The organism is Methylopila sp. Yamaguchi (assembly GCF_002897035.1).
In the GTDB taxonomy this organism is placed as follows: Bacteria; Pseudomonadota; Alphaproteobacteria; order Rhizobiales; family Methylopilaceae; genus Methylopila.
On the sequence record NZ_BAUX01000013.1, the window covers coordinates 1 to 55,374 of the forward strand.

The window sequence follows — 55,374 nt, forward strand, 5'->3', positions numbered from 1 at the left end:
TCAACTTTACGCTCGAGGCCGGGCAGGAGATCGAGCGCCTCTACACGACCAACGACGCCGGCACGGCGGCTCTCAGGCTCACGGGCAACGAGTTCGTCAACGCGCTGAAGGGCAACGCGGGGAGCAATGCCCTGAACGGCGGCGGCGGAGCCGACGTCATGACGGGCCTGGGGGGGAATGACACCTATTACGTCGACGGTGCCGGCGACCGCGCCATCGAGGCCGCTGGGGGCGGGACAGACACGGTCCTGACGAGCGTCGACTACACCCTCGAGACGGGCCAGGAGATCGAGCGGCTCTACACCACCAGCGACGCGGCGACCGGGGAGCTCAAGCTCACGGGCAACGAGTTCGTCAACGCGCTGAAGGGCAATGCGGGAAGCAACACCCTGAACGGCGGCGGCGGCGCGGACACCATGACCGGGCTGGGCGGCGCCGACACGTTCTACGTCAACGTGGCGGGCGACCGGGTGATCGAGGCCGCAGGAGGCGGGACGGACGTGGTCCTGACGAGCGTCGACTACGCGCTCGAAAGCGCCCAGGAGATCGAGCGCCTGCACACCATAAGCGACGCGGGGACTGAGGCGCTCAAGCTCACGGGCAACGAGTTTGCGAACGCCATTAGAGGCAATGCAGGCGCGAACGTGTTGGATGGGGGCCGCGGGAGCGACACTCTGTTTGGACTCGGCGGAAAGGACGTCTTCGTGTTCAGCACGGCTGTCGCGAACAACATCGACAACATCGCGGATTTCCTCGTCGTGGACGACTCGATCCAGCTGTCGCGCAGCATCTTTGGCGCCCTGCAGATCGGGGCGCTCGACCAGAACGCGTTCAAGGACATCGGGATCACGGGCGCAAGCTTCGACGCCAGCGACCGCATCCTCTACAACCGCCAGACTGGAGCGCTGTTCTACGACGCCGACGGTTCCCTGACGGGCTCGGCGGCCATCCAGTTCGCGGCCTTGGACAACAAGGCGCTCATCACCTACGCAGACTTCACCGTGGTGTAGGCGCGCGAGAAGTGGCGCCCGCGGGGGCCGCTTCGGTATCCGGAAGGCGTTGCCGACGGGATTGCTCAGCATAGCAGCGACGGAGAACCGCGAGCTTATCATCTTGGTGTCGCCGAGCTGTTGGGCACGCTCATCAGCGCCCATGGAGGGGTGGTGTCGGCTTTGGGTGAGGGTCGGCGTTCTCGTCGTCCTTTTGGCCCGCCGCCCGCGCAGCGTCAGCGCATAAGGAGCGTTGCCGCGATCTCGGCGCCCCCGGAATCCGGAGGCGAGCGGCCTTGCTCGTCATCGCCTCGGACTGAAGCGAGGGCGCGCGTAACGCCCAGTGCGCGGCTCCACGACCAACGTCGTGGAAAGCGGCTCATCTCATAAGAAAGCCTGCCGGAACATGAGAACGGCTCCATGCTTTTGACCTCCCGCAACAGGGGCGAAAGCCCCCGACGCCACAAGCGCAGCCGCCTGAGGCGACGAGGTCCAGAGCAATAGGATTGCCACTGAGATGAAGACCGGGGCCGATCGAACTGACAGCCGGGTCACCCACAAGACCGCGAACGAAGATCTAAGCCCCGTCCTGGACCGGAACATCGGCACGCTCGAGCGGCGGAAGGAAGAGAGAGACGCTAAGAGCTCTCTGGGTGAAGCGATCGCAGAGAAGATCACGGCTGTGAGCGGCAGCATGGCGTTTGTCTACATTCACGCTGCGGTCGTCATGGCATGGGTGGGCGTCAACACCGGCTCCGTGCCGGGCCTCGCGCCCTTCGACCCAACCTTCGTCATTCTCGCCACCGTGGCGTCGGTGGAGGCGATCTTTCTGTCGACCTTCGTCTTGATCAGTCAAAACCGCGACGCCGCCCAAGCGCTACGCCGGTCGGAGCTGGATCTGCACGTCAACCTACTGACGGAGCGAGAGCTCACAACGCTCATACAGATGGTCCGCGAGATCGCGGATAAGCTTGACATCCCAGTGAGAAATAAAGCGGAAGTCAAGGATGCCGAAAGGAACATTGCGCCCGAGAAGGTTCTCGATCGGCTCGACCGCACATAGGCGGTGCATGCGCGCACCAAGTCCTCAGGTCATCTACCCCGTTCCTCCATCAGACGGGACCGCGAACGGGCCCGGGGAACCCGCGGCTCCAAAGGGGCTAGCGCGCCGATGTAGCACGTGCCGAGTCCGAGCGACTCCGCCGCGAGCAGCGCGTTCTGGGCCGCAAGCGTCGCGTCGCGGTCGGCTACGAGGATCCGAAGACGCCCGCGGCCGTGAAGCCCCGACTGCCACAGGCAGCGGTGCTGCACCGGAACCGATATGCGCTGGACGGCCAAGCAGCTGCGCGAAAGCGAGGCCCTGTTCGCGGCGAAGAGCGGCGCCTTCACGCTGACCCGGTCAACGAGGGAGGCGAAGGCTTCAAGGCGGAGCTCGTCGTGACCGAGAAGCTGTCCAAGATTGGGTTCTACCCGCGCCCCGTCGATTTCCGGACGGTGATCGACGACCGCTACACCGCCCAGATCGAGGCCGGCGACGCCTGGCGCGAGGCCGCTAAGGCCAACTGGGCGATCGCTAACGAATCGCTTCAGCTGTCCAGTAAGCGGCTCCACTCTACGTCCGCTTTGGGTCATCCGCAGGCAGACCTCGGCGACCGCTCGGCGCCAGAAGCGGAAGGTGGCATGCCGCCTGAAAACGGACATTCGGCTTCGCTCCGTTGGGTCCTCCCGACAGCCGTCGCGCGTCCAGAAACGCGAGCATACTAGGTCGACACTCCGGAGCCCGAGCGCGCCGATGACGGCGATCACGTCGTCGGCCATCTCGCGACCGTGTGAGGGGCGGCGCCGCCCGATGCCCCGACGCCGCGGTAGTTGACGGCAAACACGGGCCGCGCCGCGGCGAGGCCCTCGACGATTCGCGGATCGAAATTGTCCAGCGTCGCGCCCCAGTGACTGAGCAGCACGACGGGCGCGTCGCCCTCGGAGCCTAGACGGCGATAGGCGAACGTCTCGCTGGCAGCGGTGATCCGACGGTGGGCGCGGTCTTCCCGGCCTGCGTCGGCGACGTCGCGGTGGCAGCGCTCACCTCACTGTCCTTCCGGCTTAACCGTCACGACGACCTTGCCCTTGGCGCGGCCGGTGTCGACATAGGCCATCGCCTCGTTGAGCCGCCCGAAAGGGAACGTCTTGTCCACGACAACGCTCACCGCGCCGTCCTCGATCAAGGACGTGATCCGGCCGAGCTGCTCGCCGTCGGCGCGCATGAATAGAAACGAATAGTCGATCCCGCGGCCTCGAGCCTTTCTGCGGATGCCGGCGCTTAGGAGGCGCAGGACCAGGCGCACCGGCCAGCCGAGGTTCTGGGACCTTGCGAAGGCGACGTCCGGCGGCCCAGAGATCGAGATCAGCAGTCCGCCAGGCTTGAGCACCGCCAACGATTTCTCAAGCGTCTTGCCGTCGAGGCTGTTGAGGACGACGTCGTAACCCGAAAGGATCTTGTCGAACTCCTCGGTCTTGTAGTCGACCACGACGTCCGCACCGAGCTGCTTCACCAGATCCACGTTCGCCGTACTGGTGGTCGTCGCGACCGTGGCGCCGCGATGCTTGGCGATCTGGATCGCGAAGGCCCCGACGCCGCCAGACCCTGCGTGGATGAGCACCTTCTGCCCGGCCTTCAGCTTCGCCTTCTCCACCAGCGCCTGCCAGGCGGTCAGGGCGACGAGTGGAACGGCCGCAGCCTCCTCCATGCTAAGGTTCGCGGGCTTAAGGGCGACGTCCGCTTCATCGATTGCGATGCGCTCCGCGAACGCGCCGATGCGGCCGTCGCGCGGGCGCGCGTAGACCTCGTCCCCCGGTTTGAAACGCCGCACGGCGGCCCCGACCTGCATGACGGTCCCGGCCACGTCGTGGCCGAGAACGAAGGGCGGACGGTAGGGCAGGATCAGCTTGAACTCGCCGTCGCGGATCTTAGAGTCGAGCGGGTTGATCCCCGCCGCCCTGACCTCGACCAGAACGTCACGATCGCCGACGCCCGGCTCCGGGGTTTCGCCGAGACGAAGCGGCACCTTCTTGTACTGATCGACGATGAAGGCCTTCATGACACTTCGCCTCGTTTTGAATCGGGGGCTTAATCAATTCGTGACGCGTCGGCCCTGCCGCGCCTAGACCCGGGAGCGAAGGGAATTGAGCGGCGGCTGACGGCGCGTCAGCCGCCGATTGCCGGATAGTCGGTGTAGCCGGCGGCTCCGCCACCGTAGAGCGTCGCAGGATTCAGGTGGGCGAGCGGCGCATTGGTCTTCAGCCGGTCTACAAGATCGGGATTGGCGATGAAGGGGCGTCCGAAGGCGAACAGGTCGGCTTTGCCCTCGCCGAGGCTCCGCGTGGCCAGCTCCAGATCGTAGCCGTTGTTCGCGATGTATGCGTTTCTGAAGCGTTTGCGCAGCGAACCGAAGTCGAACGGCGCCGCGTCGCGCGGGCCGCCGGTCGCGCCCTCGACGACATGGATGTAGGCGACACCGAGCGCGTCCAGACCATCGACGATGTGATCGAACTGCGCCTGCGGATCGCTGCTCGAAACGCCGTTGAAGGGAGAGACGGGCGAGATCCGGACGCCAGTGCGCCCGGCACCAATCTCTTCGGCGACTGCGGCCGCGACCTCCAACATCAACCGCGATCGGTTCTCGACCGATCCGCCATAAGCGTCGGTGCGGACATTGGAGCCGTCCTTGGCGAACTGGTCCAGGAGATAGCCGTTGGCCCCGTGGATCTCCACGCCGTCGAAGCCCGCTGAAACGGCGTTCGCCGCGGCCTTCCGGAAGTCATTCACGATGCCCGGGATCTCGTTGAGTTCCAGCGCTCGCGGCTCCGACACGTCGGCGAAGCCGTTGTTGACGAAGGTCTGGGTCTCCGCGCGGATCGCCGAGGGGGCGACCGGAGCGGCGCCGTTTTCCTGCAGATCGACATGGGACACACGGCCGACGTGCCAGAGCTGCAGGAAAATCCTGCCGCCCTTCCCGTGCACCGCGTCGGTGACCTTGCGCCAGCCGTCGATCTGTGCCTGCGAATAGATGCCGGGCGTATCCTGATAGCCTTGGCCCTGCTGGGAGATCTGAGTAGCCTCGGAAACGATTAGGCCCGCTGAGGCGCGCTGCGCATAGTACTCCGCCGCGAGGTCGCCCGGTACGAAGCCGTTTCCGGCCCGATTGCGAGTCAACGGCGCCATGACGACGCGGTTCGCCAGAGTGAGTTCGCCAAGCTTGAACGGCTCGAAGAGAGAATTGCCGGTCATGAGTGGTCCTTTCCGGAACGTTGTGGCGACCCGCTGCGGGGAGGCAGCCGGTTCGGCTCGCGATCAGTTTGCGGCGCGGTAGCGCTCCGCGGCGTGGATCTGAGCGAAACCCGGGATCATCGCCTGTCGCGTGAGCTGGTGAGCGTCCCATTGCCCGGCGTCGTGGAGCGGCGGGATGGTGACGGGCTCGCGCCGGTCGAACCCGACCAGAGCCGCATCCACCAGATCGTCCACCTCCATGACGGCGGGCAGGGTGTTCACGTCCACACCACTGCGCTCCCAGATCTCGGTTCGCGTTGCAGCCGGAAGCACGGCCTGCACATAGACGCCCTTAGGACCCAGCTCGAGGCTGAGCCCCTGGGAGAAGAACAGCGCGAAGGCCTTGGTCGCTCCGTAGACCGTCATGCCGAACTCCGGCGCCAGCCCGACGACCGAACCGACGTTGACGATCGCACCTTCGCCTGCTTCCGCGAACCTCGGCGCGACGGCGCTGGCGAGACGAACAACGGCGGTGGTGTTGAGCGCCACGATCCGCGCCACGTCGTCGGTCGACTGGTCGACGAAGCCGCCGCCCAGGGTCGCGCCGGCGTTGTTGATCAGCACGCCGATGCGACGGTCGTCGCGCAGCCTCGTCTCGACCGCAGCGAGATCCCCCGGCTGGGTCAGGTCCGCCTGCAGCACGTCGACCGTGACGCCTGTCTCGCCACGCAACCGAACGGCAAGGGCGTCGAGGCGAGCCTTGTCGCGCGCGACCAGTACGAGGTCATGACCGCGCCGGGCGAAGCGATCCGCGTAAGTCGCGCCGATGCCGGTGGAGGCGCCGGTGACGAGGACGACTGAGAGAGCGGCCATGACGTTGAAACTTTCTGCTAATGTATCACATACATGATGGTTATCATGATTGATTTCAAATATGATCGCCGTCATGTTTTTGTCAACGGCGTCGCTTGGAGAATTTTGGGATGAGGGTCACGCGCGAGAAGATGGCCGAGAACCGGCGCCGGATCCTGGACGCCGCCAGCGCACTGTTCCGAGCGAAGGGCGTCGAAGCGGTCAGCGTTGCAGAGGTTATGAAGGCCGCGGGGCTCACCCACGGCGGGTTCTACGGGCACTTTGCGTCCAAGGACGATCTCGTCGCGAAGACGCTTGCGCATGCGCTCGTCGTCGAAGCGGCCGAGGGTCTCGATCTCCGCGCTTACGTTTCCGCGTATCTTTCGCCTCGCCACCGCGACAACGCCGCCGGCGGTTGCCCGACCGCAGGGCTCGCAGCGGAGATCCGCCATCACACGCCTGCGTCGCGCGCTGCCATTGCCGACGGCTTCAGATCCCAAATTGATCGCCTGACTGAGGCGTTTCCCGGCGCCGACGGAGCGGCGAAGCGACGTGGGGCCGTCGGATCGTGGGCCGCGATGATCGGCGCCCTGATCCTCGCCCGCGCGGTCGACGACCCGGCGCTGTCGGACGAGATCCTGCAGCAGACCCAAGCTTGGCTCGACGCCCGCATCGGCGACACCGCCGGTTCGACCGACGCTTCCTAACCCGGGGGGCCTCGGCTGCCCGAGGTCCGATGTCTTTTGACAACTGGAGACAGCAAATGACAGAGGCGCACAACCAGAACGCCTTGAGCTCAGAGATTGATCGCCGCCTGTTCCTGTCGGTCGCCGCAGCAGCCGCGACACTTCCCCTTGTCTCACAGGCCTCCGCCCAGCCACAGCCGGGCGTCGGCTCCGGGCCACGACCGGGCTCCGACATGGTCCGGCTGCAGAAGCGAACGCCGCAGATCTGGCGGGTGACGATCTCGAACCCGCCCTTTAACCTCGTCGTTCCCGAACTGGTGTCGGCGCTGCACGCCGTTGTGACGGAGACGGAACGCGACCCGGAGGTGAAGGTCGTGCTCTTCGCGAGCGACATCGAGGGCTACTTCATTAATCACTTCGACCTCTCGAAGGCCCTGGATTTCCCTATGGAGGCGACCAGCCCTCCGACCTCGACCTGGACCGACATGGTCGTGCGCATGACCCGGTCGCCGGCCATCAACATCGCCGTCGTCCGCGGCCGGACGCGCGGCGGCGGCGACGAGTTCGCCCTCGCCTGCGACATGCGCTACGCCAGCCGCGAGAAGGCGTTCTTCGGCCAACCGGAGGTCGGAGCCGGCATCCTGCCGGGCGGCGGCGCCAGCGAGCGGCTGCCTCGGTTGATTGGCCGGGACCGCGCGCTCGAAATCATTTTGAGCAGCCGGGACTACGGGGGCGAAGACGCCGAGCGCCTTGGCCTCGTCACCCGGGCTCTGCCGGACGGCGAACTCGACGCTTTCGTCGACTCGCTGGCGACGCGACTTGGCGGCTTCGATCGACAGGCGCTCGCCGCCGCCAAGGCCCAGGTCAACAGGGCGACGCTGCCGCCCGAGGCCGACCTGCACGCCGCCTACGTCGAGTACGTCGCGTCCCTCGACTGGCCAGGATTCAAAGCGCGCCGGCCGCGAATGGGCAAGCTCGTCTCCGAGTACGGCGCCGACGTCGAGCGTCGCCTCGGCCACTATCTCGGCCTGGCGAACTGAACGGCAGGGAGACGGACAGGAGGACGTGATGACAGATCGTGGGACGCCGCTCTATCTCGAAGACCTTGAGGTTGGCCGTCGGTTCTCGAGCGGTGCCGCCGAAGTGGACCGGGACGCCGTGTTGGATTTCGCCGGGCAGTTCGATCCACAGCCCTTCCATCTCGACGAAAAACTAGCCAAGGCTTCGGTTTTCAGGGGACTTGCGGCAAGTGGCTGGCACACGGCTTCGCTTACCATGGGCCTGATCGTCGGCTCGGTCCCGCTTGCGGGCGGAGTGGTCGGTCTCAGCGTCGACGTGACTTGGCCTGCCGCAACGCGCCCAGGCGACGTTCTGCGCATCGACAGCGAGGTCCTGAAGATCGAGCCGGGAAAGAGGACCGGTGTCGCCGTCTTGAGATCCCTGACCCGAAACCAGCGCGACGAGATCGTCCAGGAGATGACGGCCAGGCTGCTCGTGAGGCGCCGCGATGAGACCATGCGCTGAGACAAGGATCGACGCTGAATAGGCGAAGCTAGGCGGAGGCTTTCGCGCAAAGCGGGCCTTTCGGAAATCCTCTTTGGGTCACCTACGGCCAGCGGCCACCGCCCCTTGGCGCCAGGAACGGTCATTAGCCGACCAACCGGGAGCAGACGTTTACCTCGAAAATCATTTGGCGATCGCGCAATGTCAGGTCGCGGCGCGTAAGCCCGCCTTGGCCAAAACCGCCTCGCTCGAGCGACGGGCGTCCAAGCCTTACTCGCGGAACACTATCGGCTGACCTTCGAACTCGGCGAGGCGAAGGCCGGCGCGGCCCATAACAGGGTGTCCCTTCGGCCAAAGACGACGATCGTTTCTTCGCTGTTTTACAGCACCCAGAGCCGCGGACCGCTCTCGAGATAAGCGAGCACCGCGTCGAACTGGATCCAAGGCGAACGTTGACGAAAACGCCGCCGACAATATTCTCCGGAGCGATAAGCCAATAATGCGGTGAGGCAGCGAGACGGGAGCCGTCCGCAGCACGACCCCGCGACTTCCGGCCTGCGCTCATCCGCTCAGACCGACGCCCTCGATCTCCAGCTCCCTGAGCAGCCACTCCGCGAACAGCCGCACGGTCCGGGGTTGGCGGCCGGTCTGCGGAAACACCAGCCGGTGGCCGACGTAGCGCACGTCCTTCGCCAGGCCCGCCAAGGGGGCGACGAGGCGGCCCGCGGCGAGCTCGCGCTCGGCGAGGCGTGTGGATTCCAGCGCGACGCCCAGGCGGTCGGCGGCGGCGGCGATCGCGAGAAAGCTGCGGTCGAAGCGCATTCCATGCGGCGGCGGCGCGCTCATGCCGTTGCGCTCGAACCAGTCCGGCCAGCGCACCAGCTTGGCGTCGCTCTGGATCAGGACGCAGGCCAACAGGTCTTCCTTGCACCTGATCGACGCCGCGACCTCTGGGGCGCAGAGCGGCGTCACCGTCTCCTCGCCGAGCGGGACCACCGTGACGCTCTCTCCGCGCGGCGGGCCGTAGACGATGTCGGCGTCGAAGTCGCCGTTGGTGAAGCGGGCGTACTCGGTGCTGGACGCCAGTCGGACCTCGATGTCGGGATGGGCCGCGAAGAAGCGGGTGAGGCGCGGGGACAGCCACTGGGCCGCGAAGCTCGGCGCCGCATGCAGCCTGAGCAGCGGCGCGCCGCGGGTCGAGACCGTCTCCATGCCGCGCCGAAGTTCGTCGAAGGCGACGCCGACGTGACGCATCAGCGTTTCGCCGTCCGCGCTGAGGCGGATGTGCCTGCCTTCGCGCTCGAACAGGCGGACGTCCAGGCTCTGCTCGAGCTTCAGCACAGCGTGGCTGATGGCGCTGGGCGACAACTTCAGATCGTTCGCCGCGGCTCGGAACGAGCCGTGGCGCGCGGCCGCCTCGAATGCTCGCACTGTGGTCAGCGACACGTCCTTCAGCATCCAAGCGATGAAGCAGGATCACGGGAGGCTGTAAATCAAACCTTCGATCGCACGGCGATCATCCGGCCGACACTGGCGGCTATAGGCCTGTCGCCGATGCGGCGGCAGAGTCGTCCGTACCGCATGCGTCCGGAATGATGAACTGAGTTCACCGATCGAGGGCGGATATTCGTTTGTGCCCAGTGGCGACCGCATTCTAGCGTCCTCCTTGAAACCGACACCCCGCGCCGGGCGCCTCTCCTCAGGACGCGCACGAGAATGCCGGGGGCCGTAGGGAGACGACCCAACGTGCTCGACCAAAAGATTTGCGTCATCACGGGCGCGGCTTCCGCGCGGGGCATCGGCCGCGCGACGGCGGAACTGTTCGCAAAGAACGGCGGCCGCGTGGTAATCCTCGACCTCGACGCGGGGCAAGCCGCGGCAGCCGCCGCCGCCATCGGCCCAGATCACCTCGGCCTTGCCTGCGACGTCACCGACAAGCCGGCCTGCCGGGCGGCGGCGGACCGGATCCTCTCCGAACTCGGCCGGATCGACGTGCTGGTGAACAACGCCGGCATCACCCAGCCGCTGAAGTTCATGGACATCGAGGCCGCGAACTATGAGGCGGTGACCGACGTCTCGCTGCGCGGCACGCTCTACATGAGCCAGGCCGTCGTGCCGGCCATGCGGGCGCAGAGGTCCGGCGCGATCGTCTGCATGTCCTCGGTCTCGGCACAGCGCGGCGGCGGCATCTTCGGCGGTCCGCATTACTCGGCGGCGAAGGGCGGCGTCCTCGGCCTCGCCCGAGCCATGGCGCGGGAGCTCGGGCCCGACGGCGTTCGGGTGAACTCGATCGCCCCCGGGCTGATCCAGACCGACATCACCGGCGGCATGATGACCGACGCGATCCGCAGCGAGATCCTCAAGGGCATCCCGCTCAATCGGCTGGGCGATGCGCTCGACGTCGCCCGCATCTGCCTTTTCCTGGCCTCGGACCTCTCCTCCTACGTCACCGGCGCCACGATCGACGTCAACGGCGGGATGCTGATCCATTGAGCGCGCCCGCCAACATGAGGTGTTTCGCATGACCCAGATCGGCCACAACGTCTCGCTGGCCGAGCGCGCTTGGCGCATCCGCCGGAACGCGCTGCGCATGGGCGAAGTGCAGGGTCAGGGGTACATCGCCCAGGCGCTCGGCATCTCCGACGTGCTCGCGGTGTCCTACTTCCACGCGCTGAACTACCGCCCCGACGAGCCGGAATGGGAGGGCCGCGACCGCTTTCTTCTGTCGATAGGCCATTACGCGATCGCGCTCTACGCCGCGCTGATTGAGGCGCAAATCCTGCCCGAGGACGAACTCGAGACCTACGGCGGCGACGACAGCCGGCTGCCGATGTCCGGCATGGCCGCCTACACGCCCGGTATGGAGGTGACCGGCGGCTCGCTCGGCCACGGCCTCGGCATCGCCGTGGGGATGGCGCTGGGCCTCAAGAAGAAGAGCTCGAACTCCTTCGTCTACAACCTGTTCTCCGACGGCGAGCTTGACGAAGGCTCGACCTGGGAGGCGGCGATGTCCGCTGGCTCCTACAAGCTCGACAATCTGATCGGCATTGTCGACGTCAACAACATGCAGGCCGACGGCCCCTCGACCCAGCAGCTCAACTTCGAGCCGCTGGTCCCGAAGTTCGAAGCCTTCGGCTGGCACGTGGCCCGGGTCGACGGCAACGACATCCCAACGCTCGTCGCCGCCTTCGACGCCGCCCGCCACACGGACGCGGCCAAGCCCCGCGTCGTGATTTGCGACACCAAGATGGCCAAAGGCGTGCCGTTCCTGGAGGAGCGCGAGCGCAACCACTTCCTGCGCGTCGAGCCCGACGAATGGAGCCAGGCGCTCACCATCCTCGACGCCGGGAGGCCCTCATGAGGCGCTCGAAATACGACCGTCCCACCCATCTGGCCAACAGCGGCGGAGAAGGCGTGCGGCTGAAGACCTCGGCGATGATCGCCTCGATCGCGGGACCCGACCAGCGCACCGCGCCCGCGCCCTTCGGCCATGCGCTGGTGAAGATCGCGACGTCGCGGCCGGACGTGGTCGGCCTTACGGCGGACCTGTCGAAATACACCGACCTCCACGTGTTCGCGAAGGCCTACCCCGAGCGCTTCTACCAGATGGGTATGGCCGAGCAGCTCCTGATGAGCGCCGCCGCAGGCCTTGCCCGCGAGGGCTTCACGCCCTTCGTCACGACCTATGCGGTGTTCGCGTCGCGTCGGGCCTACGACTTCATCTTTATGGCGATCGCGGAGGAGAACCTCGACGTCAAGATCGTCTGCGCCCTGCCTGGCCTCACCACCGGCTACGGCCCCAGCCATCAGGCGACCGAAGACATCGCGATCTTCCGCGGCATGCCGGGCCTAGTGATCGTCGACCCCTGCGACGCCCATGAGATCGCTCAGGCGACGCCTGCGATCGCGGCCCATAAAGGGCCGGTTTACATGCGTCTGCTGCGCGGGAACGTGCCGCTGGTGCTGGACGAGTACGGCTACGAGTTCGAGCTGGGCAAGGCGAAGATGATCCGCGGCGGAAACGACGCGCTCGTGATCTCCTCCGGCTTCATGACCATGCGCGCGCTCGAGACCGCGAAGGCGCTGGCGGCGGACGGCGTCGACGTCGGGGTGCTGCACGTTGGCACGATCAAGCCGCTCGATGAGGCGACCATTATCCGCGAGGCTTCGAAAACCGGCCGCATGGTGATCGTGGCGGAAAACCACACCGTCGTCGGTGGGTTGGGCGAGGCGGTCGCCGGCGCGCTGATGCGGGCTGGCGTGACGCCGGCGGGCTTCCGCCAGATCGCGCTGCCCGACGCCTTCCTTGACGCCGGCGCGCTGCCGACGCTGCACGACCGCTACGGCATTTCGACCGCAGCCATGACGGAGAGCATCAAGAGCTGGCTTTGAAATCCGCCGTCGTCCGCGCGAGGCGCGCCTGGCCCGGAGGATGGGATTTCGCATCCGGAAACGACAAAGCCCGGCCAACGGGCATCGCACGCTGGAGAGGAACGACCCATGAGCCTGATCACCACCCGACGCGCCGTGCTGGCCGGCGTCTGCGCGGCGCCGGCCGTGCTCGCCTTCCCACGCGGCTCCTTCGCCGCCTCGAACCTGACGCTCGGCCACAACGCCGCCCCCGGCAACCCGCGCCAGGTCGCGGCCGAACATTTCGCGAAGCTCGTGGGCGAGAAGACCGGCGGCAAGCTCGCCGTTCGCGTCGCCGGCGCCGAGCAGCTAGGCAACGAGCAATCTCTGCTGACGAGCCTTCGCACCGGCGCGATCGATATGACCGTCAACAGCCAGGGATCGACCTCGGCGCTGCTGCCGGAGCTTGCGGCGCTCGGCCTGCCGTTCCTGTTCGCGGACAGCGCCGCCGCTTTCCGGGTGCTCGAAGGCCAGGTCGGCGCCGACCTCGGCGCCCGCTTCGAGAAGATCGGCATGCTGCCGCTCGGCTGGTGGGACAACGGCATCCGCAACATCACCAACTCCAAGCGTCCGATCCAGAAGCCCGAGGACCTGAAGGGCCTCAAGATCCGCACGCCGCCGGACCCGATGACGATCGACATCTTCCGCGCGCTCGGCGCCGGGACCGAGCAGATCTCGTTCGGCGAGCTCTACATCGCGCTCCAGCAGGGAGTGGTGGACGGCCAGGAGAACCCCCTCACCAACATCGCGAGCTCCAAGCTTTACGAGGTCAACAGGTTCATCAGCCTGTCCGGCCACAAGTGGGAGTCCTCGCCCTTCCTGATGTCGTCGATCAGCGCCAAACGCTACGCCGCCGACATGGTCTCGATCCGCGCCGCGGCGAAGGAGGCGACCGACCTGCAGCGCCGTCTGCTGGCGGAGTCCGAGGCGAAGTTCGCCAAGCAGTTTTCGGAAGACCCGAAGCTCAGCGTCAACAGTTGCGACACGGCGGCGTTCCAGGCGGCCTCCGCCGGCGTGGTCGAGGCGTGGAAGGCGAAGCCCTTCGGCGATTTCGTGCGAAAGCTCGTCGACGCGGCGAAGGCGTGAGGGGATGACCGCCCTCCCGCCGGAACGACCGGAGCCTGCGCGCGGCGGCCCCGCGCTCAGGGCCGCCCATGTGCTCGACGCGATCGTTGGCCACGCCTGCCGGTTCGTGGTGCTTGCGACCGGCACGACGCTGCTCGTGCTGCTGACCTCGAACGTGGTTGCGCGCTACGTGCTCGCCGGCGGCGGGTTCGAATGGGCGCAAGAGCTGCCGGAGCGCATGTTCCCGTGGTTCATCATGGCGGGCGTCGCGCTTGCGGTTCAGAAGGGCGGCCACATGGCGGTTGAGACCTTGCTGCCGCGTCTCGACCGCATGGGCGTCAAGACCGTGCTGCTGCTCGGCCACGCTATCGTCATCGCGTCCTACGTCGTGCTCTGCGCCGAGGCGATCGGCGTCGCCGACATCGTCTCGATCGAGACCAGCCCGGTGCTGGGGATGCCGTCGAGCACGAGCTACTACGCGCTCGCGCTGGGCTGCGTCGCGGTGATCCTCGCCACGCTCGCGATCGCGCTCCGCGTCGGGGTTCTCGGCCCTGAGGCCATGCCGGCCCCGGCCCCGGAGGAGATCGGCGTATGACCCTGCTCCTCGTCGCCGTCTTCGTCGTACTGATGTTCCTCGCGATCCCGGTCGGCCACGCGCTGATCGTCGCGGCCGGCTTCACGCTGTGGTGGCAAGGCGAGCTGCCGCTGATGATCGTCGCCCAGCAGATGTATCAGCAGACCCAGTCCTTCCCGATGCTGGCGCTGCCGTTCTTCATGCTGGCCGGCAGCCTGATGCTCGGCGGCCGGCTTGGCGGCGAACTCCTGGGCTTCGCGAGCAAGGCCATGCAGCGCTGGCGCGGCGGCCCGCTGTCCACCACCGTCGTCGCGTCCGTCGTGTTCGGCGGAGTTTCGGGAAGCGCGGTCGCGAACGCCTCGGCGCTCGGCTCCGTGCTGATCCCCTGGCAGAAGCGGCAGGGCTACCCGGCGCCGCTCTGCGCCGCGAACAACGCGACTTCGGCCGTCATCGACATCCTGATCCCGCCGTCCATCCCGCTGATCCTCTACTCGCTCGTCAGCGGGACCAGCATCTCGGACCTGTTCACAGCCGGTATCCTGCCCGGCCTGATGATGGCGGCCGGCTTCGTGGCCGTGTGCTGGGGGATCGCCAAACGCCGCGGCTACGTCTCCACCGAGCCGCGGGTCGGCTTCCGCGAGCTCGTCCGCCTCGGTCTGCTGTCGAGCCCGGCCCTGATGATGCCGGTGCTGATCCTGTTCGGCCTGCGCTTCGGGATCGCGACGCCGACCGAGATCGCCGTGCTTGCGGTGGTCTACGCGCTGGTGTTGAGCGCCTTTCTCTACCGCGACCTCACCTGGGCCCGGTTCAAGGACAGCATGACGGAGGCCGGGATCGCGACCGGCGTGGTGATGCTGGTGATCATGGGCTCGGCCATCGTCGGATGGATGCTGACCTTCGACCAGGTGCCGCAGCGCTTCGGCGAATGGGTCTCGATGACGATCTCGAATCCGATCCTGATTCTGCTCGCCATGAACCTGCTGCTGCTGCTCGTCGGCATGCCGCTCGACCTGCCCCCTGCGATCCTGCTGCTCGGGCCGATCTTCGTGCCGCTCGCCGCCACCATCGGGCTCGATCCGGTGCAGCTCGGCCTGATCATGGTGCTGAACCTCGGCATCGGGCTCTACACCCCGCCGATCGGGACGACGCTGTTCATCTCCACCTCGATCGCCCGGACGTCGCTCGGCGCCACCACCCGCGAGCTCTGGCCGTTCTTCGCCATGGCGATGCTGGTGCTGGCGCTCGTGACCTACGTGCCTGCGCTAACGATCTACTGAGAAAGGACGGTCCGTGACCCGCATCGGCTTCATCGGTCTCGGCTCCATGGGCCTGCCCATGGCAGCGAACCTCGTGGCGGCTGGCTTCGACGTCCGGGGCTTCGACATGCGGCCGGCAGCAATGGACGCGCTCGGGGCCGCGGGCGGAGAGGGTGCCGGGTCCGCCGCGGACGCCGCCGCCGACGCCGACGCGCTGATGCTGATGGTGGTGAACGCGGCCCAGGCGCGCGCGGCGCTGATCCAGGGCGGGTCGCTGGCCGCGCTGCCGAAGGCTGCGGTCGTCGTCCTGATGGCGACTTGCCCGCCGGCCGCCGCGGCGGCGCTCGGCGCGGAGGTGACCGCCTCGGGCCGCCGCTTCGTCGATGCGCCGGTCTCGGGCGGCGTGGTCGGCGCGCGGAGCGCTTCGCTGACGATCATGGCGGCGGCCCCGAAAGCCGATTACGACGCGGTGGCGCCGGCGCTCGCGGCTATGGGCTCGAAGGTGTTCCATGTCGGCGAGACGCCGGGACAAGGGGCGACCGTCAAGGCGCTGAACCAGTTGCTCTGCGGGGTGCATCTGGCCGCCGCCGCCGAGGCGCTGTCGCTGGCGAAGGCCATGGGAGTCGCCCCCGCGGTCGCGCTCGAAATCCTGGGCGGCTCGGCGGCCGCAAGCTGGATGCTGCGCGACCGCGGTCCCCGCATGCTGGAGGACGCGCCCGAAGTCACCAGCGCGGTCGACATCTTCGTGAAGGACCTCGGCATCGTGCTGGAGGCGGGCCGCGACGCCCGCGCCGCGCTGCCGCTCGCGGCCCTCGCTCACCAGATGTTCCTCTCAGCCTCCGGCCGCGGCGCTGGAGATCGGGACGACAGTCAGGTGATACAGAGCTACGATCTGCTGAACCGCAGGAATTGAGCGCCCGTCCATTTTTCACGGGCTGAGATAGAGCCCGGCGCAGGGCGGTTCTAAGGGTGGTGGTGAGCGGAAACTTGTCGTAGACGTCGCCTCCCTCCGAGGCTCAGTCGGCGAGCGGCAGGATGCGCTCGAACGAAAAAAGAAACTTCACTGACCTGATCGCAGGCGGGACGCTCATTCCCGAAGTGCTCAGTGGCCACCCGCGCTCCGCTTCACCGGGGGCTAAGGGGAGGTCAAAGACATAAACAGCGGCGAGAACCTGCGGGATCGCGACATCACCGCGGCGCGGGGTCGCTGAGGGTGTTCCTCGCAAAAGTACGGCGGTGACTACAAGCGGCTTCCAAGAGCGCGACGATTGGGGCAGCGCCCCTCACACGCTTGAGCTGCTCGCCAAGAAGTGGACGGTTCTGACGTCCGCAATGGGTCAGGTCGGGACCAGCGCTCACGGCTGAGACGCGCCATGAGCGGTCATTCGATGACCGCCGAATATCGGACGCGAAAGGCCCATGGCGGCGGGCTCAGAGTTTGGCCCACCGCCTTCAGGTTATGCATCGAATCCAGTGGCCGCATTGCGATCGCGCCAAGCGTCGAGATCGCGGGCGACCGAGGCAAGCTTCGCCTCGATGTTGCGGTGCGCATCGGGGCCGAGTGGCAGGCGGAGCGGCGCCTCCGGATCGTCCACGGCCTCGATGATGACGCGGGCGGCCTTGGCGGGATCTCCGGCCTGCCTGCCGCTCATCGACGCGCTCATGTCGCGCATGCCGGCGGCGGTGTCATCGTAGATCGGCATCCGGGCCTCGGCGATCGTCATCGAGCGGCCCAGGAACTCAGTGCGGAACTGTCCCAGCTCGACGATCAGTACCCGCACGCCGAATGGCTTTGCCTCCTGCGCCAGCGCCTCGGAGATCGCCTCGACTGCGAACTTCGTCGCGCTGTATAGGCCGAAGCCCGCGCGCGTCGCAATCCCAGAGCCCGACGACAGATTGATGATCGTTCCGCGGCTGCGGCGGAGCGCCGGCAGTGCGGCGCGGGTCGCCTCGATCAGGCCGAAGACGTTGGTCTCGAACATGCGCCGGTATTCTTCCGGCGACACCTCCTCAATTGCGCCGATGACGCCGAAGCCGGCGTTGTTGACGAAGACGTCGAGCGCTCCGAACGCCTCTTCCGTTGCGGCGATCGCGCATTCGACGCTCGACGGATCGGTGACGTCAAGCATGACGGCGTGAGCGGTTTTCGGGAACTGATCGACGAGGCCGGTCAACGTCTCCGGCCTGCGGGCGGTCAGCATCACGCGGTCGCCGCGGGTCAGAGCGGCCTCGGCAAGCGCGGCGCCAAGGCCGGACGAGCAGCCAGTGATCAGCCAGGTTCTCGGTTCATGGGTCATGATGGATCTCTTCGCGGCCTCGCGCTCCGAGGCCACGTTCAGGGTTTCAGAGAGGGCGTCACTTGCCCTTCGGGAAATCGGTCGAGATTGCGAGCTCGCGCCAAGCCGCAAGCTCCTCGGCCACGAAGGCGTTTTTGGCCTCGATCGCCGCGACTGTGTCGGAGCCGAACGGCATGCGGAGCGGCGGGTTCTCAGCGTCGGCGAGCGTCATCAGCGCCTTGGCGAGGCGGGTCGGGTCGCCCGGTTGCTTCAGGCTGACGGCGGCCGCGGTGGTCCGCATTGCACCCGAGGTCTCGGCGTAGTCGTCGATGATCGATGGGCTTGTGGAGAGCGACTGTCCCTCGAGGAAATCGGTGCGGAAATAGCCGGGTTCGACGACCGTAACCTTGATCCCGAGCGGCGCGACCTCTTCGGCGAGCGCCTCAGAAATGCCCTCGACTGCGAACTTGGTCGAGCAGTAGACGCCCCAGCCGATCGAAGCGCGGTAGCCGCCGATCGACGAGATGTTGATAACGTGGCCCGACCGCTCGCGGCGCATGTGCGGGAGCACCGCGCGGGTGACGGACAGCAGGCCGAAGACGTTGGTACGAAAAACCGCCTTGACCTCCCTCGCATTGTTCTCCTCGATCGCGCCGAGCAGACCGAAGCCGGCATTGTTGACCAGCACGTCGATCTGCCCGAAGCGCTGGATCGCGACGGCGACTGCCCCGTAGGCGCTGGCCTCCTCGTTCACGTCGAGGCTGATCGCGAGCAGGTTGGGTCGTTCTCCGAGGGCCTTAGTAACCGCCTCGGGGTTGCGGGCCGTGGCCACGACGTTGTCGCCGCGATCGAGAGCTTCCTTGGCGATCAGAGCGCCAAAACCGCGCGGCGCGCCGGTGATGAACCAGGTCTTCATGGACAAGTTCTCCAGGTGGGAGGCCCGGTCGGTCCGGGCCGCGGTCTGGAGTTAGCCCCGCGGCTATCATTCAGATAAGCGAGCTTGTTTTTCCGATACTGCTGAATGAGCTTCAGCAAATGGGCGACGCGTCACACTCGCATGGCCTGGATAAGCGCGCGTAGGCCCGCCGACATGTATTTGCGTGTCGGATAGTAGAGATGGAGCCAGTCCTCGGGCTGGCACCAGCCGTCGAGGCAGGCGACCAGCGCGCCATCGCGGATCGCGCGGGCAGCTCGCTCTTCCCAAACATATGCGAGGCCAAGCCCGCCGATCGCGGCCTCCACCAGCACTTCGTGGTCGTCGGAAGACAGCGGTCCGGTGGGCTGGAACTCGATCTCTTTTCCGTTCTTCTCGAAGGCCCATGCGTAGCGGCGGCCGCTCGGATAGAGGTTCTGCAGACAGGAGTGGCGTTCGAGATCCGCGGGGGACCGCGGCGTTCCGCGCTCCTCAAAATAACTGGGCGAGCCGACCACCACGAGACGCAGCCGGGGCCTGATCTTCACCGCCGTCATGCCGTCGCTGAGGCTCTCGCCAAGCCTGACGCCAGCGTCGAAACCTTCGTCAACGATGTCGACGAGGCGGTCGGTGGCTACGATCTCGAGCTCGAGGTTGGGGTTCGCAGCGAGCAGAGGTCCGATGACAGGGCCGATCACGAAGGGCGCGATCGAGTTCGGGATGTTGATCCGGACCTTGCCGAACGGGCTGTCGCGGAACTGGTTTACGCCGTCGACAGCCGCGCCGATGTCGTCGAAGGCGGGCGAAAGCCTGGAAAGCAGCATGGCGCCGGCATCTGTCAGCGAGACGCTGCGGGTGGTTCGGTTCAGCAGACGGATTCCCATCCGCGCCTCGAGATTGCTGACCGCGTGGCTCACGGCCGAGGCGGTGACGCCGCGTTCCTCGCCCGCGCGACGAAAACTTCGGTGGCGGGCCACAGCGTCGAAGGCGGCGAGCTCCGAAAGATCCGTCGTCCGCATTGTTGATCCTTACTCAGCAGTGTCTCGATCATTCTCCTTCTAATCTTCGCGTCGGCTTTCCGCAAATAGTCGTCTCACAGGGGCCGCGACGTGGCCCGGTCACCAGACAGGAGACGATGATGAAGACCTCTCTCTATGCGATCGGCGCGATACGGGTGCCGCCGCGCAGTCGGCCGCGGATCGTTCGCCGATGACGGTGTCGCTGCAGCGGATTTTCGAGCGCGAGCCGAGTGACGCTTCGGCCGCAGCCAAGCGCGAGCGCTCAGCCCGTCAGTGGACGGGCAACGAGAACGAGGGCTGATCCCTCCAGCTCACGGCTCGCGATCGAGCCGGCGATCCATCCAGACTTCCAAACGGCCGTCGACGTCATCAGCGTCGGCGGCCGTTTTGCGTTTCGGCCGATGAGGCGTCTGACATTTACTGATTTCTGCTCAGCAGTGTCCCAACAACTTCGGAGCTAATCGCGGCAATCGAGATGCGCAAATCTCTGGTCACCGGCTGAGCCGCACTGACGCTGGCTCGGCGAAACCACCGGAGACAAACAATGCCCGACTTCATTCCTCCCGCGAAAAACGACGCCTCGATTTTCGCCGACATGCGCGGCCACCACGTCGCGGTCCGCACCCCGAACCTCGCCGAGGCCAAGGCGTTCTATGTCGGCAAGCTGGACTTCCGCATCGTCGCCGAATGGGACTACGCCGACGAGCAGCTCGCCTATCTCGCTCCCGCGACCGACGACCGCTTCTATATCGAGGTCTTGGGCGGCGGCGATCCCGAGCCGCGGGAGGTTCGGCCTTACACGGACCTCGGCGACAGCCTGAAGTATCGCGGCTACCATCATTTCTGCATGAACGTCGATAGCGTCGAGGAGACGGTCGAGAAGCTGCGCAGCCGCGGCGTGACGATCGTCACCGAACCCTTCGTGCTGCCGGCGATCAGCCGCAAGCTCGCCTTCTTCGCCGACCCGTTCGGCAACCTGATCGAGCTCGCCGAGGTGCTGCCGTGAGCGCGCTCTTCATCATCGGCGCGGGGCCCGGCATCGGCGAAGCTGCGGCCGAGCGCTTCGGGCGCGATGGCTGGAAAATTGTTGTCTCAAGCCGCAGCCCGAAAAACCTCGATCCGTTGGTCGCGCGCCTCACCGGCAAGGGCATTGAGGCTCACGGCCTCGTGCTCGACGCCACCAACGCCGAGAGCGTCCGCGTCGCGATGCGCATCATCGCCTTGGCGACAATCAGTGTGGGGGTGTTGCATGCTGGTCTGCTCGCTACTGTTTCAGAGCTGAGCGGGATCGCTCCAGACAATCGATGCGGCCAACCCGTCATTCGCGGTCCGCGCCTCACCATCTCGGACTTCTCAAGCGTCCCATCATAAGCGAAGACACCGAGCGGCAGGCGCGGTGGCGCGGGTGATCGTCGTCAGCGACGTCTTCGATCGCGTTGGCCGCCTTCATCGGATCGCCGGACTCGCCTCCCGCGTCGCGGAAAAATGGCGAGGGCACCGGCGGTCTCAGCGTAGTCAGCGATCGCGGAACCGTTCTCCACGGCCTGGCAGGTGCGCTGGCCCGGTCGGAGGTGAATCTGCTCGGTTCCCTAATATCCGCTTTGGCGCTTCGCGATTTCGCGTCTCTGTGCGCGGTATGACCCATTTCAGCCTTTGGCAGCGTCCGGTTGCCGGCGTTCTCGTCGGGCCCTGATCCGCATTTGGCGCGCTTATGCATTGGCCTTCGGCGAGCCCCTGACCTAACAAGATAGTCTTCCGACCGTAAACGACTGGTCATGACTAGCATGCCTGCTCCACTGCCCCATTGCAGAGCAGCGCGCCGATAGTTCGATCATTACCGGGATGACGCGAAAGGACCCCTCAGACGGCGCCGATCTAACACGGCGGTCGGCCGCATTACGTCTCGCGTTCTTGCCGCCCGAGTTGTGCGGGAAGCGGCGTCCGTCGACCGGCCGCGCTCCCGTGGAAGGCGCCCAACTCACTATTTCCCAAAGTGACGGCCCAGCCTAGCATCGCCACGCCGGCGCTGGGCTCGTCGGCTTTGGGGGAAGCATGGCTGTCACTTACGGAACGAACGCGCCAGACTATATCGAGGCGACAGGGCCGGGCACGATTTTCGGTTGGGATCGTTCAAACCTCCCAGGAGATGAAGGGCCGGCCGACGATCACGACAACATCATTGGTTCGGCCGGCAACGATTATATTAACGGCGGAGCGGGAAACGACATTATCGATGAGTGGTCGGTTACGGGCGGCGGAGATGATACGATCCTTGGGGGGGGCGGAAACGACGCTATCTATGCGGAATACTCCGGCATTTATTCAGTCGACGCCGGGAGTGGGGACGACAGCATCGTGGTTGGGGGGCGTGCCTCTGGCAACTTCCGGGGTGGCGAGGGGGCCGACCAATTAAGGATCTCACAATGGGGATTTGATATCTCGAAAATTGAACTCTCCTCAGTCGAGACTCTCGACACGCAATATAATGAAGTGACATTATCTCCAGAGCAGATCAATGCCTTTCACTATATTACGATAGGAACGCAGAACGAAGACGACTGGCTCCAGATCAGACTTTCCCATAGCGGTCGCGTAGATTTTCGCGAGAAAACAGATAATTCGGTTCATATCCGTGGCTCCGCCAGCGACGATATCATTATCGGCACCGATAACGCCGACGAAATCGTCGGCGGGGAAGGAAACGACAGGCTCTATGGCGGAGATGGAGGCGACTGGCTCTTTGATTTCGGCGACGGCGCGGACTTCCTGGACGGCGGCGCCGGAGCGGACGGGATGGAGGGCGGCCGCGGCGACGACACCTATGTCGTCGATGATCTCGAAGACGGGGTGAGCGAGGCCAAGGACGCCGGCTTTGATACGGTCCTCGCGAAGGTGAGTTATTCGCTCTATAAATGGGGCGAAAATGATTACAAATACATTGAGATGCTCAAGTTGCTCGGCAGTGATGCTATCGACGGCACCGGAAACAACATCGCCAACATCATCAGGGGTAACTCGGCGTCCAACGTGCTCGACGGCATGGGTGGAGCCGACACCCTCATCGGGGGCGAAGGCGACGACAGTTACGTGGTCGACGACGCTGGCGACGTCACAAAGGAGTTGTCCGGCGGGGGCGCCGACACCGTTCGGTCATCGCTGACGTGGACGCTGTCGAGCCACGTGGAAAATCTTGTTCTGACAGGGTCTCAAGCGGTCGGGGGCTACGGCAATGCGCTGGCGAACCGGATCATAGGCAATGACGTCGGCAACACGTTAGATGGCAAGGTCGGAGCCGACACCATGGTCGGAGGGCTCGGCGACGACGTCTACTTGGTGGACGACGTGAACGACGTCGTCACTGAACTCAGAGCCGAAGGCCATGATCTCGTGCGCAGTTCGGTGACATACGGACTCGCCCCCGAGGTTGAAGATCTTATCTTGACCGGCGCCGCCGCCATTTCGGGAGCGGGCAACGACCTCGCCAACCGGCTTACTGGCAACAGCGGCGCCAATCGCCTGGACGGCGGCCTGGGAGCCGACACCCTCGCGGGCGGGCTTTGGCGAGACACCTTGCTTGGCGGCGGAGGCGACGACACTTACGTCATCGACGACGCCGGCGACGTGGTGACCGAGTTCGTTGGCGGGGGCGTCGACACCGTTCGAGCGTCCGTCACCCACACTCTGGCGGCGAACGTCGAGAACCTCGTCCTCACCGGCGGCGAGGCCGTCAAGGGCTATGGCAACGCCCTCGCGAACCGTCTTTCAGGCAACGCGGCGGCGAACGTGCTGGACGGACGCGACGGCGCGGACACCATGCGCGGCGGGGCCGGCGACGACACCTATCGCGTCGACGACGCGGGCGACGTCGTCGCCGAAGGCGCGGGCGCCGGGTTCGACACGGTCCGGTCGAGCGTCAGCCACGCGCTATCGGCGAACGTCGAGAAGCTCGTCCTCACCGGCGCCGGCGACCTGTCTGGCGCGGGCAACGCGCTCGCCAACGAACTGTTCGGCGCCGCCGGCGCCAACCGGCTCTCCGGCAAGCTTGGCGCGGACCGGTTGACGGGCGGGAATGGTGAAGACGTGTTCGTGTTGGACACCACGCTTGGCGCGGCCAACGTGGACGCCGTCACCGACTTCGCGTCCGGCGTCGACCGGATCGAGCTGTCGGCCTTCGTCTTCCGGGGCCTCGCGTCCGGTTCTCTCGCGACGGGCGCGTTTGCGCTTGGCCAGACGGCCACAGATCTTGACGACCGCATCCTCTACGATCGCGCGACGGGCGGCCTGTTCTTCGACCGCGACGGCTCGGCCGACGCCTACAGCGCCGTCCAGTTTGCCACTCTGACGAGCCGGCCGGCGATCGAAGCCGCCGACTTCGAGGTGGCCTAACGGCCCATCAGAGCGGCGAGCTCCGCGATGGAGCTCTCCGCTCGCCGGCCGGGTAGGCCGCCTTCGCGGCGGGCTAGCGGCCACGATTGGCGGGAGCCCGCGCCGCGGCGGCGTACGCGCGCTGTTGCCGACAGCTCGAGCACGCTGATCAATCCGTCAGGGCCTCGTGGACAACTTGGCCGTGTCGACTTCGCGCTCCTAGACACGTTCGGTCACCTGCTCTCGCGGGTGCGGTGGACGGCTTTCGTTAACGTTAGACATGCTGGCAGAGCAAAGGTCTGTTCTGGGAAGAGAGTTGCATGTCCGCTGTTGGCGCCGAGCGGCGCTGCGGTGGGCCAGGCATGTGGAGGAGGATGACGCCGACGAACGAGCGGTCACTCGACAAAGACGGCGCTCTCGGCGTCGAGCTAACGACTGATTTCGCGGCGGGGCGAGGGGCTTTGCAATGCCAGCCACAATGGCGCACGTGGCTTAAGAGCCGCTATAGCTATCTGAAACATTTCGCCGCGGCGATAGTCGGCCGCCGCGGCAACTTCTTATTTAAAAGGACGAACGTCTAGTCGTGATGCTCGGGAAGTTCATTGAGCTGGTCTTTGGTCCAAGTGGTGACAGCGTGAACATCGCCGTCTTCATCGCGCATGAAGTCGAGATCGGTTGCGGCGACCGCTACGGGCTTCGCGCCGATCCCCAGGAATCCACCCACATCGATCACGACAGTAGCAGTCGCACCGGAGCCATGGACGTGAGCTACGGAACCAATTTTCTCGTCACCCGGACCATAGATGGTCGCGTCGTCAAGCGTCGCTTCGGTGAGTTCATCGCTCGTCAGCCGCACGTGCTTGCTGTGGTCCATAGCTCTGCTCCTTGGATGCGTTGTCCCCCTCAACCGCTCTGGATCACTTCGCGTTCCTAACCCCTATGAACGGCCTGCGTTCGCAAGCGAAGGCGATGTCAGGTTGGCGATTGCGCCTCTTCCTCATCGTCAGGGCTCGCCTCATCCGGTTTCCCGCCATCGCCGCCTGTCTGCGCTTTGGCTTCGACCTCGGCATTGTCGCCAGGGGTGACGAGATCTTTAATGTCTTCGCCAATAGGAGGCTGGGGTGTCGCGGCGGTCTCGCTCGAAGGCAGGGTCTTCTCGTTGAACTTGGGTTCGACGTCCGAAGACAGATATGGCGTGTCGATCATCGTAAGCTCCTCAGCCGGCGGCTTGACGCCGCTCGATTGATAAGCGCTAGGCAGGCCGGTCCGTTCCCGCCTCCCAAACGTCTCGGCGATCAGCTTTCGATCAACTCAGCAATCGCACGTAAGCGAACAGTCCGATCACCCGTGCAACGGCCAAGGCTATCGACAGCCAGAGCAGCACCCTCACACCGAGCATCGTCGCGCGCCGAAGCATGAGTGAGCACTGGCGCTCGCAGGAGCAGGAGAACTCGGCGGGCCAGAGCCAGAGACGAACATCGCCGCCAATAGGTCCGCTGTCTGCCGCCAACCCGATGTCGGCCTCTGGCGCCCAGACGACGTCACCGGGGGGAGGGTCCGCAGCTGCTTTGCGCGGCGATCGGTCGTTCCGTTACCACCCCCGCCTCTCACTTTGCCCGTAGGGGCGATAAGTTTATGGGTAACCGCTCACGTCTCGCGCGACAGGTGACCGACATTGCCATCGAGGCTGAGCGAAGAAACGCGACGGACGCCGTCGTCCTCACGCGAGACCAAGCTGTCGCGGCGCGAGCCCTTCGCGCATCAAATCGCAACCACGCTGCGCGATCTGATAATTCGTGGCGACTTGCCCGCTGGCGGGCGCATCGTAGAGCGCAGCTTGTGCGAAACGCTGGCTGTCTCCCGGACCCCCCTCCGCGAGGCCCTGAAGCTTCTGGAGCTTGAGGGCTTGGTCGAGCTCTCGCAGAACCGGGGCGCGCGGATCATGTCTTTCACCGCGGAAGAGGCCTCGGATCTGTTCGAGGTCATCGCCGGGCTGGAGAGCCTCGCGGCCGAGATCGCGGCCCTGCGGCTGGAGCCGGCTGATCTCGAAGAGCTCAACGAGATGCACTCCCGCATGATGGCGCACTATCATCGCCGGGAGAAAGACCCGTACTTCGAGCTAAACAGCGCGATCCACGACAGGATCGTGCGCCTGTCCCGCAATCCGGTTCTGGTCGCCACCCACGCCAACCTGATGCTGCGCGCGCGGCGCGGTCGCTATATGGCGATCGTCGATCCGCGGCGGTGGGAGGAGTCTGTGAGCGAACACGAGGCGCTGATGACCGCTTTGCATGCCCGCGACGCCGACGCCGCGCGCCGCGCCTGGAAGCGTCATCTGCTCCGCACTGGCGAAACCGTCTGCGCGGTCCTCACCGCAGCGGTTCGCGAGCCTGCGCCGCTCGGTGCCGGCGTGGACCGGGTGGCGGTCATCTAACGCCCAGCGCGCATCGAAATTCTGTTTCTCGGCTGAAATAACGGGCAGGCGCTGCGCTTCTCCAGCAGCCTCAGCGGCATGCGTCGCGCTTCCACGAGCCGCCAAGGCGCGCGTTGCAAACAGGAAACGGCTGCTCTTTCGCCGCAGCCCGGCCTTGGTTTTTCGCACATACGTCGCGACGGCGCGCAAATGGGCGGGATCCTGCTCAACTTATAAGCGGACGCAGGCTCGATCTTTCCATCTAAGCTGCTGTATATGCTTACGTAAATCAGATGGAATGCAATCTGATCGCTGGTTGGTCCACCGCAACGCGTTGAGATAGAAAGCGAAAGCCATGTCACCCCGCCTTTCGTCCGTCGGCGCCGCGCGGCGCCGCTTCCTGGGTCTGTCCGCCTTGCTCTTCGCGGCGACGGCCCTTTTGCCGCTGACTGGCGCGCCGGTTCGGGCCGAGCCGCTGACGCTGGAGGCGATCAAGACAGCCGGCGTGGTGAAAGTCGGCGTGGAGGCGGCCTACCGGCCCTTCACCTTCCGCGATAAGGGCGAAATTGTCGGTTACGACGTCGACCTCGCCAAGCAGCTGTTCGCCCCGCTGGGCGTCAAGGTGGAGTTCATCGACACGGCCTGGGCCGGCGTCATACCCGCGCTTTACGCCGGAAACTTCGACGTCATCATGACCTCGCTCACCTACTCCAAGGAGCGGGTGGCGAAGGTCGGCTATTCCATCCCCTACACCGAAGCGACGCAGGAGATGCTGATCCGCTCCTCCGACGTCGACACGATCAAGAGCATCGACGGCATGTCCGGGAAGGTGCTCGCCGTGAAGCTCGGCTCTGCGGGCGACACCATGAAAGCCGCGCTCGACGCGAAACTGAAGGCGAGCGCTGGCAAAGGCTTCTCCGAGGTGAAGGCCTATGACGACCATCCGGCCGCCTATCTCGCGCTCGCGCAAGGATCCGTCGACGGCGTCATCAATTCGCTCGCGACGCTCACCCAGGTGCTCAAGGACGCCCCGGGCCGGTACGCCATCGTCCGCGACATCGGCCCGCGCAACTGGGCCGGCATCGGCGCCCGGAAGGAGGACACGGCGCTGATCGGCTTCCTGAACGAGCGCATCGAGGCCCTGAAGGCCAACGGCGAGATCTACAAGCTTCAGGAAAAGTGGTTCGGCACGCAGATGAAGCTGGCCGACAAAGTGCCCGACTTCTCCTAACCGCCCGAAGGTGACGGCGGTGGTGAGCCGCCTGTCCCGCCTCACCCGACGGGCGTCTCCCCGCCAGCCGATCGCGGATGCGATTCAATGACCATAGATTGGGCCGTCGTCGAGATGGCCATCCCCCTACTGGCCGAAGGCACGGTGACGACGCTGAGGATTGCGTCGCTTGCGGCGCTGCTCGGCCTTACCGGAGGCGTAGCGCTCGGCCTCGTCTCGCTCGGCGGATGGCGGTGGACGCGCTGGCTAGTGCTCGCCTATGTGGATTTCATCCGCGGCACGCCCCTGCTCATCCAGATCTTCATCGTGTTCTTCGGGCTGCCGCTCATGGGCTGGCGTCCTGGCGAGTTCTGGTCGGGCGTGATCGCGCTGTCGCTCAATTGCGCCGCCTATGTCGCCGAAGTCGTGCGCGGCACGGTCGGGGCGGTCGAGAAGGGCCAGACCGAAGCCGCCAAGTCGATCGGCATGACGCAGGGCAGGATCCTGCTCTACGTCCTGCTGCCGCAGTCGATCCGGCCCATGATGCCGGCGTTGACGAATGACGTGATCACCCTCCTGAAGAACACGTCGCTGCTGTCGGTCATCTCGGTCTACGAGCTGACGCGCTCGGGGCAGGCGATCATCGCCACGCACTTTGCACCGCTCGAGATCTTCGCCCTTCTCGCCATCTACTATTACGCCATCATCTCCGTGCTTTCGTGGATCTCGCGGGTGATTGAGCGGCGGCTCCCAGCCTGGTGATCGCCATGCCCCTCGAAACGAGAACCGATCCCTCAAGGCTTGCTGGCGAACGGCCGTTGCTCTCGGTGCGGGGACTGCGCAAACGGTACGGCGAGCGCGAGATCCTCAAGGACATCTCGTTCGACGTCATGGCGGGACAGACGATGGTGCTGATCGGGCCTTCCGGCTCCGGCAAGACCACGGTGCTGCGCTGCCTGAACCATCTAGAGATCCCAGACGCAGGCACGATCGAGCTTGCGGGCGAGCCGATCGGCGGCGCCTATGTGGGCGAAGCGGCGCGCTGGACGCCCCTGACCGAGTCCCAGCTCGCTCTTCAGCGGCGCAGGTTCGGCTTTGTTTTCCAGCGCTTCAATCTGTTCCCGCACCTCACCGCGGCGCAGAACGTGGCGATCGGTCCGCGAAAGGTGCTTGGCCTGTCGCGCGAGGCGGCCGAAGCGCGCGCGGCGGAGCAACTCGCCCGCGTGAGCCTCGCCGAGCACATGCACAAGCGCCCCTCGCAGCTCTCAGGCGGCCAGCAGCAGCGCGTTGCGATCGCCCGCGCGCTGGCGATGGACCCGCGCCTGATCCTGTTCGACGAGCCGACCTCGGCGCTCGATCCCGAGCTGGTCCACGAGGTCTTGGACGTGATGGGCGCTCTGGCGCGCGAAGGCATGACCATGATCGTGGTCACCCACGAGATGAGTTTCGCGCGGCGCGCCGCCGACACGCTCATCTTTATGGCCGACGGCCATATCGTCGAGCAGGGCTCGCCGGAGGCCGTGTTCTCCGGTCCGCGCGAGGAGAAGACGCAGCGCTTCCTCTCCCACATTCTGAATCGATAGCGCCATGTCCGAGCCGCTCTATGATCTGGTCGTCACCGGCGCGACAGTCCTCACGGGAGCGCCGGCGTCGTACGCCATCGACGACGCCGTGGTCGCGATCTCGGACGGTCGCTTCGCACGGATCGAAGCCGCGACAACGGACGCCGCGCCGCTCAGCGCCCGCCGCAGCCTTCATCTTCCCGGCCGCGTCGTCACGCCGGGCCTGATCAATGTGCACACGCACGCCAACCTCAGCATGGTGCGCGGCGTCGCGGAGGACCTGGGCTTCGCGCCGGCCTACACGCCCGGTATTCCGCAGGGCCACATGGTCACGCCGGCCGAAGCCTACGCAATCGCACGGCTGGGCGCGCTGGAGGCGCTGCTGTTCGGCTCCACGCTGATCAACGACACCTTCGTGCACGCCGACGTCGTCACGCCCGCCATGGCGGACGTCGGCCTCCGGGTGTGGTCGTGCGGCCGCATTCACGACGTCGATTTCTCCGGCGTCTCGGTGGGGCGCTGGGATCATGTTGAGGCTATCGGCGACAAGACGCTCGGCGAGGCGATCGCGCTGGCGGAGCGCTACGACGGCAAAAGCGGAGGCCGCATCGGAGTGCAACTCGCCGCGCATGCGCCCGACACATGCTCAACGCCCTTCCTGCGGCGCATCGCGCGGGTCGCGGAGGACACCGGGCTTCGGGTGACGACCCATCTCTCGCAGAGCAAGGTTGAACTTGCCCGGATCCGCGAACGTGACGGCATGAGCCCGCCCGAACTGCTTGACGAGGTCGGCCTGCTGAACGACCGGCTCACTGCTGCGCATTGCATCCACGTCAGCGACGGCGACATCGCCCGCATCGGGAGGGCCGGCGTCCATGTCGCCCACATCGCCAAGGGCAACGCGACGGGAGCCACAATCGCGCCGACGCACAGGCTCCGCGCCGCGGGCGCCAAGCTCACGCTCGGCACCGACAACATGCACGCCGACATGGTGGAGGTGATGCGCTGGGCGCTCGCGGTCGGTCGCATCCAGCTCGGCGCGGTCACGCCCGACTGGCAGCCCGAGACCGTGTTCGAAATGGCGACCCTCGCGGGCGCGCGCGCCATGGGGCTCGAGGACGAGATCGGCAGCATCGAGATCGGCAAGCGCGCGGACTTCGTCGCTTTCGATTTCCGTCGCCCGCATCTCACGCCGATGACCAACGCCCTCGGCAACCTCGTCCACGTCGCCCAGGGTCGCGACGTGGAGGTCGTCGCCGTGGACGGCGAATTGATGGTGATGGACGGAAAGCCGACCCGGGTGGACGCCGACGCGGTTCGCCGTGACGCCGCCCTCGCCATCGAGGCGCTGTGGGCCCGGGCGCGCGGGGGCTGAGCGGATGCGTATCCTCCTCATCAATCCCAACACCTCCGTCGCAATGACGGAACGCATGGTTGCGAGCGCCTCCCGTTCCTTGGCGCCGGACGTCGAGCTTGTGGCCCTGACGGCGCCGCAAGGCATGCCCTACATCGCCAGTCGCGCGGAGTCCGTAATCGCCGGCGCAGCGACGCTGGAGATGATCGCCGCGCATCAGAGCGGCGTGGACGCCGTGGTGATCGGGGCGTTCGGCGACCCTGGGCTGATTGCGGCGCGAGAGCTGTTCGACCTCCCCGTGACCGCCATGGCGGAAGCCGCGATGCTCACGGCCTGCATGCTCGCGCAGCGCTTTTCGATCGTGACGTTCTCCCCCACGCTCACCGCCTGGTACGAAGACGCCGTCGCGCTCAGCGGCCTTCAAGCCCGGTGCGCAGGCATCCGCGTGCCGGACGTTTCGTTCGCCTCGATCAACGACGTCCAGAGGGAACTGGAGGCGCAGTTGGTCGAGCTATGTCAGCGCTCGATCGAGACCGACAAGGCGGACGCCGTCATCCTCGCAGGCGCGCCGCTGACCGGCTTCGCGGCCAAAGTCGCGGCGCGCGTTCCCGTTCCGCTGATTGATCCTCTAGACGCCGCGATCGGCCAGGCGACGCTGCTCGCTCGCCTTCAGACGACCCCGGCGCGCGCGGGGCGTTTCGCACGGCCCCCAGCGAAGCCCGGAACAGGATTGACGCGGGCGCTTGGGGCCTGGATCGAGCATCGCTCCGTGTGAGCTTGGCGCGTACGACCGACCGTCACATCGAAGCTGGGGCAACACCTTGGGATCAGGTGTGCCGCAGTCGCTCGCTCAGCGCTTTTCGCGTCAAATCCTCAAGGAAGTTGAGAAAGTCTCGGGCCCGGCCCGAGGCTTTCTCAATCTCTCTATCGGCCGCCGCCGTTAGCGTGGCAGCGTGAAGGCGGGCCGCCTCCTCGAAGACATCCTGATCTTCGATGTAGGCGTACCAGAAGCGGCGCGAAAGCCCGTGCAGGGCGCCTATTGAGCCCGCGAGAATGGCGTTGTGCGCCGCCTGCGCCAGCAGTTCGTGGATCGCGCGGTTGGCGCGCAGGAACGCCCCGCGGTCCCGGTCGGCGGCAGCCGCGGTGATCTCGGCGGCTAGTTCAATCATCCGGTCGCGCTGGCTAACCACCGCGCGATCCGCGGCCAGCCGAACCATCAGGTCCTCCAACGGCCGTCTCACCTCAAGCAGTTCGAACTGGCGAAAGACGTCGATGGTCGAGACCTGCACGCCGCGGCTCGGATGGACTTCGATATAGCCCTCGATCCGCAGGCGCTGCAGCGCCTCGCGAACTGGCGTGCGGCCGCACTGGATCTCGTCCGCCAGTCGCTTCTCGGAGATCATCGCGCCCGGCTTCAACGCGCGGGTGACGATCATCTCCTCGATCCGCTTATAGGCCGTCTCCGCCAGCGACGGCGGCGTTTGTGGGTCATCCGCCATTCCGGTCTCCACCTTCGGGCTCGGCAGCGTTCAAATCGCGGCCGATCCAGCTAGCCGTTGACAGCTCGCCGGCACAAGCGTAAGCCGATGCTCAACCGATATATCGGCAGTGTATCGGATAAGAAGTGAGGGAGGTGCTGCGATGGACGCTCGTCCGCGCTTGCGTCTGGAAACGGATGTGCTGGTCGTCGGCGGAGGCGCGGCGGGAGTTGCGGCGGCCGTGACCGCCGCGCGGCAGGGGCTCGATGTGACCCTGGTCGAGCGCTACGGATTTTGCGGCGGCGGGGCGGTCGCGGGCCTGTCGGGCACCGTGTGTGGCCTCTATGAGGCGACCGACCGGCGCGGCGCGGGGCCGAAGCAGGTGGTGTTCGGCTTCGCCGACGAATTCTGCCGCCGGCTCGAGGCGATGGGCGGGCTCGCCGATCCGGTGGTCTACGGCAAGACCTGGACCCGCGTGCACGACCCGCTGATCTGGCGCGAGGCCGCGGACGCGTTCCTGACGGAGGCGGGCGTCCGGATCATCTTCCATGCGGTGGTGTTCGGCGCGCACATGCAGGGCGACCTCGTCCAGGGTCTCGAGATATGGACGAAGGAAGGCGTCATTGACGCCCGCGCCCCTCTGGTGATCGACGCCAGCGGCGACGCCGACGTGGTCGCGATGGCCGGCTTTCCGTCGGTCGTCGGGGACGACGGCCGGGTTCAGAACCCAACGATGATCTTCCGGATGCTCGGCGTCGACGTGGCGCGGTTTGCGGCCGAGTACGGCGCCGACACGATCATGCCACAGCGGATCTCGGACATGATCCGGGCCCAGCACAACGCCGGCAATTACGACCTGCCGCGGGCCAAGATCTGGCTGTTCCAGACGACCCGCCCAGGCGAGCTTCTGTGCAACTGCACACGGGTGATCGGCGAGGCCGGTCGCGAACTCAACACGCTGTTCTGGCGCGACTTCACCGAGGCGGAGTTGCAGGGCCGCAGGCAAATGCGCGAGTACGCGCGGTTTTTCCGCGACCACGTGGTCGGCTGCGAGAGCGCCTTCGTCAACGACACCGGCGTCCAGGTCGGGGTTCGACAGAGTCGCCAGATTGCGGGCGTCGAGACCCTTCGGAACGCCGATGTCGTCGAGGGCACGAAATTCGTGGATGGGATTGCGCGATCGCCGTGGCCGATCGAACTGCACTCCGGCGACAAGCCGCGGGTCGAATGGCTGCTCGACGATTTCTACGAGGTGCCGTTCGGTTGCTTCGTTCCCGAGCGGGGCGAGGGGCTGCTGGCCGCCGGCCGCTGCCTCTCGGCCCAGCATGAGGCCGTCGCCTCGGCGCGGGTGACCGCCCAGTGCTTCGCCTACGGCCATGCGGTCGGCCTCGCCGCCTCGATCGTCGTCAGGGACAAGGTCGCGCCGCGGTCGATCGCTGGCGTCGATCTTCGACTCCTCCTCAACGCCGACGGCGCGAGGCTCGAGGCATGAGCGCCGGTGAATCGGCCGTGGTTTCGCGCACGGGCGACGGCGCGGTCGCGGTGCTGACGTTGAACCGCCCCGAGCGTCGCAACGCGCTCGGCGTCAACTCCATGCGGGCGCTTCGCGCAGCGCTTCACACCGCCGACCAGGATGCCGACGTCCGCGCGATCGTGCTCACCGGCGCGCCGCCCGCGTTTTGCGCCGGCAGTGACCTGAAGGAGCTCGGCGGCCTGAGCGTCCCGGACATGTGCGCCCACGAGGCGGCGACCGCCGCTGTGGCGCGCGAGATCGGGATGCTCTCGAAGCCGGTGGTCGCGGCCGTCGAAGGCTTCGCGCTCGGCGGCGGGTTCATTCTCGCCGCCTCCTGCGACGCGGTGGTCACCGCCTCGAACGCCCGCTGGCATTTGCCTGAGGTGGCGAACGGCTGGACGCCGCCGTGGGGCCTGGGCGCCCTCATCGCCCGGGTCGGTCCGGTGCGAGCCCGTCTTCTGACTTGGGCCGCCGATCCGATCGACGGCGTCGAGGCCCACCGGCTGGGCGTCGCAGACGAACTCGCCGACGCGGGCCAGGCGCTGACGCGAGCGACCGAGGTCGCGCAAAGGCTCGCCAAACAACCGGCTGACGCGGTCGCGTCGGTCAAACGCTTCTTCGAGCCGTTCGCTTCCGCCGATGGCGAGCGCCTCGATCACGTCGCCTCACGCTTGTTCGCGCACGACTGCGAAAGCGCTGAGGCCAAGGCGACGCTCTCTCGATTCACGGTGAAAGCATGAGCAAGATCGTCGACGCCGCCTACGCGGTCGCAGCCATCCGCGACGGCTCGACCGTCGCCTCGGTCGGGGTCATCGGCTGGATCACTCCCGACGCCGTGCTGAAGGCGCTCGGCGACCGCTTCCGCGACACCGGAGCGCCTCGCGACCTAACGGTGTATCTCCCGGTCGGCACCGGGGACGCCCAAGCCATCAAGGGCATGGATCATCTGGCCCAGGTGGGTCTGATGAAGCGGATCGTTTCGGGCTCCTACATCAACCCGGTCGATCCGGTGACCGGCAAGCGGCCGGAACTCATGCGGCTGATCCGGGAGAACGCCATCGAGGCCTATTCCTGGCCAATCGGCGCCTCCATGCACTGGCTCCGCGAAGTGGCGCGGAACAGCCCGGGCTATCTCACCCGCGTCGGTCTCGGCACCTACATCGATCCTGAGCTCGGCGGCGGAAAGTTCACGGCCCGCGCGACCGAAGACCTTGTCCGCCGCGTCGAGATCGACGGCGAGACGCTGCTCTACTACCCGACCTGGAAGATCGACGTTGCGATCATCCGCGCGTCGAGCGCCGACGAGCACGGCAACCTGTCGTTCGAGGATGAGCCGCTGACGTCCGCCAACATCGGCCTCGCGCTCGCCGCGAAGGCGAGCGGGGGCCGTGTCATCGCGCAGGTTCGGCGGATCATGCCGGCCGACACGCGGGCGGCCAGCGCGGTCGCCATCCCCGGCATGTTCGTCGACGCCGTGGTGGTGGACGCCGAAATGATGATGGCGAGCGAGACGGAGTACGAGCCGGCCTATTTCGGCGGCGCCCGGATGCCCCTCGACCGTCTGCCCCGGCCGGCCATGAGCCCCGACAAGGTGATCGCCGCGCGCGCGGCGCGCGAGGTTCGGAAGCGCGAGCTCTCGATCTTCGGCTTCGGCGCGGCCGCCGACGTCCCGCTCGTGATGGCGGAGCGGGGTCTCTTCGACGGCGGCGCCATGAAGGACTACTGGTTCACGACCGAGCACGGCTCCTACGGCGGCGTGGTGATGTCCGGGTGGCAGTTCTCCGCCAACGTCAACCCCGACGCCATCATCGACGGGCTTTATCAGTTCGACGTCATCGACGGCGGCCTTTGTCCGTTCGCGGCCTTGGCCTTCGCGCAGTTCGACGCGGCCGGCGTGGTCAACGTCAGCAAATTCGGCGCGGCCAATCCCGGGGCGGGCGGTTTTATCGACATCGCCGAAAACGCCAAGCGCCTGGTCTTCACAGGCACCTTCACGACCAATGGCCTGTCCGTGGCGTTCGAGAACGGCCGGCTCAAGATCCTGTCCGAGGGCCGGGTGAAGAAATTCGCGCCCGCGGTCGAGAGCGTGACCTATTCCGTCGCCCGCGGCGTGCGCGAGCGTGGCCAGACCGCCTTGATCGTGACCGAGCGCGCCGTGTTCGAATACCGCAAAGAGGGCCTGACGTTGACGGAGATCGCGCCCGGCGTGGATCTGGATCGCGACGTGCTCGGCCAGATGGATTTCGCTCCGCGCGTTAACCGCGCCGGCCTCCGCGAGATGAGCCGCGAGCTGTTCTCGCAAGCGGAGGATCTGCGCGCCGCAAGCTGACGACCGCACGCCCAAACAATGACTCTGGACCCATCCGGAGCGAGGAGGAACGGTGCCCGAAATCAGACCGACTGACGACGCGACCGGCTCGGCCGGCGGCGAGATCGTGCTGCAGGCCGAAGGCCTGAGCAAAAACTTCGCCGGCTTCAGCGCGGTGAGCGGCGTCGACCTCGCCGTGCGGCGCGGGACCATCCATGCGCTCATCGGGCCCAACGGCGCGGGCAAGACGACCTGCTTCAACCTTCTGACGAAGTTCCTGACGCCCACCGGCGGCGTGATCCGCTACATGGGCCGCGACATTACGCGGATGAAGCCCGCGGACGTCGCGCGGCTCGGACTGGTGCGCTCGTTCCAGATCTCTGCGGTGTTCCCTAACCTCACGGTGAAAGAGAACGTCCGGATCGCTCTCCAGCGCCGGATACGCGGCTCGTCGTTAGATTTCTGGCGGTCGGAAAGCGTCTTGCACGCCCTCGACCAGGACGCGCTCGCGCTGGTCGAGGACGTCGGCCTGTCCGCCTACGCGGAACATCTCGCGGTCGAACTCTCCTATGGGCGAAAGCGGGCGCTCGAGATCGCGACTACGCTCGCGCTGAAGCCCGACATGCTGCTGTTGGACGAGCCCATGGCGGGCATGGGCCATGAGGACATCGACCGCACGGCCGCCCTCATCAAGCGGGTTTCACGCAACCGCACGATCCTGATGGTCGAGCACAACCTGTCGGTGGTCGCCTCGCTGTCCGACCGCATCACGGTGCTCGCCCGCGGCCAGGTCCTGTCCGAAGGCGACTACGCGACGGTCTCCACAAATCCCCGCGTCATCGAAGCCTACATCGGAGCCGGTCATGCCTGAGGCGCTCCTGGCCGAGAGGCCCGTGCCCGCGTCTGCGGCACCCCTGCTCTCCGTCGACGACCTGGAGGGCTGGTACGGCGAAAGCCACGTGCTGCACGGCGTCGGCTTCGACGTGAAGCCCGGAGAAGTCGTCACCCTGCTGGGGCGTAACGGCGCCGGCAAGACCACCACGCTGCGCGCGATCATCGGGATCCTCGGACGGCGTAGGGGCTCGGTGACGGTCAAGGGCGTCGAAGCGATCGCCATGCCGTCCCGCCTGATCGCCCGGCTTGGCGTGGGCTATGTGCCGGAAGAGCGGGGGATCTTCGCCAGCCTGACTGTCGCCGAGAATCTGACGCTTCCGCCCCAGGTGAAGCCGGGCGGTCTCACCCTCAAGCAGATCTATGAGCTGTTCCCGAACCTCGAGGAGCGCGCGGGCAGCCAGGGAACGAAGCTTTCCGGCGGCGAGCAGCAGATGCTCGCCATCGGCCGCATCCTTCGCACCGGCGCGAAGCTTCTGCTGCTCGACGAGCCGACCGAAGGCCTAGCGCCCGTCATCGTCGAGCAGATCGGCCGGACCCTGCGAATGCTGAAGACAGAGGGTTTCACCATCCTCTTGGTCGAGCAGAACTTCCGCTTCGCCCAGACCGTCGCCGACCGCCACGTGGTGATCGAGCAGGGACGCGTCATTGACACCATCCCGAACGCCGACCTCGACGCCAATCTCGGCAAGCTCAAAACCTATCTGGGGGTCTGACCATGGCGACGCTCTTCGGCGTTCCGCTGCAAGCGCTCTCGGGACAGCTTCTTCTGGGCCTGATCAACGGCTCCTTCTACGCGATACTGTCGCTCGGCCTCGCGGTCATCTTCGGCCTGCTGAACATCATCAACTTCGCGCATGGCGCCCAATACATGATGGGCGCCTTCGTCGCCTGGATGCTGTTGAACTACGCCGGCGTCGGTTATTGGCCGGCGCTGCTGATCGCGCCCGTCTTCGTGGGTCTGTCCGGCGTGCTGCTGGAGCGCGTGCTGATCGCGCGTCTCTACAAGCTCGACCACCTCTACGGCCTGCTGCTGACTTTTGGCGTCGCGCTGATCGTTCAGGGGCTGTTCCGCAACCACTTCGGCGCGTCAGGCCTGCCCTACGCGATCCCCGCCGAGCTCTCGGGCGGGCACCGGCTGCCCTTCATGTTCCTGCCCACCTACCGCGGCTGGGTGGTCGTGGCGTCGCTCGCGGTCTGCCTGGCGACGTGGCTCGCGATCGAGAAGACCAAGCTCGGCGCCTATCTCCGCGCCGCCACCGAAAACCCCGCGCTGGTTCAGGCCTTCGGCGTGAACGTGCCGCTGCTGCTGACGCTGACCTACGGCTTCGGCGTGGCGCTCGCGGGCTTCGCCGGCGTGCTCGCGGCCCCGGTACTGTCGGTTAATCCCAACATGGGCGCCGACATCATCATTGTGGTCTTCGCGGTGGTCGTGATCGGCGGCATGGGCTCGATCCTCGGCGCGATCGTCACCGGCTTCGGCCTCGGTGTCGTCGAAGGCCTGGTCAAGGTGTTCTACCCCGAGGGCTCGGCGACCGTGATCTTCGTGATCATGGCCCTGGTGCTGCTCGTCAAACCCGCCGGCCTGTTCGGAAGGACCGCTTAATGGTCGACATCGCAAGCGGCTCCGCCGCTCCGGCTCGCATTCCCGCCACGGGCGGCGCGAGCCGCGACGCCGCCGCGCTCCATCGCGCTATCTTCATCGGGCTCGCGGCGCTGCTCGTCGTGGCGCCCTTCGCGCTCTATCCCGTGTTCCTGATGAAGGTGATGTGTTTCGCGCTGTTTGCGGTCGCCTTCAACCTGCTGCTGGGGTACGGCGGTCTGCTCTCATTCGGGCATGCCGCCTATTTCGGAATGGCGAGCTATGCCGCCGCCTATGCGGCCAAGGTCTGGGGCTTCACGCCCGAGCTCGCAATCCTGCTCGGAACCTTCGTCGGCGGCCTGCTCGGCCTTGTGTTCGGCGCGCTCGCGATCCGACGGCAGGGCATCTATTTCTCGATGATCACGCTGGCGCTGGCGCAGATGGCGTTCTTCTTCTGCCTGCAGGCGCCGTTCACCGGGGGCGAGGACGGAATCCAGGGCGTCCCGCGCGGCAAGCTGTTCGGCCTGATCGACCTGTCCGACGACCGCGCGCTCTATGTCTTCGTCGCCATCGTGTTTCTGGGCGCGCTGGCGCTGGTCTACCGGATCATCCACTCGCCCTTCGGCCAGGCGCTGAAGGCGATCCGGGACAACGAGCCGCGCGCGATCTCGCTCGGCTATCGGGCGTCCCAGTACAAGCTCGCGGTGTTCGTGCTGTCCGCCTCGCTCGCCGGGCTCGCCGGCGCCACCAAGGCCTTCGTCTTCCAGCTCGCTACGCTGACCGACGTGCACTGGTCCATGTCCGGCGAGGTCGTGCTGATGACGCTGGTCGGCGGCATGGGGACGATTTTCGGCCCGCTGGTCGGAGCGCTCGTGACGGTCACGATGCAGAACTACCTCGCCCAGTTCGGCGCCTGGGTGACGATCATCCAGGGCGTCGTGTTCGTCGTCTGCGTGCTGCTGTTCCGGCAGGGCGTCGTGGGGCTGATCGCCAAATTCATCCGCAAGCCTCTGTAATGCCGCCCTCAAGAGCGGCGCCAGGCCGCCGGGCGATCCTCTGCACCATCCCTGGGAGGGAACACAATGATTTCGAAGGCCAGACTGCTCGCCGGCGCCGCCATGCTCGGCCTCGCGGCTCAAGACGCGCCCGCCGCCGCCCAGGTGTCGGGCGACACGATCAAGATCGGCCTGATCACGGACATGTCCGGCATGTACGCCGACGCCGACGGCTCCGGCGGCGCCGAGGCGGTCCGCATGGCGATCGAGGACTTCGGCGGGGAAGTCGCCGGCAACAAGATCGAGTTCGTCGTCGCCGATCATCAGAACAAAGCGGACATCGGCGCGGCGCGGGTCCGGGAATGGATTGACCGCGACGGCGTCGACATGGTGATCGCGGGGCCGAACTCGTCCGTCGGTCTCGCCGTCGCGAAGATCGCGGCGGACAAGAAGAAGCCGTTCATCGCCATCGGCTCGACGTCGTCGCGCCTAACCAACGAGGAATGCACGCCATTCACGATCCACTACGCCTACGACACCGTCTCGCTATCGAAGGGCACAGGCGCGGCGGTCGTCGCCGACGGTGGCAAGAGCTGGTTCTTCCTGACGGCGGACTACGTCTTCGGCGCCTCGATCGAGAAAGACACCCGCGCCGTCATCGCCGCGAAGGGCGGCACGGTGGCGGGCTCGATCAAGCATCCCCTTGGCGCCTCCGACTTCTCCTCCTTCCTTCTCCAGGCGCAAGGGTCCGGCGCCGACGTGCTGGCGCTGGCGAACGCCGGCGCGGACACGATCAACGCCATCAAGGCGGCCGACGAGTTCGGGGTTGGGCAGTCCATGAAGCTGGTCGCCATGAACATGTACCTGACCGACGTGCATGCGCTCGGGCTTCAGGTCGCCAAGGGCCTGTACATGACGGACGGCTGGTATTGGGACCTAAACGACGAGACCCGCGCTTGGGGCAAGAAGTTCTTCGACCGCACCAACAAGATGCCGACGCTGCTGCAGGTCGCGGACTATTCGGCGGTCCGGACCTACCTGGAGGCGGTGAAGGCGACCGGCGCCGACGACGGCGAAACCATCGTCGCCCGGATGAAGGCGACGCCGGTCAACGACGTCTTCGTGAAAGACGGCGTCATCCGGCCGGACGGCCGCATGGTCCACGACATGTACCTGATGCAGGTGAAGACCCCCGAGGAATCCAAGTACCCGTGGGATTACTACAAGCTCGTCAAGGTCATTCCGGGCGAGGACGCCGCCACCTCCAAGGCCGAGTCGCGCTGCACACTCTGGACCAACGCCACGCAGTGATGCGGATCGCGAGAAGGAGATGGCGATGCTGGCCGACCTGAACGAGGACGAACGCGCGCTAAAGCAGGGGCTGGACGCCTTCGCCGAGGGACGCCTTCGCTCCCACATCAAGCCGTTCGTGGACCGCCACGAGTTCCCGGTCGATCTCGTCCGGGAGTTCGCGGCGCTCGGCTACATGGGGGCAGCCTACGATCCCGGGCACGATGGCGGCGGACTCGGAGTGCGCGGCGCCGCCGTCGTCGCCGAGACGCTCGCCGCCGTTGAGCCGGGCTTCGCCGCGATTTACCTCTGCAACAGCGCGCCCATGACCGCCATCGCCCGCTTCGGCTCCGACGCGCTGAAACGACGGTGGCTGGGGCCGCTCTGCCGGGGCGAGATCATCGCCTCCTTCGGCGTCACTGAGACCCACGGCGGATCCGACGTGGCCGGGGTGAAGACGCGCGCCGTGGCGGACGGCGACGACTGGGTGCTGAGCGGCAGCAAGGTGTTCTCCACCAACGCCGGGACCGAGCTGCACGGCCTCTCCACCGTCGTCGCCGTGACCGACCCGGAGCTTGGGCCGAAGGGGCTGTCCACCTTCCTCGTCGCTGTCGGAACGCCGGGCTTCCACGTCGGCAAGGCGAACCGCAAGATCGGCTGGCGTATCGCCCCATCGGCGGAGCTGTTCTTCGACGAGTGCCGCGTGCCGAACAGCGCGATGATCGGCGGACGCGGCGAGGGCCTCAAGCAGATTCTGACGACCCTCAGCCTCGGCCGCATTCTCGTCGCAGCCGCGGCGCTCGGCCTGTCGCGCAAGGCGCTGGCGCTCGCGAGGGACTACGGCGCGACGCGACGGATCGGCGGGCAGCCAATTTTCGCACACCAGGGGCTTACCTTTCCGCTTGCTGACGCGATGACGCACATTCATGCCGCCGAACTGATGGTCCGGAACGCCGCCGTGCTCGCCGACGCGGGTCGTCCGTTCCGGCTTGAAACGTCCATGGCGAAGCTGTTCGCCAGCGAAATGGCGGGGGAGATCGCCGACCTCGCCGTTCAGGTGCATGGCGGCTACGGCGTGTACGACGAGTACGAGGTGTCTGGGCTTTTAGGCGAGGCCAAGGTTCTGCAGATCGTCGAGGGCACAAGCGAGGTGCAACGCTTGATCATTGCTCGGGAGCTGGCATCGTGAACAGACCGATCGAGCTATTTGGGTTGGCGTACGTTACCCGGCGCTGAGCAGGCGGCTCGAGAAAGATAGAGCGCTCAATAAGGTGTAGCGGGCGCATCCACGTCGCCTCGATGCGCCAGCCGGCCCGCCGCCACGTTTGGGCTGGCGAGCGACAGCGGCAGGCGTCGTGCCGATGGGCGGAAGCGAAGGCGCGGCAGCGGCCGCTGCCTGATGATGCGCTGATCGTGTTGCGCGCGGCTCCCGCCGAGACGAACGAGCTGGACGAGATATCGTCGGCGACGTCAACCTACTAGATGGAGCTGCTTGCCGAACGACGACTGAACAGCTCGGCTGCTATCTAGGGTTGAGGTTGGCTCGATTTCTTCACATCACGGATGCTCGTCTGGCGCGCGCGGTGCTGCGAAGCGGTCTGAAGCCTCAAACTTGGGGGACGGAGGCGAACGTCTATTGCGTGCCGGTCGTCCCATATTTCATGATCACCTTCCAGTGGGCTCGGGAACTCCGCCGCAGCGGCTATCGCAGTTCGATTGCCGTCGTGTTCGTGATCCCGGACGGCGAGAACGTGAAGGTTGGTCGCTACAACGACGAGGGCAAATCGGTTTCAGCAGCGGAGGCCGTAGCGGCATTCATGAGCGCACGTCTAACCCAGAGTAACTCCGCACTGCGCGAAGCGCGAGCGCAGGAGGCCCAAAAAGTCGCCGAAATCTCCAGCCTGCAGCGACTGGTGGCGCAGAGTGGTCAATCGGCGCAGGCGGCCCAGAAGCTGGACGACGAGTGGCGTAAGCTCGTCGCGTCGGATGCAATCGTCCAGAGACTGGCCGCTGCAGGCTTGCAGCCTGAGGAGCTTCTGCAGAAGCCGGACGATATTCGCGTCGTCGAGACGCTCATCAGGCAGGGCCTTAGCGGGAACGAAATAGCAGCGTCAGTGAAGGAAGCAGCTGAGCTTCGATCCCAGCTCGTAGGTAAGAGCGTCGCTTTTACGTCCAAAGCAGAGCTCGTCGAATTGGCGGAGCTTGGGCAGGAGGCGAAGCGCAGGGACGGCGGCGAGCATGACTGGCCTCCGATCGTCAATCTGAGCGAAGCGAAGGGCTACAGCTTCGGCACCGGCCGCGCGGAGCTTACATCTGACTTCAAGACGCAGATCGAGACGTCGATCGCCGAGCAGGTCGTCGGCATCATCAAGAAATACAAGGCGAGCGTTGTCGAGGTGATCGGGCACATTGACGAGCAGCCAGTGTCGCCACGGCCCTCAATCTCGACAAGAGCCTCATCCAGGTTCTGTCCGGCAAAGCCTCGGTAGACTCCCTCGTTTCCGGCGACAATTCGGGTTTGGGGATGGCCCGAGTGGTTTCGGTCGCGGGCGTCCTGAGGTCGGATCCGCGGTTCGCTTCCGTGACGGTCCTGCCGCTTTCCGGCGGGCAGATGATTATGCCGGGTGATCGGCTCACAGATGGGCGTTCGCCAGGTGACGCTCGTGAGCGTTGGCGAATCGCAATCCGTGTGCGCCGCCCGGAAGGCGCTGGACAGTGAGCGCATGAACTCCTTCGCGATTTCGAATTCTCGGAGCTGGCGTGCTTTGGTGGCCGTGTTGGCTGTCGTCGGATGCGCGTCCCATGCACAGGCGCAGTCCGTCGTGTCCGGTCACCCGCGGATCGTCGACGGCGACACGGTCGTGATCTACAGCTTGAAGGTCCGGCTCCACGGAATGGACGCTCCAGAGACCGATCAGGTGTATCTGAACGCGTCTGGAAAGAGCTGGGCATGCGGTATCGAAGCGCGTGATCGATTGGCCGCATACACTGGACAGCGGCCGGCGCGTTCAGGCGGCCGGAGATCTGCGCGCGCTCTTTGCCGACAAGCCTCGTCCAAACGGCGACTTTGGATCGTGCCGAGGCGCAGCGTCGCTCCGGCGCGGATCAGCCGGCCGGGACCGGCGTGTTGAGGAGCTGCTGCTCCCAAAGATAGGCGATGCCGCTGCCGCCCAGATGCGCGATGAGGATCTCGGTCAGCGCTTCGACGTGCTCGGTGCGCGCCCAGTCCCGCTGCCAGTCGCCGGCGAGGGCCATCCAGGTCATGACGTTCGCGCCGGCCGCGATCATGCGCTGGATGGCAACCTCGTGAGCCTCGGTCGAGACGCCGCCTGACGCGTCGGTGATCACGGACACGTCCCAGCCCTCGCCGCGGGCCTGAATGACGGGCATCGCGACGCAAACCTCCGTCCACAGGCCGGCGATGATCAGCTGCTTGCGGCCGGTCGCCTTGACCCGATCCACGACCCTCTGGTCTTCCCAGGTGTTGATCCAGGTTCGGTCGATGACGTCTTCGTCCGGAAAGACGTCGGTGATCTGCTTGAACAGGACGCCGCCGCGAGCCGCCAGCACGGATGTTAAAATGGTTGGGACGTTGAAGGCCTTGGCCAGCTTCGCCAGGGCGGTGACGTTGTTGACGACGACCTGCGGATCGTGACTGTTTACATTGGTCAGCTGATAAGGCTGATGATCAATCAGCACGAGGACAGAATCTTCAGGACGAAGAAGCGAAGAAAGTCCGTTTCGAAATGCCACGATTACATTCCTGTCTATTTTTAACTGATCTTGATCTCTTGAAGACAAGCGCCAATTGCCTCGGCGCCTGCCCTGGGCCGGACGTTGTCACCCCCTGTCGTGACGCGGTAGCGCTGGTCTGGGCACAACTGTGTCGCGCAACGGGGAACGCTCGCCTTGGACATCGAAGAGCTGCAGACCTTTGTGGAGGTGGCCGACGCCGGCGGCCTCACGCGCGCCGCTCAGCGGCTCGGGATCGCCAAATCGATCGTCAGCCGCAGGCTGCTGCGGTTGGAAGCTGATCTCGGCGTCCAGCTTCTCGCCCGCACGACACGTGGCGCGGCGCTGACCGAAGCCGGCGCGACGTTTCGGGACCACGCCGCCCGCGTCGTCGCCGAGATCGAAGCGGCGCGCGAGACGATTTCAGCGGAAGGAGAGCTTCGCGGCCTTTTGCGGGTCGCCGCGCCGCTTTCGTTCGGCCCGACGAACCTCGCGCCCATCCTTGCGGAACTGGGGCGGCGCCACCCGCAATTGCGGATCCACGCCAGCTACAGCGACCGCAAGGTCGATCTGATCGGCGAGGGATACGATTGCGCGATCCGGGTCGGCTTCCTCGAGGACTCCAGCCTGGTCGCGAAGCTCGTCGGGCCGATCTGCGGCAAGTGGGTCGCGAGCCCCGAATACATTAAGCTCAATGGGTCGCCCGAAACGCCGGAAGAATTCGTCACGCATGAATGCGTCATGCAAGGCACGGAAACGTGGCGCGTCATCGTCGGCGACAAGATCAAGACGATGAACGTGCAGGGCAGGTTCAAAGCCGACAACGGCACGGCGCTTGTTTCGGCCGCGCTGGCTGGTCTCGGCATCGCAGGTCTTCCGGCCGACCTGATCCTCGATCATCTCGCATCCGGCGCGCTGGTGGAGGTCATGCCGAACTTTCCGCCGCCGGAACTTGGCATCTACGTCATCCGGCCTCCAGGCCAGAACCCTTCGCGGAAGATCCGCGTGCTCACCGACATGCTGATCGAATGCTACGGCCACTACCGACAGACGGCCTGAGGCGGCCCGCGTCGGACGGGCGTTCCCCAAATCGCGACACAGTTGCGCAAACCCCGATGCTACTCGCGGAACAAGCGGCGATGTATGGCTCCGACGAAGGCCAATCATCCAACAAAGGCGAGGAAGCGTTCATGAAGTCGCTGGCAGTGACGGCCGACAAGGCTGCGACCGGATCTTCAGCTGCGTCCGAGGCGGACCGCGCCAAGATCGAGGGAGCGCTGGAAGCCTACGAGGCGGCCTTGAACGCCTCCGACACGGACAAGGTGATGGCGGTCTTCGCGTCCGACGGCGTCTTCATGGCCCCCAACAGCCCTTCGGCGGTCGGCCTCGATGCGGTGCTCGGGGCCTACAACGGGATCTTCCACGCGATCGCGTTCGACACCGAGCTGCATGTCGACGAGATCGTTCAGGTCGCGGCAGATTGGGCGTTCGTCAGGACGCATTCGGCCGGGTTCGTGACCGTGAACGCCACAAATGACCGCGTCGCCGACGCCAACCACGAACTGTTCGTGTTCCGCAAAGACGACGACGCCTGGAAGATCGCGCGTTACAGCTTCTCGTCGACGAACCCGCCGCCCCGATAAAGGCCGCTCCAGGGCCGCTTCGCCGATCCTTCGAACGCCGCGCCGGCGCTGCCGGAGCCGCCCGCAAGGGCTCGAAGATCGCGATCGCCGAGCGCTGTCTCGTGTTCACGCCAGAGCCGCCGTCGGAACTCTTCACCCGGGACGATCTGGCGGTTGAGGCGCAGCTTTCGCCTGAAATTCCAAGACTCAGAAGGAGATTTCCTATGACCCTCTCCCAGTCCGGCGCGGTGAAAGGCACGCCGTGAAGCGGGCCGAGCTCGTCGCCCGCGAGCACGGCGGCCTCAGCGGCCTTCGCCGCTTCGATCGCGCCGCCCGCGACCGTGACGATGGCGTTGATCTTCGGGTCGACAGCCTGGATGCGGTCGAGATGGGCCTTGACCACTTCGACAGGCGATACCTCGCGGGTGCGGATCATGTGGGCGAGCTTAGTGGCGTCAAAAGACGTGAGTTCGTTGGTCATGGCCAAATTCCTATCTAACGTTCGTTAGGGATAGGAGCTACAGCGTGACATTCGTCTCGTCAAGGGCTATCTAACGATCGTTAGGTTGATTGGAGGCGAATGGTGACCACGAACTCTCGCGAGGCGATCCTGGCGGCCGCGACGCGCATCGCGCAAGCGCACGGCTACGACGGAATGAACTTCCGCGATCTCGCGGCGGACGTTGGGATCAAGGCTGCGAGCATCTACCACCACTTCCCGAGTAAGGCCGAACTCGGGGCGGCGGTGGCCAAGCGATACTGGGAGGACTCGGCCGCCGCGCTTGAAAAGATCTCAAACGAGTCGTCGGATCCGCTTGAGGCCCTGCGCCGCTATCCCGAAACCTTCCGCTGGGCGCTCCAAAACGACAATCGGATCTGCTTGTGTAGCTTCATGGCGGCCGAGTTCGACGACCTGCCCGATCCCGTAAAGCGGGAGGTGTTGATCTTCGCAGATGTCAACGTAGCTTGGCTCGATAAATTGATCTCGGCCGCTAAGCTTGCTCCCCCCGGGGAGAGCGAACGGAGAGCGCGCGCCATCTTCGCCGCGGTCTCCGGCGCCCAGCTCATGGCGCGAAGCCGAGCTGACGTCTCGCTGTACGACGCGCTGATCGATGTCTACCGCACTACAGGGCTTCTTCCCGCCTAACTGAGTCGCGGCGTGGCGGCGCCAACGAGCTCGGGACCTTCCCAGTCGAGATGGCTTGGCACGTCCGCTACCGCCGCGACCCAGCCCACCGGTGGCTACGCGCGTTGATCGCGGAGGTGAGAAGGAGGTCGCGGGCGACGTATCTGCAAAGCCTCGACGTTGCGTGCGGTCACCCTCGTAAGGAGAGGGACGTCGGTCTTGTGAGGAGACTGGAGGTCAGCTACTGGCGCTTCGCAGTTGCTCGTTGTCGGCCGAGGTGATTTCGCGCCACCTGCAATAGATGCGCTCTCAATCAGAGCGTGTCCGCAGGCCCAGTTGTGCCGCGCGCCACGCCGACGCCGAAGCGCTGGCGGTATTCTCTGGGCCCGAGCCCCGTGACCTTGAAGAAGACCTTTCGGAACGCGCCTGGATCCTCATACCCGACATCCCAGGCGATTTGCTCGACGGTGCGCGTCGTCGCTTCGAGCGCCTCTCGGGCCTTTCCGACACGCAGGTGCTGGCAGTACTCCGTGGGCTTCAGCCCCGTGGCCTTGTGGAAGCGGCGCAGGAAGGTTCGCGGCTCAAGGCCGGCCGTCTTGGCCATGGCGGCGAGCGTGGCGTCGCGCGCGCCGCTCGCCTGCAGCCAGTGCTGGACCTTGAGCACCGCCTCGTCGCCGTGGCGCAGCTTCGGCGAGAAGACGCTGTAGTGGCGCTGCTCGCGGCCGGGCGGATCGACCAGCAGGAAGCGCGCGGCGTCCAGCATCGCGGTCGGGCCGAGCAGGCGGTCGACGAGCTTCAGGCCGAGATCCGTCCAGGCCATGATCCCGCCGGCCGTGATCAGGTCGCCGTCGTCAATGACCAGCTTGTCGATGTCCATCCGGGCGCCTGGAAACCGCTCGGCGAAGTCCTCGGCGTAGAACCAGTGGGTGGTGGCGGCGCGGTTTTCGAGCAGCCCCGTCTCGCCCAGCAGAAAGGCGCCGGCGCACACCGAGGCGAGGGTGGCGCCGCCGTCATGTCTTTGACGAAGCCAAGCCGCGAGCGGGGCCGCGTCCTCCGCCGTAATGGGCGCGACCACAGCCGGAGGCAGGATAACGAAGTCGGGTTCACCGGGAAGACCAGGATCGCTGTCCAGGACGCGATCAACCTGCCCGCCGTCCGCGCTCGCGCGCCAGTGGCTGTAGCGCAGGCGCGGGGCGCCGTCGCCGAGACGTCGCCGCGTCGTCATGTTGGCGACGGAGAACAGGTCGGTCAGGCCGTGGGCTGCGCCGAGCTGGGCGCCGGGATAGATCAGGACGGCGATTTCGGCCAAGGGAGGGGGCGGGGTCATATGTCAGTTATGGCCCGAATTCTGTCGATCGCGCCAATCCGAAAGCCACTGAGCGCCGGCTATCTCTCCTCACATCGAAACGAACCGGCGGCGAACGGCCCCGGCCCAGCGACAGGAGAGCATCATGGCCTACGTCACCACCTCAGACGGCGTCGACATCTTCTTCAAGGACCTCGGCCCGAGGGACGCGCAGCCGATCGTGTTCCACCACGGCTGGCCACTGTCGTCCGACGACTGGGACGCGCAGGTCCTGTTTTTCCTTCAGAAGGGCTATCGCGTCGTGGCCCACGACCGCCGCGGCCATGGCCGTTCCAGCGAGACCGGGACCGGCCACGACATGGACCATTACGCAGCCGACGTTGCCGCGGTCTCCGACCACCTCGACCTGAGGAACGCCGTCCATATCGGCCACTCGACCGGCGGCGGCGAGGTCGCCCGCTACGTGGCGCGGCACGGCGAACCGAACGGCCGCGTGGCCAGGGCCGTGCTGGTCTCGGCCGTGCCGCCGCTGATGGTGAAGACCGAGAACAATCCCGGCGGTCTGCCGATCGAAGTGTTCGACGGCTTTCGGGCGGCGCTCGCCGCCAACCGGGCGCAGTTCTTCCTCGACGTGCCCTCGGGCCCCTTCTACGGCTACAACCGCGAGGGCGCGAAGGTCGATCAGGGCGTGATCCAGAACTGGTGGCGGCAGGGCATGATGGGCTCAGCCAAGGCGCATTACGACGGCATCAAAGCCTTCTCCGAGACCGACCAGACCCAGGACCTGAAGGCCATCTCGGTCCCGACGCTGGTTCTCCACGGCGAGGACGACCAGATCGTGCCGATCGGCGCGTCCGCGCACCAATCGATCAAGCTGCTGAAGAACGGGACGCTGAAGACCTATCCCGGCTTCGGCCACGGCATGCTCACCGTGAACGCCGACGTTCTGAACGCCGATCTGCTGGCCTTCGTGCAGGGCTGATACCGAAACGAAAAGGGCGCGTCGGAACCGGCGCGCCCTCTCGGCCCGATCTAAGCGCCGTGGCGAGCTCGGAGCCTTCAAGCTTCCCCACCACCGACATTGACCTTCTGCATGGAGATCTGCATACAGATAACCATGCAGAAGAATTCAAGCCGCCCCGACGCACCCCCGACCCGCTACCAGCAGGCCTATGAAACCATCCGCGAGATGGTCGTCTCCGGACGCCTGCGCGGCGGCGACATGATCTCCGAGGTCAAGCTTGCGGAGGAACTCGAGATCAGCCGAACGCCGGTGCGCGAGGCCGTGAAGCGGCTGGTCGCGAACGGTCTTGTGGAGAGCACGCCCCGGGGTCTCCGGGTGTTCCGGCCCAAGCCGCAGGACGTGGCGGAGGTTTACTTCCTACGTGCCGCTATTGAAGGCGCGATGATCCGCGCCGCCTGCGCCCGCATCTCCCCCAACGAGATTTCCGCGCTGCGTAAAATCCATACGAGGACGCTCGAGGCAAACGGCCGGGACGACATCGTCTCGCTGGTGGCTCTCAACGGCGAGTTCCATTCGGTGATCGCAGCCGTGGCGGGGAGCGTCAGGGCCGAGAACACTTTGATGGCGCTCGATCCGCTGGTCGCGACCTACCGAAGGCTGTCGCTCTTGGCGCCCGGCCATCGCGCCGCGTCGATCGACGAGCACGGCCGCCTCATCGACCTGCTGGACGCCCGCGACGGCGAGAAGGCCGAGGCGCTGATGCGCGCCCACATCGCCCGCGCCGGCCGCCGCATCACCGACGCCGTTCTTCAGATCGATCCGGCGCAGGACGACGGCGAGGCGCTGCGGCAGCTCGCCAATCTCGACGGCCTGGACACCGAACAAGCGCGCTGAGCGCGCGAGACAAAGACTGCGCAGGGGAGACGCGTGACATGGACGAGATGACTTTCGACGTGGTGGTGGTTGGCGGCGGCGTCACCGGCGTGGCGGCCGGCATCGCCGCTGCGCGGGCCGGCGCCAGTGTCGTCGTTTTGGAGCCGCGTCCGTTCGTGGGCGGCAACGCGACCACCGGCCTCTGCCTCCACAGCTTCCTGACGCGTGACCGCCGTCAGACCGTCTTCGGCCTGGCGCAAGAAATGGTCGACCGCCTGAAGGCCATTGGCGCTGCGGTCGGCCATATCCCCTATGACGGCTTCGTCAGCGCGGTGACCCCAGTCGACGGAGACTGGTTCCGCATTCTTGCGAGTGAGATGCTGGCCGAGGCCGGCTGCCAGGTGATCTATGGCGCGAGCGTCGTGGGCGTCGAGCGGGACGGCGACGCGATCGATGCGCTGAATGTCGCGATGAAGGGCGGCCTGCGCCGCGTCGTCGCGGATTCCTACATCGACACCAGTGGAGACGCCGACATCGCGGCGCTCGCGGGGGCTCCGACCCGAAAGGGTGAGGAAGGCACCGGGAAGATGCAGCCGGTCTCCATGCTGATGCACTTCCACCGCGTCGACACCCGCCTGATCGCGAAGACGCTCGGCGAGGTCGGGCCCGCGATGGCCGACAAGGCCGGCGAAAGCGAGCCCATCCCCGTCTATTTCAACGGCACGTTCAGCGCGTGGAACGATGTCATTGCAGACGAAAAGATCTTCCCCAATCGCGACCACAAGGTGTTTTTCAACACGGTCTGGCCGGACCGCATCAACGTCAACACCTCGGCGGTCTTCGGGGTCGACGGCACCGATCCGGTTGCGATGTCGCGCGCCTTCCAGGATCTCACGCGGCAATGCGTGAAGGCCGGCAACTTCCTCGTGAAGCACGTTCCGGGGTTTGAGCGAGGCTATTTCGCTCCGCAGGTGGTCGCGGGCGTTCGTGAGAGCCGCAACATCCTCGGGCGCTACGAGATCACGAAAGAGGACGTGCTTGAGGGCCGGAAGTTTGACGACACGGTCGGGCAGATTTGCTTCCCGGTGGACATCCACCATCCGGACACCGGTCAGGCCTATTTCGTGGACGTCGGCGGCGATGGCGCGTTCGACGTGCCTTACCGCTCGCTGTTGCCGCAGGGGATCGACAACCTGATCGTCGCTGGCCGCTGCCTGTCGGCTACTCACTTCGCCCATGGCGCGACGCGCAACATGGCGCCCTGCATAGTGACCGGCCAAGCCGCCGGAACGGCTGCCGCGCTCGCAGCGCGCGGCAACGCTCCAGTCGCTCATCTCGACGTTGCGGACCTGCAGAAGCAACTCGTCGCGGACGGAGCCTTTCTCGGCGGGAGCGAGGAGCCCCGCGAGCGGCGAACAGCCTGACGACCGAACTCAAAAATCAAAAACAAAAGCTGTGCAATGGGAGGTTTGACATGCGGCGTAGGGAGTTTCTCGCCCTCGGCGCCGGCGCGCTTGCGGCGCCAGCGCTTCTAAACAAGGCGTATGCCGGCGGGCCGGATTGGCCCGCCAAGCCGGTCCAGATCACCGTGCCGTTCCCCCCGGGAAGCGCGTCCGACATCCTATCGCGCGCCCTTGGCGCGCCAATGGGCGACATGCTTGGTCAGTCCATCGTCGTCGAGAACAAGCCTGGGGCTGGGGGCGCCATCGGCACGGGATCGGTCGCCGCTGCCCCCGCCGACGGGTATACGCTGCTGATGGCGACCGCCGCTCACACGATCACTGCGGTCACCATGAAGAAGCTCACTTTCGATCCACGCAAGGACTTCATCCCCGTCATCGAGCTTACGACGATGCCTCTGGTGCTCGTGGTGCATCCGGAGGTCAAGGCGAACTCCGTCCAGGAGCTTGTCGCCCTCGCAAAAGAAAAACCTGGCGGCATCACCTTCGCGTCTTCCGGGCCAGGCACCACGCACCAGATGGCGAGCGAGTTCCTTAAGTTGACCGCGGGGATCGACATTGTCCATGTGCCCTATCGCGGCAGCGGGCCGGCGCAGCTCGATCTCACAACCGGTCGGGTCGATATGATGTTCGACAACATCGTCGCCTGCATCGCGAACATACGCGCCGGCAAGCTGCGGCCGCTCGCGGTGAGCTCCAAACAGCGTTCGTCCATCCTGCCGAACGTTCCTACGATGGCCGAGTCCGGCTATCCCGACTTCGATGTCGGGGCATGGTTCGGCATCATGGTGCGGGCTGGCACCCCGCAGCCTATCGTTGACCGCATTGCGACCGTGTCTGGCGACGCCATGCGCCAGCCGAAGGTCTCCGACCTCTTCACCAAGGATGGCGCGGTCGTGACGGCGAAAACCGGCGCGGCGTTCGAAAAGCTGCTCGAGGCTGACTACAGCCGGTGGGAGACGGTGGCGAAGGAAAGCCGGATCCAAATTGAATGAAGGGCCGTGGACGGGGCGAAGGACGCTCCCCGGTCGCTAATGCCGTTGGGTCTCGATCTGAGGACGGCAAAATCCGCTCTCAGAGCGAAAAGTCAGACACGGCCTGAAAACTTGGGACGCGCACGCACCAGGGTGAAGCGCGTCCCAGCTCCGATGTCTCGCCCGTCTCGAGATCAATAATCCCAGAACGCCGGCACCCAGCGGAACGTCTCGCCCTCGGCCGCGACCCGGCCGACGGACGGAAACGGCAGGTGGGTCGCGACCAGCTGTTCGCCGGTCGCCGCAAGCTCTTGCAGAAGTTTCACCCTGACGCGAGCGGCCTCCTCCGGATCGTGCTCGAAGCCGTTGTGCCAATCGGGATGATCGAACCCCACGGTGAAGACGGCGTCGCCGGCGAAGGTCAATCGGTCGCCGCCGGATGCGACGCGCACGATGCTGTGCCCGGGGGTGTGGCCGCCGGTGCGCTGGACAACAACCCCGGGCGCCACTTCATGCTCGTTCTCGAACGTCCGCAGCTGGTCGCGGTATGCGGTGGCGAAGCGCTTTGCGGCGGACCTCAGCGCGTCCGGGAATCCTTGCGGCATGGACGTGAGGGAAAAGTCCGGCGCTTCCCAGAACGCGAGCTCGGCGGCCGCGACGTGGATCCGCAGGTCCGGACGCAGCGCTTCCTTCACCCCGTCCACGAGAAGGCCGCCGACGTGATCCATGTGCATGTGAGTCAGCACCACGTCGGTGACCGACGCGAGATTGATGCCGGCAGCCTCCAGTCGCATGATCAATTGCCCAGCGCGCGGCAGATTGAGGTCGGGGTCGAAGCCGAGGCCCGCGTCGATGAGGATCGTCTGCTCGCCGCTGTGGACCACGACCACGTTCAGCGACCAGTCGAACGCCTCCCGCGGTAGGAACATCTCATCCAGCCAGGCGGCGCGGTCGGCCGGGGCGGCGTTGTGCCCCAGCATCACTGTGGGGAGCGGTAGAACCCCGTCGCTGATCACCAGCACCTCAATTTCGCCGACGCGTACGGCATAGCGTGACGGCACCAGTTCATTAGGCTTCGCAAGAGGAGCCCGGACGTGTGTCCCGATGTCCATTCCAGCTTCCTTCCGAGATTTGATCGTGTTGCCGGATGCGAAGCGGCGACTTACGGCTGAGCGTTCTCCAGCGCGGCGCCGCGGATTTCGCCTCCGGTCGCTCGACGCCGGAGTACGGGCGTCGCGAAAGGAAGACGAGCCGCCCAGCTGCGATGTGACACGCTGGAGGTAAATCGCCTTCTCGAGCCGTCGCGACTATCCGGGGATGGCGTCTTGAAGGCTTCGGTCGTGCCCGCCTTCGCCGTGAACGGGGCGTTCGAGCCTATTTCTCCGGCTCGATGTCACATGCGGCGACGCCTGCTCGTCACAGCCCCGAACATTCCGTTTGGGGACATCTTCATGACCAAGGCGATTCCGACCTTCGCCATCGTGTTTGGCGCGGGCCTTGCGGTGAACGGCATGTACATGCTCGCGGATCCGCAAGCGTGGTACTTTGCGATACCGGGCGTCACCACGACGGGCCCGTTCAACCAGCACTTCCTCCGCGACATCGGGCTGATCTTTGTGTTTCTCGGCTCCGCATTCGCCCTAGGCGCGGCACGGCGCGAGGTCCGCACCCTGCTTTGGGGCGCCGGCGCGGTCTGGCTCTCCGGCCACGCGCTGTTTCACTTCTGGGAGGTCGCCGCCGGGATCTGCGGGCCCGACGCGCTGGCGAGAGACTTTCCGGCGGTGACGACGCCTGCGTTGGTCGCGATCACGCTCACGGTCTGGTCGGCGCGCCGTGCTGAGCGCTGACGAGGCGACAGCCGCGTTTGAGGCGGAGCGGCCGCGGCTCGTCCGGCTCGCCTACCGGATGCTCGGCTCGCTCGGCGAAGCGGAGGACGTGGTCCAGGACGCTTGGATCCGCTGGCGGCAGGTAAACCAAGCAGAGGTCACCTCGCCCGGGGCGTTCCTTTCACGGACGGTCACTCGGCTCTGCCTGGACGTCATGAAGTCCGCCCGCGTCCAGCGTGAGACCTATTTCGGAACCTGGCTGCCGGAACCCATCGCCACGACGCCGGAGGACGACATCGGCGATGACATAACGCTGACCCTGATGCTGGCGCTGGAGCGGCTTTCCCCGCTTGAGCGCGCGGCGTTCATCCTGCATGACGTGTTCGGCGTGCCGCTTGACGAGATCGCCACAACCCTTGACCGCGAGGCTCCGGCCGTCCGGCAGCTCGCCGCACGGGCGCGGAAACACGTGCAGGCCGCCAAACCGCGCTTCCCTCTCGACCGGGATGAAGGCGCAAGGATCGCGAAGGCCTTCTTCGAGGCGTCGGCGTCCGGCGACGTAGCAGCCCTTCGAGCGATGCTTGCGGACTCGGTGGTCGTGCGCTCGGATGGCGGCGGCAAGGCGCATGCCTTCCCACGTCCCATCATCGGCATCGAGCGCGTGTCGCGGATGTTCGAAGGCGTGGCGCGCAAGTCGTGGATACAGCGGGCGCGGAAGCTGCA

54 protein-coding genes and 4 pseudogenes (1 of these 58 only partly in view) are annotated in these 55,374 nt (G+C 66.1%); 42 read left to right on the forward strand and 16 right to left on the reverse strand.

Annotated features, from left to right (window positions below):
- A pseudogene (locus METY_RS21115) lies at window positions 1–1,010 on the forward strand (calcium-binding protein); the annotation flags it as partial.
- Window positions 1,011–1,506: 496 nt separating this feature from the next.
- Entirely contained in the window at window positions 1,507–2,052 is a 546-nt protein-coding gene (locus METY_RS14985) for a DUF1003 domain-containing protein (RefSeq protein WP_103122205.1), read from the forward strand.
- Between the two features lie 98 nt (window positions 2,053–2,150).
- Here the strand turns inward: METY_RS14985 and METY_RS20905 are convergent.
- Window positions 2,151–2,228: pseudogene (locus tag METY_RS20905) on the reverse strand (nitroreductase family protein); the annotation flags it as partial.
- A gap of 198 nt (window positions 2,229–2,426) precedes the next feature.
- On the opposite strand from METY_RS20905, the gene METY_RS21250 reads away from it, so the two are divergent.
- Window positions 2,427–2,753 (forward strand): hypothetical protein, encoded by a 327-nt coding sequence (locus tag METY_RS21250; protein WP_200819702.1) that lies wholly within the window; start codon window positions 2,427–2,429, stop codon window positions 2,751–2,753.
- Between the two features lie 38 nt (window positions 2,754–2,791).
- Here METY_RS21250 and METY_RS14990 read toward each other — a convergent pair whose 3' ends face one another.
- The 4 genes from METY_RS14990 to METY_RS15005 form a co-directional block, all read right to left on the reverse strand.
- The gene (locus tag METY_RS14990) at window positions 2,792–2,950 is read right to left on the reverse strand and encodes a hypothetical protein (protein ID WP_200819694.1); all 159 of its coding nucleotides are present in this window, start codon (window positions 2,948–2,950) and stop codon (window positions 2,792–2,794) included.
- A gap of 123 nt (window positions 2,951–3,073) precedes the next feature.
- Window positions 3,074–4,084: an NADP-dependent oxidoreductase gene (locus METY_RS14995; RefSeq protein WP_103122206.1), complete on the reverse strand. Its 1,011-nt coding sequence runs from the start codon at window positions 4,082–4,084 to the stop codon at window positions 3,074–3,076.
- 107 nt (window positions 4,085–4,191) lie between these two features.
- The gene (locus tag METY_RS15000) at window positions 4,192–5,274 is read right to left on the reverse strand and encodes an alkene reductase (RefSeq protein WP_103122207.1); all 1,083 of its coding nucleotides are present in this window, start codon (window positions 5,272–5,274) and stop codon (window positions 4,192–4,194) included.
- 63 nt (window positions 5,275–5,337) lie between these two features.
- Window positions 5,338–6,126 carry an SDR family NAD(P)-dependent oxidoreductase gene (locus METY_RS15005; RefSeq protein WP_103122208.1) on the reverse strand — a complete coding sequence of 263 codons (789 nt, stop codon included), beginning with the start codon at window positions 6,124–6,126 and terminating at the stop codon, window positions 5,338–5,340.
- A gap of 110 nt (window positions 6,127–6,236) precedes the next feature.
- On the opposite strand from METY_RS15005, the gene METY_RS15010 reads away from it, so the two are divergent.
- The 3 genes from METY_RS15010 to METY_RS15020 are packed head-to-tail and all read left to right on the forward strand — an operon-like array spanning window position 6,237 to window position 8,315.
- On the forward strand, window positions 6,237–6,812 hold the full coding sequence (locus tag METY_RS15010; protein WP_103122209.1) for a TetR/AcrR family transcriptional regulator: 576 nt from the start codon (window positions 6,237–6,239) through the stop codon (window positions 6,810–6,812).
- A gap of 56 nt (window positions 6,813–6,868) precedes the next feature.
- Window positions 6,869–7,831, forward strand: coding sequence for an enoyl-CoA hydratase/isomerase family protein (locus METY_RS15015; protein ID WP_200819695.1), 963 nt, complete (start codon window positions 6,869–6,871; stop codon window positions 7,829–7,831).
- A 28-nt stretch (window positions 7,832–7,859) separates the two neighbouring features.
- Window positions 7,860–8,315, forward strand: coding sequence for a MaoC/PaaZ C-terminal domain-containing protein (locus METY_RS15020; protein WP_103122211.1), 456 nt, complete (start codon window positions 7,860–7,862; stop codon window positions 8,313–8,315).
- A gap of 540 nt (window positions 8,316–8,855) precedes the next feature.
- Here the strand turns inward: METY_RS15020 and METY_RS15025 are convergent.
- A complete protein-coding gene (locus METY_RS15025) occupies window positions 8,856–9,752 on the reverse strand; it encodes a LysR substrate-binding domain-containing protein (protein ID WP_103122212.1) in 897 nt (298 codons plus the stop codon).
- Window positions 9,753–10,010: 258 nt separating this feature from the next.
- On the opposite strand from METY_RS15025, the gene METY_RS15030 reads away from it, so the two are divergent.
- The 7 genes from METY_RS15030 (at window position 10,011) to METY_RS15060 (ending at window position 16,512) form a co-directional block, all read left to right on the forward strand.
- Window positions 10,011–10,787: an SDR family NAD(P)-dependent oxidoreductase gene (locus METY_RS15030; RefSeq protein ID WP_103122213.1), complete on the forward strand. Its 777-nt coding sequence runs from the start codon at window positions 10,011–10,013 to the stop codon at window positions 10,785–10,787.
- A gap of 28 nt (window positions 10,788–10,815) precedes the next feature.
- Window positions 10,816–11,655 (forward strand): transketolase, encoded by an 840-nt coding sequence (locus METY_RS15035; protein WP_103122214.1) that lies wholly within the window; start codon window positions 10,816–10,818, stop codon window positions 11,653–11,655.
- A complete protein-coding gene (locus METY_RS15040) occupies window positions 11,652–12,686 on the forward strand; it encodes a transketolase family protein (RefSeq protein ID WP_103122215.1) in 1,035 nt (344 codons plus the stop codon). Before METY_RS15035 ends, METY_RS15040 begins: the two co-directional genes overlap by 4 nt.
- A 108-nt stretch (window positions 12,687–12,794) precedes the next feature.
- Complete coding sequence (locus METY_RS15045; protein ID WP_103122216.1) at window positions 12,795–13,790, forward strand: TRAP transporter substrate-binding protein; 996 nt, start codon at window positions 12,795–12,797, stop codon at window positions 13,788–13,790.
- Between the two features lie 4 nt (window positions 13,791–13,794).
- On the forward strand, window positions 13,795–14,364 hold the full coding sequence (locus METY_RS15050; RefSeq protein WP_103122217.1) for a TRAP transporter small permease: 570 nt from the start codon (window positions 13,795–13,797) through the stop codon (window positions 14,362–14,364).
- On the forward strand, window positions 14,361–15,620 hold the full coding sequence (locus tag METY_RS15055) for a TRAP transporter large permease (protein WP_103122218.1): 1,260 nt from the start codon (window positions 14,361–14,363) through the stop codon (window positions 15,618–15,620). Before METY_RS15050 ends, METY_RS15055 begins: the two co-directional genes overlap by 4 nt.
- Window positions 15,621–15,633: 13 nt before the next feature.
- Window positions 15,634–16,512, forward strand: a complete 879-nt coding sequence (locus tag METY_RS15060) for an NAD(P)-dependent oxidoreductase (protein ID WP_200819696.1) — start codon at window positions 15,634–15,636, stop codon at window positions 16,510–16,512.
- A gap of 544 nt (window positions 16,513–17,056) precedes the next feature.
- On the opposite strand, the gene METY_RS15065 is transcribed toward METY_RS15060, so the two are convergent.
- The 3 genes from METY_RS15065 to METY_RS15075 all read right to left on the reverse strand — a co-directional run bounded on the left by METY_RS15065 (window position 17,057) and on the right by METY_RS15075 (window position 19,807).
- On the reverse strand, window positions 17,057–18,007 hold the full coding sequence (locus tag METY_RS15065) for an oxidoreductase (protein WP_244593677.1): 951 nt from the start codon (window positions 18,005–18,007) through the stop codon (window positions 17,057–17,059).
- Window positions 17,955–18,791 (reverse strand): oxidoreductase, encoded by an 837-nt coding sequence (locus METY_RS15070; protein WP_103122219.1) that lies wholly within the window; start codon window positions 18,789–18,791, stop codon window positions 17,955–17,957. The genes METY_RS15065 and METY_RS15070 overlap by 53 nt, the downstream gene beginning before the upstream one ends.
- A 131-nt stretch (window positions 18,792–18,922) precedes the next feature.
- Window positions 18,923–19,807 carry a LysR family transcriptional regulator gene (locus METY_RS15075; protein WP_103122220.1) on the reverse strand — a complete coding sequence of 295 codons (885 nt, stop codon included), beginning with the start codon at window positions 19,805–19,807 and terminating at the stop codon, window positions 18,923–18,925.
- A 544-nt stretch (window positions 19,808–20,351) separates the two neighbouring features.
- Between METY_RS15075 and METY_RS15080 the strand changes: the two genes are divergently transcribed.
- The 3 genes from METY_RS15080 to METY_RS15090 all read left to right on the forward strand — a co-directional run bounded on the left by METY_RS15080 (window position 20,352) and on the right by METY_RS15090 (window position 24,193).
- The gene (locus tag METY_RS15080; RefSeq protein ID WP_103122221.1) at window positions 20,352–20,813 is read left to right on the forward strand and encodes a VOC family protein; all 462 of its coding nucleotides are present in this window, start codon (window positions 20,352–20,354) and stop codon (window positions 20,811–20,813) included.
- Window positions 20,810–21,178: an SDR family NAD(P)-dependent oxidoreductase gene (locus METY_RS15085; RefSeq protein ID WP_103122222.1), complete on the forward strand. Its 369-nt coding sequence runs from the start codon at window positions 20,810–20,812 to the stop codon at window positions 21,176–21,178. The genes METY_RS15080 and METY_RS15085 overlap by 4 nt, the downstream gene beginning before the upstream one ends.
- A 681-nt stretch (window positions 21,179–21,859) precedes the next feature.
- Window positions 21,860–24,193 carry a calcium-binding protein gene (locus METY_RS15090; protein ID WP_103122223.1) on the forward strand — a complete coding sequence of 778 codons (2,334 nt, stop codon included), beginning with the start codon at window positions 21,860–21,862 and terminating at the stop codon, window positions 24,191–24,193.
- A 556-nt stretch (window positions 24,194–24,749) separates the two neighbouring features.
- Here METY_RS15090 and METY_RS15095 read toward each other — a convergent pair.
- Both METY_RS15095 and METY_RS15100 read right to left on the reverse strand, forming a co-directional pair.
- The gene (locus METY_RS15095; protein ID WP_103122224.1) at window positions 24,750–25,046 is read right to left on the reverse strand and encodes a PRC-barrel domain-containing protein; all 297 of its coding nucleotides are present in this window, start codon (window positions 25,044–25,046) and stop codon (window positions 24,750–24,752) included.
- Window positions 25,047–25,144: 98 nt separating this feature from the next.
- The gene (locus METY_RS15100) at window positions 25,145–25,378 is read right to left on the reverse strand and encodes a hypothetical protein (RefSeq protein ID WP_103122225.1); all 234 of its coding nucleotides are present in this window, start codon (window positions 25,376–25,378) and stop codon (window positions 25,145–25,147) included.
- Between the two features lie 469 nt (window positions 25,379–25,847).
- Here METY_RS15100 and METY_RS15105 point away from each other — a divergent pair, with 469 nt between their 5' ends.
- The 6 genes from METY_RS15105 to METY_RS15130 all read left to right on the forward strand — a co-directional run bounded on the left by METY_RS15105 (window position 25,848) and on the right by METY_RS15130 (window position 31,486).
- A complete protein-coding gene (locus tag METY_RS15105; protein ID WP_200819697.1) occupies window positions 25,848–26,606 on the forward strand; it encodes a GntR family transcriptional regulator in 759 nt (252 codons plus the stop codon).
- A 334-nt stretch (window positions 26,607–26,940) separates the two neighbouring features.
- Window positions 26,941–27,816, forward strand: coding sequence for a transporter substrate-binding domain-containing protein (locus METY_RS15110; protein WP_103122226.1), 876 nt, complete (start codon window positions 26,941–26,943; stop codon window positions 27,814–27,816).
- Between the two features lie 87 nt (window positions 27,817–27,903).
- Window positions 27,904–28,557: an amino acid ABC transporter permease gene (locus METY_RS15115; protein WP_103122227.1), complete on the forward strand. Its 654-nt coding sequence runs from the start codon at window positions 27,904–27,906 to the stop codon at window positions 28,555–28,557.
- A gap of 5 nt (window positions 28,558–28,562) precedes the next feature.
- On the forward strand, window positions 28,563–29,378 hold the full coding sequence (locus METY_RS15120) for an amino acid ABC transporter ATP-binding protein (RefSeq protein ID WP_103122292.1): 816 nt from the start codon (window positions 28,563–28,565) through the stop codon (window positions 29,376–29,378).
- A 4-nt stretch (window positions 29,379–29,382) separates the two neighbouring features.
- On the forward strand, window positions 29,383–30,732 hold the full coding sequence (locus METY_RS15125) for an amidohydrolase family protein (protein ID WP_103122228.1): 1,350 nt from the start codon (window positions 29,383–29,385) through the stop codon (window positions 30,730–30,732).
- Between the two features lie 4 nt (window positions 30,733–30,736).
- Window positions 30,737–31,486 (forward strand): aspartate/glutamate racemase family protein, encoded by a 750-nt coding sequence (locus METY_RS15130; protein WP_103122229.1) that lies wholly within the window; start codon window positions 30,737–30,739, stop codon window positions 31,484–31,486.
- A gap of 52 nt (window positions 31,487–31,538) precedes the next feature.
- Here the strand turns inward: METY_RS15130 and METY_RS15135 are convergent, their stop codons facing one another.
- Complete coding sequence (locus METY_RS15135; RefSeq protein WP_103122230.1) at window positions 31,539–32,210, reverse strand: GntR family transcriptional regulator; 672 nt, start codon at window positions 32,208–32,210, stop codon at window positions 31,539–31,541.
- A gap of 142 nt (window positions 32,211–32,352) precedes the next feature.
- Here METY_RS15135 and METY_RS15140 point away from each other — a divergent pair, with 142 nt between their 5' ends.
- From METY_RS15140 to METY_RS15185, 10 genes are all read left to right on the forward strand, one after another.
- The gene (locus tag METY_RS15140) at window positions 32,353–33,681 is read left to right on the forward strand and encodes an FAD-dependent oxidoreductase (protein ID WP_103122231.1); all 1,329 of its coding nucleotides are present in this window, start codon (window positions 32,353–32,355) and stop codon (window positions 33,679–33,681) included.
- Window positions 33,678–34,442: an enoyl-CoA hydratase/isomerase family protein gene (locus tag METY_RS15145; RefSeq protein ID WP_103122232.1), complete on the forward strand. Its 765-nt coding sequence runs from the start codon at window positions 33,678–33,680 to the stop codon at window positions 34,440–34,442. The genes METY_RS15140 and METY_RS15145 overlap by 4 nt, the downstream gene beginning before the upstream one ends.
- On the forward strand, window positions 34,439–36,031 hold the full coding sequence (locus METY_RS15150; RefSeq protein ID WP_103122233.1) for an acyl CoA:acetate/3-ketoacid CoA transferase: 1,593 nt from the start codon (window positions 34,439–34,441) through the stop codon (window positions 36,029–36,031). The genes METY_RS15145 and METY_RS15150 overlap by 4 nt, the downstream gene beginning before the upstream one ends.
- Before the next feature lie 61 nt (window positions 36,032–36,092).
- Window positions 36,093–36,881: an ABC transporter ATP-binding protein gene (locus METY_RS15155; protein ID WP_103122293.1), complete on the forward strand. Its 789-nt coding sequence runs from the start codon at window positions 36,093–36,095 to the stop codon at window positions 36,879–36,881.
- Window positions 36,874–37,617, forward strand: a complete 744-nt coding sequence (locus METY_RS15160; protein WP_103122234.1) for an ABC transporter ATP-binding protein — start codon at window positions 36,874–36,876, stop codon at window positions 37,615–37,617. The genes METY_RS15155 and METY_RS15160 overlap by 8 nt, the downstream gene beginning before the upstream one ends.
- 2 nt (window positions 37,618–37,619) lie before the next feature.
- Window positions 37,620–38,507: a branched-chain amino acid ABC transporter permease gene (locus METY_RS15165; protein ID WP_103122235.1), complete on the forward strand. Its 888-nt coding sequence runs from the start codon at window positions 37,620–37,622 to the stop codon at window positions 38,505–38,507.
- Window positions 38,507–39,499: a branched-chain amino acid ABC transporter permease gene (locus METY_RS15170; protein WP_103122236.1), complete on the forward strand. Its 993-nt coding sequence runs from the start codon at window positions 38,507–38,509 to the stop codon at window positions 39,497–39,499. Before METY_RS15165 ends, METY_RS15170 begins: the two co-directional genes overlap by 1 nt.
- A gap of 66 nt (window positions 39,500–39,565) precedes the next feature.
- Window positions 39,566–40,789 carry an ABC transporter substrate-binding protein gene (locus METY_RS15175; RefSeq protein ID WP_103122237.1) on the forward strand — a complete coding sequence of 408 codons (1,224 nt, stop codon included), beginning with the start codon at window positions 39,566–39,568 and terminating at the stop codon, window positions 40,787–40,789.
- Between the two features lie 25 nt (window positions 40,790–40,814).
- Window positions 40,815–41,957, forward strand: a complete 1,143-nt coding sequence (locus METY_RS15180; RefSeq protein WP_103122294.1) for an acyl-CoA dehydrogenase family protein — start codon at window positions 40,815–40,817, stop codon at window positions 41,955–41,957.
- 472 nt (window positions 41,958–42,429) lie between these two features.
- A complete protein-coding gene (locus METY_RS15185) occupies window positions 42,430–43,257 on the forward strand; it encodes a hypothetical protein (protein WP_103122238.1) in 828 nt (275 codons plus the stop codon).
- 616 nt (window positions 43,258–43,873) lie between these two features.
- Here METY_RS15185 and METY_RS15190 read toward each other — a convergent pair.
- Window positions 43,874–44,521 (reverse strand): hydrolase, encoded by a 648-nt coding sequence (locus tag METY_RS15190; RefSeq protein ID WP_103122239.1) that lies wholly within the window; start codon window positions 44,519–44,521, stop codon window positions 43,874–43,876.
- Window positions 44,522–44,677: 156 nt separating this feature from the next.
- Between METY_RS15190 and METY_RS15195 the strand changes: the two genes are divergently transcribed.
- Both METY_RS15195 and METY_RS15200 read left to right on the forward strand, forming a co-directional pair.
- Window positions 44,678–45,559 (forward strand): LysR family transcriptional regulator, encoded by an 882-nt coding sequence (locus tag METY_RS15195; RefSeq protein ID WP_103122240.1) that lies wholly within the window; start codon window positions 44,678–44,680, stop codon window positions 45,557–45,559.
- 131 nt (window positions 45,560–45,690) lie between these two features.
- Window positions 45,691–46,143, forward strand: a complete 453-nt coding sequence (locus METY_RS15200) for a YybH family protein (RefSeq protein WP_160147362.1) — start codon at window positions 45,691–45,693, stop codon at window positions 46,141–46,143.
- 289 nt (window positions 46,144–46,432) lie between these two features.
- Here the strand turns inward: METY_RS15200 and METY_RS15205 are convergent.
- Window positions 46,433–46,603 (reverse strand): annotated as a pseudogene (locus tag METY_RS15205) (amidase); the annotation flags it as partial.
- 102 nt (window positions 46,604–46,705) lie between these two features.
- Here METY_RS15205 and METY_RS15210 point away from each other — a divergent pair.
- Both METY_RS15210 and METY_RS21445 read left to right on the forward strand, forming a co-directional pair.
- Window positions 46,706–47,269 (forward strand): TetR/AcrR family transcriptional regulator, encoded by a 564-nt coding sequence (locus tag METY_RS15210; RefSeq protein ID WP_200819699.1) that lies wholly within the window; start codon window positions 46,706–46,708, stop codon window positions 47,267–47,269.
- Between the two features lie 26 nt (window positions 47,270–47,295).
- Window positions 47,296–47,394: pseudogene (locus METY_RS21445) on the forward strand (LysR family transcriptional regulator); the annotation flags it as partial.
- A gap of 167 nt (window positions 47,395–47,561) precedes the next feature.
- On the opposite strand, the gene METY_RS15220 reads toward METY_RS21445, so the two are convergent.
- Window positions 47,562–48,575, reverse strand: coding sequence for a GlxA family transcriptional regulator (locus METY_RS15220; RefSeq protein ID WP_103122243.1), 1,014 nt, complete (start codon window positions 48,573–48,575; stop codon window positions 47,562–47,564).
- 124 nt (window positions 48,576–48,699) lie between these two features.
- Between METY_RS15220 and METY_RS15225 the strand changes: the two genes are divergently transcribed.
- The 4 genes from METY_RS15225 (at window position 48,700) to METY_RS15240 (ending at window position 52,846) form a co-directional block, all read left to right on the forward strand.
- Window positions 48,700–49,536 carry an alpha/beta fold hydrolase gene (locus METY_RS15225; RefSeq protein WP_103122244.1) on the forward strand — a complete coding sequence of 279 codons (837 nt, stop codon included), beginning with the start codon at window positions 48,700–48,702 and terminating at the stop codon, window positions 49,534–49,536.
- Window positions 49,537–49,671: 135 nt separating this feature from the next.
- Window positions 49,672–50,412, forward strand: coding sequence for a GntR family transcriptional regulator (locus tag METY_RS15230; RefSeq protein WP_160147363.1), 741 nt, complete (start codon window positions 49,672–49,674; stop codon window positions 50,410–50,412).
- A gap of 38 nt (window positions 50,413–50,450) precedes the next feature.
- Window positions 50,451–51,815 (forward strand): FAD-dependent oxidoreductase, encoded by a 1,365-nt coding sequence (locus tag METY_RS15235; RefSeq protein WP_103122246.1) that lies wholly within the window; start codon window positions 50,451–50,453, stop codon window positions 51,813–51,815.
- 50 nt (window positions 51,816–51,865) lie between these two features.
- Window positions 51,866–52,846, forward strand: coding sequence for a tripartite tricarboxylate transporter substrate binding protein (locus METY_RS15240; protein WP_103122247.1), 981 nt, complete (start codon window positions 51,866–51,868; stop codon window positions 52,844–52,846).
- Window positions 52,847–53,019: 173 nt separating this feature from the next.
- On the opposite strand, the gene METY_RS15245 is transcribed toward METY_RS15240, so the two are convergent.
- A complete protein-coding gene (locus METY_RS15245; RefSeq protein ID WP_103122248.1) occupies window positions 53,020–53,937 on the reverse strand; it encodes an MBL fold metallo-hydrolase in 918 nt (305 codons plus the stop codon).
- A 339-nt stretch (window positions 53,938–54,276) separates the two neighbouring features.
- Here METY_RS15245 and METY_RS15250 point away from each other — a divergent pair, with 339 nt between their 5' ends.
- Together METY_RS15250 and METY_RS15255 are read left to right on the forward strand one after the other, a co-directional pair.
- Window positions 54,277–54,672 (forward strand): hypothetical protein, encoded by a 396-nt coding sequence (locus METY_RS15250; protein WP_103122295.1) that lies wholly within the window; start codon window positions 54,277–54,279, stop codon window positions 54,670–54,672.
- Window positions 54,659–55,374: the 5' portion of a sigma-70 family RNA polymerase sigma factor gene (locus METY_RS15255; protein ID WP_103122249.1), read on the forward strand. 184 nt of this gene lie beyond the right edge of the window; the window shows 716 of its 900 coding nt (coding positions 1–716); the start codon lies at window positions 54,659–54,661; its stop codon lies off the right edge, out of view. Before METY_RS15250 ends, METY_RS15255 begins: the two co-directional genes overlap by 14 nt.

Excerpts from the sequence above, each read along its gene's own strand:
- METY_RS14985 (WP_103122205.1), top strand. The coding sequence starts at position 1,507 with ATGAAGACCGGGGCCGATCGAACTGACAGCCGGGTCACCCACAAGACC.
- METY_RS14995 (WP_103122206.1), bottom strand. The coding sequence starts at position 4,084 with ATGAAGGCCTTCATCGTCGATCAGTACAAGAAGGTGCCGCTTCGTCTC.
- METY_RS15000 (WP_103122207.1), bottom strand. The coding sequence starts at position 5,274 with ATGACCGGCAATTCTCTCTTCGAGCCGTTCAAGCTTGGCGAACTCACT.
- METY_RS15005 (WP_103122208.1), bottom strand. The coding sequence starts at position 6,126 with ATGGCCGCTCTCTCAGTCGTCCTCGTCACCGGCGCCTCCACCGGCATC.
- METY_RS15010 (WP_103122209.1), top strand. The coding sequence starts at position 6,237 with ATGAGGGTCACGCGCGAGAAGATGGCCGAGAACCGGCGCCGGATCCTG.
- METY_RS15015 (WP_200819695.1), top strand. The coding sequence starts at position 6,869 with ATGACAGAGGCGCACAACCAGAACGCCTTGAGCTCAGAGATTGATCGC.
- METY_RS15020 (WP_103122211.1), top strand. The coding sequence starts at position 7,860 with ATGACAGATCGTGGGACGCCGCTCTATCTCGAAGACCTTGAGGTTGGC.
- METY_RS15025 (WP_103122212.1), bottom strand. The coding sequence starts at position 9,752 with ATGCTGAAGGACGTGTCGCTGACCACAGTGCGAGCATTCGAGGCGGCC.
- METY_RS15030 (WP_103122213.1), top strand. The coding sequence starts at position 10,011 with ATGCCGGGGGCCGTAGGGAGACGACCCAACGTGCTCGACCAAAAGATT.
- METY_RS15035 (WP_103122214.1), top strand. The coding sequence starts at position 10,816 with ATGACCCAGATCGGCCACAACGTCTCGCTGGCCGAGCGCGCTTGGCGC.
- METY_RS15040 (WP_103122215.1), top strand. The coding sequence starts at position 11,652 with ATGAGGCGCTCGAAATACGACCGTCCCACCCATCTGGCCAACAGCGGC.
- METY_RS15045 (WP_103122216.1), top strand. The coding sequence starts at position 12,795 with ATGAGCCTGATCACCACCCGACGCGCCGTGCTGGCCGGCGTCTGCGCG.
- METY_RS15050 (WP_103122217.1), top strand. The coding sequence starts at position 13,795 with ATGACCGCCCTCCCGCCGGAACGACCGGAGCCTGCGCGCGGCGGCCCC.
- METY_RS15055 (WP_103122218.1), top strand. The coding sequence starts at position 14,361 with ATGACCCTGCTCCTCGTCGCCGTCTTCGTCGTACTGATGTTCCTCGCG.
- METY_RS15070 (WP_103122219.1), bottom strand. The coding sequence starts at position 18,791 with ATGAAGACCTGGTTCATCACCGGCGCGCCGCGCGGTTTTGGCGCTCTG.
- METY_RS15075 (WP_103122220.1), bottom strand. The coding sequence starts at position 19,807 with ATGCGGACGACGGATCTTTCGGAGCTCGCCGCCTTCGACGCTGTGGCC.
- METY_RS15080 (WP_103122221.1), top strand. The coding sequence starts at position 20,352 with ATGCCCGACTTCATTCCTCCCGCGAAAAACGACGCCTCGATTTTCGCC.
- METY_RS15090 (WP_103122223.1), top strand. The coding sequence starts at position 21,860 with ATGGCTGTCACTTACGGAACGAACGCGCCAGACTATATCGAGGCGACA.
- METY_RS15095 (WP_103122224.1), bottom strand. The coding sequence starts at position 25,046 with ATGGACCACAGCAAGCACGTGCGGCTGACGAGCGATGAACTCACCGAA.
- METY_RS15100 (WP_103122225.1), bottom strand. The coding sequence starts at position 25,378 with ATGATCGACACGCCATATCTGTCTTCGGACGTCGAACCCAAGTTCAAC.
- METY_RS15110 (WP_103122226.1), top strand. The coding sequence starts at position 26,941 with ATGTCACCCCGCCTTTCGTCCGTCGGCGCCGCGCGGCGCCGCTTCCTG.
- METY_RS15115 (WP_103122227.1), top strand. The coding sequence starts at position 27,904 with ATGACCATAGATTGGGCCGTCGTCGAGATGGCCATCCCCCTACTGGCC.
- METY_RS15120 (WP_103122292.1), top strand. The coding sequence starts at position 28,563 with ATGCCCCTCGAAACGAGAACCGATCCCTCAAGGCTTGCTGGCGAACGG.
- METY_RS15125 (WP_103122228.1), top strand. The coding sequence starts at position 29,383 with ATGTCCGAGCCGCTCTATGATCTGGTCGTCACCGGCGCGACAGTCCTC.
- METY_RS15130 (WP_103122229.1), top strand. The coding sequence starts at position 30,737 with ATGCGTATCCTCCTCATCAATCCCAACACCTCCGTCGCAATGACGGAA.
- METY_RS15135 (WP_103122230.1), bottom strand. The coding sequence starts at position 32,210 with ATGGCGGATGACCCACAAACGCCGCCGTCGCTGGCGGAGACGGCCTAT.
- METY_RS15140 (WP_103122231.1), top strand. The coding sequence starts at position 32,353 with ATGGACGCTCGTCCGCGCTTGCGTCTGGAAACGGATGTGCTGGTCGTC.
- METY_RS15145 (WP_103122232.1), top strand. The coding sequence starts at position 33,678 with ATGAGCGCCGGTGAATCGGCCGTGGTTTCGCGCACGGGCGACGGCGCG.
- METY_RS15150 (WP_103122233.1), top strand. The coding sequence starts at position 34,439 with ATGAGCAAGATCGTCGACGCCGCCTACGCGGTCGCAGCCATCCGCGAC.
- METY_RS15160 (WP_103122234.1), top strand. The coding sequence starts at position 36,874 with ATGCCTGAGGCGCTCCTGGCCGAGAGGCCCGTGCCCGCGTCTGCGGCA.
- METY_RS15165 (WP_103122235.1), top strand. The coding sequence starts at position 37,620 with ATGGCGACGCTCTTCGGCGTTCCGCTGCAAGCGCTCTCGGGACAGCTT.
- METY_RS15170 (WP_103122236.1), top strand. The coding sequence starts at position 38,507 with ATGGTCGACATCGCAAGCGGCTCCGCCGCTCCGGCTCGCATTCCCGCC.
- METY_RS15175 (WP_103122237.1), top strand. The coding sequence starts at position 39,566 with ATGATTTCGAAGGCCAGACTGCTCGCCGGCGCCGCCATGCTCGGCCTC.
- METY_RS15180 (WP_103122294.1), top strand. The coding sequence starts at position 40,815 with ATGCTGGCCGACCTGAACGAGGACGAACGCGCGCTAAAGCAGGGGCTG.
- METY_RS15185 (WP_103122238.1), top strand. The coding sequence starts at position 42,430 with ATGATCACCTTCCAGTGGGCTCGGGAACTCCGCCGCAGCGGCTATCGC.
- METY_RS15200 (WP_160147362.1), top strand. The coding sequence starts at position 45,691 with ATGAAGTCGCTGGCAGTGACGGCCGACAAGGCTGCGACCGGATCTTCA.
- METY_RS15220 (WP_103122243.1), bottom strand. The coding sequence starts at position 48,575 with ATGACCCCGCCCCCTCCCTTGGCCGAAATCGCCGTCCTGATCTATCCC.
- METY_RS15225 (WP_103122244.1), top strand. The coding sequence starts at position 48,700 with ATGGCCTACGTCACCACCTCAGACGGCGTCGACATCTTCTTCAAGGAC.
- METY_RS15230 (WP_160147363.1), top strand. The coding sequence starts at position 49,672 with ATGCAGAAGAATTCAAGCCGCCCCGACGCACCCCCGACCCGCTACCAG.
- METY_RS15235 (WP_103122246.1), top strand. The coding sequence starts at position 50,451 with ATGGACGAGATGACTTTCGACGTGGTGGTGGTTGGCGGCGGCGTCACC.
- METY_RS15240 (WP_103122247.1), top strand. The coding sequence starts at position 51,866 with ATGCGGCGTAGGGAGTTTCTCGCCCTCGGCGCCGGCGCGCTTGCGGCG.
- METY_RS15245 (WP_103122248.1), bottom strand. The coding sequence starts at position 53,937 with ATGGACATCGGGACACACGTCCGGGCTCCTCTTGCGAAGCCTAATGAA.
- METY_RS15250 (WP_103122295.1), top strand. The coding sequence starts at position 54,277 with ATGACCAAGGCGATTCCGACCTTCGCCATCGTGTTTGGCGCGGGCCTT.